The organism is Blastococcus sp. CT_GayMR16 (assembly GCF_004570875.1).
In the GTDB taxonomy this organism is placed as follows: Bacteria; Actinomycetota; Actinomycetes; order Mycobacteriales; family Geodermatophilaceae; genus Blastococcus_B.
The window spans coordinates 57,342-100,176 of record NZ_SPQK01000018.1 but is presented as its reverse complement, the minus strand read 5'-3'; the positions used below and the strand labels follow the sequence as shown (position 1 = coordinate 100,176).

50 protein-coding genes and 1 riboswitch (1 of these 51 running past the window's edge) are annotated in these 42,835 nt (G+C 73.3%); of the genes, 25 read left to right on the top strand and 25 right to left on the bottom strand.

Annotated features, from left to right (window positions below; genetic code table 11):
• The coding region (locus E4P38_RS23250; protein WP_209309165.1) for a hypothetical protein at positions 1 to 200 on the bottom strand (200 nt) is incomplete at its 3' end.
• 1,130 nt (positions 201 to 1,330) lie between these two features.
• On the opposite strand from E4P38_RS23250, the gene E4P38_RS17680 reads away from it, so the two are divergent.
• The gene (locus E4P38_RS17680) at positions 1,331 to 3,916 is read left to right on the top strand and encodes a SpoIIE family protein phosphatase (protein WP_135133265.1); all 2,586 of its coding nucleotides are present in this window, start codon (positions 1,331 to 1,333) and stop codon (positions 3,914 to 3,916) included.
• Positions 3,917 to 3,921: 5 nt separating this feature from the next.
• Here the strand turns inward: E4P38_RS17680 and E4P38_RS17675 are convergent, their stop codons facing one another.
• The 5 genes from E4P38_RS17675 to E4P38_RS17655 all read right to left on the bottom strand — a co-directional run bounded on the left by E4P38_RS17675 (position 3,922) and on the right by E4P38_RS17655 (position 7,895).
• Positions 3,922 to 4,350 carry an ATP-binding protein gene (locus E4P38_RS17675; RefSeq protein WP_135133264.1) on the bottom strand — a complete coding sequence of 143 codons (429 nt, stop codon included), beginning with the start codon at positions 4,348 to 4,350 and terminating at the stop codon, positions 3,922 to 3,924.
• A 94-nt stretch (positions 4,351 to 4,444) separates the two neighbouring features.
• On the bottom strand, positions 4,445 to 4,996 hold the full coding sequence (locus tag E4P38_RS17670) for a DUF1697 domain-containing protein (RefSeq protein WP_135133263.1): 552 nt from the start codon (positions 4,994 to 4,996) through the stop codon (positions 4,445 to 4,447).
• Between the two features lie 31 nt (positions 4,997 to 5,027).
• Positions 5,028 to 5,786, bottom strand: coding sequence for an energy-coupling factor transporter transmembrane component T (locus E4P38_RS17665; RefSeq protein ID WP_135133262.1), 759 nt, complete (start codon positions 5,784 to 5,786; stop codon positions 5,028 to 5,030).
• The gene (locus tag E4P38_RS17660) at positions 5,783 to 7,237 is read right to left on the bottom strand and encodes an ABC transporter ATP-binding protein (RefSeq protein ID WP_245161111.1); all 1,455 of its coding nucleotides are present in this window, start codon (positions 7,235 to 7,237) and stop codon (positions 5,783 to 5,785) included. Before E4P38_RS17660 ends, E4P38_RS17665 begins: the two co-directional genes overlap by 4 nt.
• 13 nt (positions 7,238 to 7,250) lie before the next feature.
• The gene (locus E4P38_RS17655; RefSeq protein WP_135133261.1) at positions 7,251 to 7,895 is read right to left on the bottom strand and encodes an ECF transporter S component; all 645 of its coding nucleotides are present in this window, start codon (positions 7,893 to 7,895) and stop codon (positions 7,251 to 7,253) included.
• Positions 7,893 to 7,995: riboswitch (TPP riboswitch) on the bottom strand. It overlaps the preceding gene by 3 nt.
• A 118-nt stretch (positions 7,996 to 8,113) precedes the next feature.
• Between E4P38_RS17655 and E4P38_RS17650 the strand changes: the two genes are divergently transcribed.
• From E4P38_RS17650 to E4P38_RS17640, 3 genes are all read left to right on the top strand, one after another.
• Complete coding sequence (locus E4P38_RS17650) at positions 8,114 to 8,626, top strand: VOC family protein (protein WP_135133260.1); 513 nt, start codon at positions 8,114 to 8,116, stop codon at positions 8,624 to 8,626.
• Between the two features lie 62 nt (positions 8,627 to 8,688).
• The gene (locus E4P38_RS17645) at positions 8,689 to 9,483 is read left to right on the top strand and encodes an SDR family NAD(P)-dependent oxidoreductase (protein ID WP_245161110.1); all 795 of its coding nucleotides are present in this window, start codon (positions 8,689 to 8,691) and stop codon (positions 9,481 to 9,483) included.
• Positions 9,484 to 9,510: 27 nt separating this feature from the next.
• Positions 9,511 to 10,074 carry a GNAT family N-acetyltransferase gene (locus E4P38_RS17640; protein WP_245161109.1) on the top strand — a complete coding sequence of 188 codons (564 nt, stop codon included), beginning with the start codon at positions 9,511 to 9,513 and terminating at the stop codon, positions 10,072 to 10,074.
• Here E4P38_RS17640 and E4P38_RS17635 read toward each other — a convergent pair.
• Positions 10,058 to 10,498 carry a rhodanese-like domain-containing protein gene (locus tag E4P38_RS17635; protein ID WP_135133258.1) on the bottom strand — a complete coding sequence of 147 codons (441 nt, stop codon included), beginning with the start codon at positions 10,496 to 10,498 and terminating at the stop codon, positions 10,058 to 10,060. The genes E4P38_RS17640 and E4P38_RS17635 overlap by 17 nt on opposite strands.
• Before the next feature lie 92 nt (positions 10,499 to 10,590).
• Here E4P38_RS17635 and E4P38_RS17630 point away from each other — a divergent pair, with 92 nt between their 5' ends.
• Positions 10,591 to 11,610, top strand: coding sequence for a 1-aminocyclopropane-1-carboxylate deaminase (locus tag E4P38_RS17630; RefSeq protein WP_135133257.1), 1,020 nt, complete (start codon positions 10,591 to 10,593; stop codon positions 11,608 to 11,610).
• On the opposite strand, the gene E4P38_RS17625 is transcribed toward E4P38_RS17630, so the two are convergent.
• The 8 genes from E4P38_RS17625 to E4P38_RS17590 form a co-directional block, all read right to left on the bottom strand.
• The gene (locus E4P38_RS17625) at positions 11,589 to 12,368 is read right to left on the bottom strand and encodes an SDR family NAD(P)-dependent oxidoreductase (protein WP_135133256.1); all 780 of its coding nucleotides are present in this window, start codon (positions 12,366 to 12,368) and stop codon (positions 11,589 to 11,591) included. The genes E4P38_RS17630 and E4P38_RS17625 overlap by 22 nt on opposite strands.
• Positions 12,369 to 13,655: a cyclopropane-fatty-acyl-phospholipid synthase family protein gene (locus E4P38_RS17620; protein WP_245161108.1), complete on the bottom strand. Its 1,287-nt coding sequence runs from the start codon at positions 13,653 to 13,655 to the stop codon at positions 12,369 to 12,371.
• Entirely contained in the window at positions 13,652 to 14,470 is an 819-nt protein-coding gene (locus E4P38_RS17615; RefSeq protein WP_209309164.1) for a DUF1365 domain-containing protein, read from the bottom strand. The genes E4P38_RS17620 and E4P38_RS17615 overlap by 4 nt, the downstream gene beginning before the upstream one ends.
• Positions 14,467 to 15,762: an FAD-dependent oxidoreductase gene (locus E4P38_RS17610; RefSeq protein ID WP_245161107.1), complete on the bottom strand. Its 1,296-nt coding sequence runs from the start codon at positions 15,760 to 15,762 to the stop codon at positions 14,467 to 14,469. The genes E4P38_RS17615 and E4P38_RS17610 overlap by 4 nt, the downstream gene beginning before the upstream one ends.
• Positions 15,759 to 16,112 carry a hypothetical protein gene (locus E4P38_RS17605; RefSeq protein ID WP_135133255.1) on the bottom strand — a complete coding sequence of 118 codons (354 nt, stop codon included), beginning with the start codon at positions 16,110 to 16,112 and terminating at the stop codon, positions 15,759 to 15,761. Before E4P38_RS17605 ends, E4P38_RS17610 begins: the two co-directional genes overlap by 4 nt.
• Before the next feature lie 39 nt (positions 16,113 to 16,151).
• Entirely contained in the window at positions 16,152 to 16,856 is a 705-nt protein-coding gene (locus E4P38_RS17600; protein ID WP_135133254.1) for an alpha/beta hydrolase, read from the bottom strand.
• A gap of 82 nt (positions 16,857 to 16,938) precedes the next feature.
• Positions 16,939 to 17,124 carry a hypothetical protein gene (locus E4P38_RS17595; protein WP_135133253.1) on the bottom strand — a complete coding sequence of 62 codons (186 nt, stop codon included), beginning with the start codon at positions 17,122 to 17,124 and terminating at the stop codon, positions 16,939 to 16,941.
• Between the two features lie 29 nt (positions 17,125 to 17,153).
• Positions 17,154 to 18,173, bottom strand: a complete 1,020-nt coding sequence (locus E4P38_RS17590; RefSeq protein ID WP_209309163.1) for an NADP-dependent oxidoreductase — start codon at positions 18,171 to 18,173, stop codon at positions 17,154 to 17,156.
• Between the two features lie 97 nt (positions 18,174 to 18,270).
• On the opposite strand from E4P38_RS17590, the gene msrA reads away from it, so the two are divergent.
• From msrA to E4P38_RS17570, 4 genes are all read left to right on the top strand, one after another.
• Positions 18,271 to 18,924, top strand: a complete 654-nt coding sequence (msrA, locus tag E4P38_RS17585; RefSeq protein ID WP_135133252.1) for a peptide-methionine (S)-S-oxide reductase MsrA — start codon at positions 18,271 to 18,273, stop codon at positions 18,922 to 18,924.
• Positions 18,917 to 20,059, top strand: coding sequence for a class I SAM-dependent methyltransferase (locus E4P38_RS17580; RefSeq protein ID WP_135133251.1), 1,143 nt, complete (start codon positions 18,917 to 18,919; stop codon positions 20,057 to 20,059). Before msrA ends, E4P38_RS17580 begins: the two co-directional genes overlap by 8 nt.
• A 41-nt stretch (positions 20,060 to 20,100) precedes the next feature.
• Positions 20,101 to 21,183 carry a class I SAM-dependent methyltransferase gene (locus E4P38_RS17575; RefSeq protein WP_135133250.1) on the top strand — a complete coding sequence of 361 codons (1,083 nt, stop codon included), beginning with the start codon at positions 20,101 to 20,103 and terminating at the stop codon, positions 21,181 to 21,183.
• Positions 21,184 to 21,321: 138 nt separating this feature from the next.
• The gene (locus E4P38_RS17570) at positions 21,322 to 22,905 is read left to right on the top strand and encodes a methyl-accepting chemotaxis protein (RefSeq protein ID WP_135133249.1); all 1,584 of its coding nucleotides are present in this window, start codon (positions 21,322 to 21,324) and stop codon (positions 22,903 to 22,905) included.
• Positions 22,906 to 22,965: 60 nt separating this feature from the next.
• Here E4P38_RS17570 and E4P38_RS17565 read toward each other — a convergent pair whose 3' ends face one another.
• Positions 22,966 to 23,457, bottom strand: coding sequence for a phosphoribosyltransferase (locus E4P38_RS17565; RefSeq protein ID WP_135133248.1), 492 nt, complete (start codon positions 23,455 to 23,457; stop codon positions 22,966 to 22,968).
• 62 nt (positions 23,458 to 23,519) lie between these two features.
• Here E4P38_RS17565 and E4P38_RS17560 point away from each other — a divergent pair, with 62 nt between their 5' ends.
• On the top strand, positions 23,520 to 24,014 hold the full coding sequence (locus tag E4P38_RS17560; protein WP_135133247.1) for a hypothetical protein: 495 nt from the start codon (positions 23,520 to 23,522) through the stop codon (positions 24,012 to 24,014).
• A 122-nt stretch (positions 24,015 to 24,136) separates the two neighbouring features.
• Positions 24,137 to 25,237, top strand: coding sequence for a hypothetical protein (locus E4P38_RS17555; RefSeq protein WP_135133246.1), 1,101 nt, complete (start codon positions 24,137 to 24,139; stop codon positions 25,235 to 25,237).
• 6 nt (positions 25,238 to 25,243) lie between these two features.
• On the opposite strand, the gene pucL is transcribed toward E4P38_RS17555, so the two are convergent.
• The 3 genes from pucL to uraD form a co-directional block, all read right to left on the bottom strand.
• Complete coding sequence (gene pucL, locus E4P38_RS17550; RefSeq protein ID WP_135133245.1) at positions 25,244 to 26,149, bottom strand: factor-independent urate hydroxylase; 906 nt, start codon at positions 26,147 to 26,149, stop codon at positions 25,244 to 25,246.
• Positions 26,150 to 26,225: 76 nt separating this feature from the next.
• A complete protein-coding gene (gene uraH, locus E4P38_RS17545; RefSeq protein ID WP_135133244.1) occupies positions 26,226 to 26,543 on the bottom strand; it encodes a hydroxyisourate hydrolase in 318 nt (105 codons plus the stop codon).
• Entirely contained in the window at positions 26,540 to 27,037 is a 498-nt protein-coding gene (gene uraD / locus E4P38_RS17540) for a 2-oxo-4-hydroxy-4-carboxy-5-ureidoimidazoline decarboxylase (protein ID WP_135133243.1), read from the bottom strand. The genes uraH and uraD overlap by 4 nt, the downstream gene beginning before the upstream one ends.
• A 43-nt stretch (positions 27,038 to 27,080) precedes the next feature.
• Here uraD and aceB point away from each other — a divergent pair, with 43 nt between their 5' ends.
• The 9 genes from aceB (at position 27,081) to E4P38_RS17495 (ending at position 36,200) form a co-directional block, all read left to right on the top strand.
• Positions 27,081 to 28,652 (top strand): malate synthase A, encoded by a 1,572-nt coding sequence (gene aceB, locus E4P38_RS17535; RefSeq protein ID WP_135133242.1) that lies wholly within the window; start codon positions 27,081 to 27,083, stop codon positions 28,650 to 28,652.
• Positions 28,652 to 29,863 (top strand): aldolase, encoded by a 1,212-nt coding sequence (locus E4P38_RS17530; protein ID WP_135133241.1) that lies wholly within the window; start codon positions 28,652 to 28,654, stop codon positions 29,861 to 29,863. Before aceB ends, E4P38_RS17530 begins: the two co-directional genes overlap by 1 nt.
• Positions 29,864 to 29,928: 65 nt before the next feature.
• Positions 29,929 to 30,576: a DUF5701 family protein gene (locus E4P38_RS17525; RefSeq protein WP_135133240.1), complete on the top strand. Its 648-nt coding sequence runs from the start codon at positions 29,929 to 29,931 to the stop codon at positions 30,574 to 30,576.
• 174 nt (positions 30,577 to 30,750) lie between these two features.
• The gene (locus E4P38_RS17520; protein WP_135133239.1) at positions 30,751 to 31,698 is read left to right on the top strand and encodes a sensor histidine kinase; all 948 of its coding nucleotides are present in this window, start codon (positions 30,751 to 30,753) and stop codon (positions 31,696 to 31,698) included.
• Positions 31,699 to 31,750: 52 nt separating this feature from the next.
• Entirely contained in the window at positions 31,751 to 32,602 is an 852-nt protein-coding gene (locus E4P38_RS17515; protein ID WP_135133238.1) for an NmrA family NAD(P)-binding protein, read from the top strand.
• Between the two features lie 5 nt (positions 32,603 to 32,607).
• Positions 32,608 to 33,111, top strand: a complete 504-nt coding sequence (locus E4P38_RS17510; RefSeq protein WP_135133237.1) for a MarR family transcriptional regulator — start codon at positions 32,608 to 32,610, stop codon at positions 33,109 to 33,111.
• Between the two features lie 255 nt (positions 33,112 to 33,366).
• Complete coding sequence (locus E4P38_RS17505) at positions 33,367 to 34,455, top strand: ABC transporter substrate-binding protein (RefSeq protein ID WP_135133236.1); 1,089 nt, start codon at positions 33,367 to 33,369, stop codon at positions 34,453 to 34,455.
• A gap of 31 nt (positions 34,456 to 34,486) precedes the next feature.
• Positions 34,487 to 35,296 (top strand): ABC transporter ATP-binding protein, encoded by an 810-nt coding sequence (locus E4P38_RS17500; protein WP_135133235.1) that lies wholly within the window; start codon positions 34,487 to 34,489, stop codon positions 35,294 to 35,296.
• Positions 35,286 to 36,200: an ABC transporter permease gene (locus E4P38_RS17495; RefSeq protein WP_135133234.1), complete on the top strand. Its 915-nt coding sequence runs from the start codon at positions 35,286 to 35,288 to the stop codon at positions 36,198 to 36,200. Before E4P38_RS17500 ends, E4P38_RS17495 begins: the two co-directional genes overlap by 11 nt.
• A gap of 22 nt (positions 36,201 to 36,222) precedes the next feature.
• Here the strand turns inward: E4P38_RS17495 and E4P38_RS17490 are convergent, their stop codons facing one another.
• Together E4P38_RS17490 and E4P38_RS17485 are read right to left on the bottom strand one after the other, a co-directional pair.
• The gene (locus E4P38_RS17490; protein ID WP_135133233.1) at positions 36,223 to 37,236 is read right to left on the bottom strand and encodes an ATP-dependent DNA ligase; all 1,014 of its coding nucleotides are present in this window, start codon (positions 37,234 to 37,236) and stop codon (positions 36,223 to 36,225) included.
• A 97-nt stretch (positions 37,237 to 37,333) separates the two neighbouring features.
• Complete coding sequence (locus E4P38_RS17485) at positions 37,334 to 37,861, bottom strand: NUDIX hydrolase (RefSeq protein WP_135133232.1); 528 nt, start codon at positions 37,859 to 37,861, stop codon at positions 37,334 to 37,336.
• Between the two features lie 38 nt (positions 37,862 to 37,899).
• Between E4P38_RS17485 and E4P38_RS17480 the strand changes: the two genes are divergently transcribed.
• The 4 genes from E4P38_RS17480 (at position 37,900) to E4P38_RS17465 (ending at position 40,398) form a co-directional block, all read left to right on the top strand.
• On the top strand, positions 37,900 to 38,385 hold the full coding sequence (locus E4P38_RS17480; protein WP_135133231.1) for a DUF1992 domain-containing protein: 486 nt from the start codon (positions 37,900 to 37,902) through the stop codon (positions 38,383 to 38,385).
• 4 nt (positions 38,386 to 38,389) lie between these two features.
• Complete coding sequence (locus E4P38_RS17475) at positions 38,390 to 38,578, top strand: hypothetical protein (RefSeq protein WP_135133230.1); 189 nt, start codon at positions 38,390 to 38,392, stop codon at positions 38,576 to 38,578.
• Positions 38,579 to 38,680: 102 nt separating this feature from the next.
• Positions 38,681 to 39,379 (top strand): hypothetical protein, encoded by a 699-nt coding sequence (locus tag E4P38_RS17470; protein ID WP_135133229.1) that lies wholly within the window; start codon positions 38,681 to 38,683, stop codon positions 39,377 to 39,379.
• Complete coding sequence (locus E4P38_RS17465) at positions 39,376 to 40,398, top strand: hypothetical protein (RefSeq protein ID WP_135133228.1); 1,023 nt, start codon at positions 39,376 to 39,378, stop codon at positions 40,396 to 40,398. The genes E4P38_RS17470 and E4P38_RS17465 overlap by 4 nt, the downstream gene beginning before the upstream one ends.
• A 40-nt stretch (positions 40,399 to 40,438) precedes the next feature.
• Here E4P38_RS17465 and E4P38_RS17460 read toward each other — a convergent pair whose 3' ends face one another.
• Both E4P38_RS17460 and E4P38_RS17455 read right to left on the bottom strand, forming a co-directional pair.
• The gene (locus E4P38_RS17460) at positions 40,439 to 40,807 is read right to left on the bottom strand and encodes a nuclear transport factor 2 family protein (protein ID WP_135133227.1); all 369 of its coding nucleotides are present in this window, start codon (positions 40,805 to 40,807) and stop codon (positions 40,439 to 40,441) included.
• Positions 40,808 to 40,835: 28 nt separating this feature from the next.
• Positions 40,836 to 41,258: a hypothetical protein gene (locus E4P38_RS17455; RefSeq protein ID WP_135133226.1), complete on the bottom strand. Its 423-nt coding sequence runs from the start codon at positions 41,256 to 41,258 to the stop codon at positions 40,836 to 40,838.
• Positions 41,259 to 41,344: 86 nt separating this feature from the next.
• On the opposite strand from E4P38_RS17455, the gene E4P38_RS17450 reads away from it, so the two are divergent.
• Positions 41,345 to 42,124 carry a helix-turn-helix transcriptional regulator gene (locus E4P38_RS17450; protein ID WP_245161106.1) on the top strand — a complete coding sequence of 260 codons (780 nt, stop codon included), beginning with the start codon at positions 41,345 to 41,347 and terminating at the stop codon, positions 42,122 to 42,124.
• Here the strand turns inward: E4P38_RS17450 and E4P38_RS23905 are convergent.
• A complete protein-coding gene (locus tag E4P38_RS23905; RefSeq protein ID WP_280791095.1) occupies positions 42,121 to 42,249 on the bottom strand; it encodes a hypothetical protein in 129 nt (42 codons plus the stop codon). The two genes, E4P38_RS17450 and E4P38_RS23905, sit on opposite strands and share 4 nt — an antisense overlap.
• A 107-nt stretch (positions 42,250 to 42,356) precedes the next feature.
• On the bottom strand, positions 42,357 to 42,835 hold the 3' portion of the coding sequence (locus E4P38_RS17445) for a hydantoinase B/oxoprolinase family protein (protein ID WP_135133224.1). It continues 1,396 nt past the right edge of the window; 479 of the gene's 1,875 nt are visible here — the last part of the coding sequence; the start codon falls outside the window, past its right edge; the stop codon is at positions 42,357 to 42,359.

The following is a 42,835-nucleotide window of genomic DNA, read 5'->3' as shown; positions in this document are numbered from 1 at the left end:
AGGGCGAGCACCTGGCCTGGCGCAACGCCGGCCGACCCGTCCCCCGGCCCGCTGTCCGGCCCGATCCCCCGGTCGCCGGCTCCCCGGCCCCGTGGCGCCCGACCCGGCGACGCCGGATCGTCGCCTGGGTCGCGCTGTGGGGTGCCGGTCGCGACGGCGAACACCTCGCGTGGGGCGCCGGCACCCTGCCCGGCACCCACCCGGCCCACCCGGCTGCCAAGCCGGCGGCCGACCTCCCCGTGGTGCTGCGCGAGATGCCCAGCACCCCCACGATCCAGCCCGCGGCGCCTTCCCCCGCCGCGGCGCTGACTCCCCACGGTCCGGCGTCGACCGGACCGCGGTGGATGCCGCCGGTCCCCCGTGGAGCAGTGGCCGTCCCCGGCGTAAGACCGCGCGGACGCCCTGAACGCTCCCTGGCCACCGGCTGGCCCTCGCAGGTGCCGACGTCCGGTGTGCCGACCGGACTGGTCCGGGCCCGCGGTGACCCGCTGTCCTGTCCGGCCCGCGGATCCCCCGCGCCGGCGCGACGATCCAGGTCTCCGGGCTCCGTCTGGAGCTCGTTCCCCTAAGGGCCTGCTCGCCGCCTCCGAGATAGGCGCAAGCCCGCGCCTGACCGAATGCTGTTGCGCGACCACGGCAGCCAGCCGCTGGACGACGTCCTCCGCTCCATCCTCGAGCACGCCGCGACCGGTCCCCCTCTTCCCCTGGGGAACCGTGACCGACGACTCGGTCCCCCCGCTGAGTTCACGGCCCGCAGGCCGATCTCGGCCGCCCCTGGCTTTCCCTCCGACGGCGCACCTCCGGCCGCCGACCGACTGTGACGCACGACGGTTCTCGCCTCGACCCACCGCCGACTCGCCCTTGTGCAGCGTGCGGACCCTCCAGGGAGGCGCAGCCGTCTGCGGCGCGGCCGGCCCGGCTCGCGGACCGTCGCAGGCGAAGAACAGGTCCTACCGGTACCCGGTCACAGGCGCTCCGCGTCCCCCGGGTCTCTGACCGGCTCGGACCTGGCCGTCGGCGCCGACGACTCCCCTGCTGCGGTGGCACTCGCGACGACCGGGACGCGGTCCGGCTGCCGGGACGGCGCGACGCTGGACGACGTCGCCGGGCTCCGTGGACCCACGTGCCGGCGGACGCAGCTCCTCGTCCGCCACCCCCGCCGGACGGCGGGCGCTCCCCGCGAGACCGGGGAGCGCCCGCCCCGGCCACGCCGTCCCCTCCTGACGAGGGATGCCGCACCGGCGACACCCGGTGCGGACCGGCCCGCCGCGGGCCGGAATGCTGGGGCTCGACGTGTGACCCGCACGCCCCAGTGGGAAGGAACCAACCCGTGACCGCCCCCGAGCCCGCCTCCGGCTCCCCGGGCGACCGGCTGGCGGCGGTCCGCCGGCTGGAATCCACCGCGCTCGGCTCCCGGGCACTGCAGCGGCTGACCGGCCTGGCCGTCCGGCTGCTCGCCGCGGACGCCGCCGCGGTCTCCCTCCTCGGCGACGTCGAGACGGTCGTCGGCGGCGACGGGCTCCCCGCCGGCAGCCTCGGCCGCCAGGTGCCGCGGGAGGACTCCTTCGCCGCCGTCACCCTCGTCGGCGGGACGGAGCCGCTGGTCGTGCCGGACACCGCCCGCGATGCGCGGGTCGAGTCGTTCTCGGCGGTCGTGGGCAGCCTGGTCGGCGGCTACCTCGGCGTGCCGCTCGTCGTGTTCGACGGCTCCGCGGTGGGCGTCCTCGCCGTCTACACCCGGCGGCCCCGTGTCTGGGCTCCCAACGACGTCACCCTGATGCGCCAGCTCGGCGACGTCGCGGCCACCGAGCTGGAGCTGTCGGCCCTCTCCCGCGAGTTCGAGGCCCACCGGCTGCGTGTCGAGCTCGCCATCGACGCGGCCGGGATCGGCAGCTTCGACTGGGACCTGGGCACCGGGCGGCTGGTCTGGGACGACCGGATGGTGGAGATCTTCGGGTACGACCGGGAGACGTTCACCGAGACGCTGGAGGCCTTCTCGGCGCGAGTCCATCCCGACGACCGGGTGCGCACCCTCGACGCGCTGCAGGCGGCCGTCGACACCTGCGGTGACTTCGACGCCGAGTTCCGCATCGTCCTGCCCCACGGCGAGACCCGGTGGCTGCAGGGCCGCGGCCGCGCCGTTCCCGACGACCGCGGGAAGGCCGCCCGGCTCCTGGGCGCCGGGTTCGACACGACCTCCCAGCGGCACGCGGACGCCCGGGTGTCCCGCGTGCTCGAGGCCATGAAGTCCGCCTTCTTCGCCCTGGACCGGAACTGGCGATTCACGTACGTGAACGCGGAGTCCGAGCGGGTCCTCGTCCGGACCCGGGAGGAACTGCTCGGCGTCTCCATCTGGGAGGCCTTCCCCGGGACGGTGGACAGCCCGTTCGAGGAGAACTACCGCGCCGCCGTGGCGACGGGGGAGGAGCGGGTCTTCGAGTCCTACTACCCGCCGTTCGACACCTGGTACGAGGTCCGCGCGTGGGCCGGGCCCGACGGGCTGTCGGTGTACTTCCTGGACGTCGGCCAACGGCGGGCCGCGGAGGAGGCGGCCCGCCGGAGCGCGGCGCGCCTCGCGGTGATCGCCGACGTCGCCTCCGCGGTCTCCGATGCCGTGGGCGAGGCCGGTGGCGAGGAGGAGGCGGTACGCCAGATGGCGCGCGCGGTCGTGCCGGTCCTCGGCGACTGGGTGATCGCGAGCCTGATCGGCGAGGACGGCCGGCTCCACGACATCGTCGGCTGGCACGCCGATCCGGAGAAGCGCGACCTGGCCGCGCGCTACTCCGAACTGCGGTTGTCGGCGCTGACGTCGACCGCCCCGATCGTCGAGGCGCTCCGCTCCGGCCAGGCGATGATCGTCGACGACGTCCCCGCGGCGGTCGGCCGCACGTTGCCCCCCGGCGAGGTGCGGGACGTCTTCACGGCCCTCGACCCACGCACCGCGGTCGCCCTCTCGCTGCGCGCCCGCGGGCGCACCGTCGGGGCCCTGAGCGTGTACCGCTCGGGCGACCGCGCCCAGGCCGACGCCGACGACGTCGCGACCCTGCGCGAGGTGGCCGACCGGGTGGCCCTGGCCCTGGACAACTCGCGGCTCTACGACCAGCAGCGTCGCCTCGCCGAGGGCCTGCAGCGCAGCCTGCTCACCGCACCGCCGGAGCCCGACCACGCCGAGATCGTGGTGCGCTACCGGCCGGCCGTGCGGGCGGCCGAGGTCGGTGGCGACTGGTACGACGCCTTCCTCCAGCCGTCCGGGGCCACGATGCTGGTGATCGGCGACGTCGTCGGCCACGACACCGCGGCGGCGGCGGCCATGGGTCAGCTGCGCGGCATGCTGCGCGGGATCGCCTACCGCGACGGCGCCGGCCCGGCCGCCGTCCTCGCCGAGCTCGACGCGGCCATCCAGGGCCTCGGCATGGGCACGATGGCGACCGCGGCGATCGCCCGCATCGAGGCGACGCCGGAGGAGCGCGCGGCCGGCACCGCGCGGCTGCGCTGGTCGAACGCCGGACACCCGCCGCCCCTGCTGATCGACGAGACGGGCCACGTCGAGGAACTGGCCACCCCGCGAGCCGAGCTGATGCTGGGCGTCGATCCGTTCACCACCCGCACGGAGTCGGTCGTCACGGTCCGCCGGGGCTCGACCCTCTTCCTCTACACCGACGGGCTCGTCGAGGGTCGCGACCTGCCCCTGGACGACGGCATCGCGCGACTGAAGGCGGCGCTGACGGAGCTCGCCGACCAGCCGCTGGGCGAGGTGTGCGATGCGGTCATCGAACGCCTGCAGCCCGCGGGCCTGCAGGACGACGTGGCGCTCGTGGCGATCCGGCTGCACCCGGAGGACCGGCCGCGGCCGCCGGAGGCAGGACCGCAGCGGGTGCCTGATCTCGTGGATCCACAGCGGGCCGGGCGGGGCTGAGCGCCTCAGTTGCGGGGGAGCAGTGCCCAGACGAACTTGTGGCCGGACTCGACGTACCAGCCGTGCTCGGTGGCCATCTCCGCGATGAGGTACAGCCCCAGCCCGCCTTCACTGGGGTCGCGGCCGACCGCAGGAGTGGGCGGGGCGGCGGCTGCCTGGTCGGAGACCTCGATCAGGTAGGCGTCGTCGGTCATGCGCACGGTCGCCCGGACATCGCCGCCGCCGTGGCGCAGGGCGTTGGAGGCCATCTCGTCGAGGGCGAGGATCAACTGGTCGAGCAGGTCGGGGTCGGGCACGACGGTGCCCGCGTGCCGGCGTAGCTGGGCCCGGACGGTCGGCAGCTCCGCGACGTTGCGCAGGCTCCAGGTCAGGGCGGGGGAGGCGGGGGGTGGGGACGCAGACGGCCACACCGCCCCGGCCGCCTGCCCTGTCACGCGTTGTTCCCCTTGCTCGATCGCGGCCGTCGTCGTCGGCCGAACACTTCCGTATCGGCTCCGCCGCCCCGGTCCAAACCTGATGCGACGGGAATCACCCATGCGGGGGGACACCGGCGGTCAGCTCGCCAAGCTTCGACACGGTGTTCCAGTTGCGACCGGTTCCGGCGACGCCGAGAAGTCTGTCCCACTGCCACGCGGCCAGCGGTGTGTTGGCGATGCCGTCGGGCAGCCAGAGGTAGAGCTCCCGGCCCCGGACCAGGTAGTCCCCGCCCCCCTCGACCGGGGGGAGGGCGTCGACCTTGTCCGGTGCGGGCGGCTCGGGCAGGAAGGTGACCAGGTACCTCGCCGGGTCCGTGGCCACGGTGGCGAACGGGTCACCGGCGATCACGGCAGCCACCTCCACGCCGGTCCGGACGACGACGGGCACGGCGAACCCGAACTCCTGCTCGATCGCCGTCTCCAGGTCGGCCGCGAGCTCGGCCTCACCCAGCGGGCTGTCGAGGACGACGTTGCCGCTGCGCAGATGCGTGCGCACGTTCCCGTGTCCTCGGGCGGTGAGCACCTCCGTCAGCCGGGGCATGCCCACCTGCCGCGCCTTGCCCACGTTGATGCCGCGCAGCAGCGCCACGTAGCGGGTGCTCATCGCGGCACCGTAGCGCCCCGGTCCGAGGGCGTCAGCCGACGAAGACCGGGTCCCAGGCGCCGGTCAGGACGCTCAGGGCGACCGCGGCGGCGCAGACGACGACGGTGCCGGCGACGAAGGCGGCGTCCCGGCGGTGCAGGTGTGAGCCGCGGGCGTTCGTCCGGGTGATGCCGGAGTCGAAGCCCCGGGCATCCATCGCCGTGGCCAGTCGCGACCCGCGCCGGACGGCGCCGACGAGGAGCGTGAAGACGATCCCCCCGAGCAGCCGGGCCCGGGCAACGGGGTTGCGTCCCGCCTCCACGCCGCGGGCGCGACGGGCCAGCCGGACCGACTCGAACTCGGCGACCAGCAGAGGTACGAGCCGCAGCGCCGCCAGCGCCCCGTAGGCGAACCGGGTCGACACCCGCCAGTGCAGCGTGAGTGCGTCGGCGAGGCGGACGGGGTCGGTGGTCGCGACGAGCAGGACCCCCGGCAGCGCCAGGCCCACGACCCGGAGCCCGAGGCCGACGCCGGTGATCACCCCGGCGTCCTCGGAGAGCAGCACGTTGACCAGGCCGACCGAGCTCGCGCCGAGCAGCAGCGGCCACGTGCGGCGCCACAGGTCCCGCGGTGAGGTGAGGCCGGCGGCGGGCAGCAGGCACAGCTCCGCGGCGACGACGACGGCCGGCGTGACGACGTCGAGGCTCGAGAGCAGGACCAGGGTGACGACGCCGATGGCGGCGAGCTGCGCGACCGGGTTGATCCGCCCGAGCCGGGTGCCGAGCGCCGGGCCGAGGGCCAGGGACGTCACAGCGCGAGCCGGTCGTCGGCGAGGGCCTCGACGAGGTCGGTGTCGTGGGTGACGACGGCGACCGCGCAGCCGCGGGCGCGCTGCTCGGCCAGCAGGGTGACCAGCTCCCGCCAGGTGGCGGCGTCCTGGCCGAACGTGGGCTCGTCGAGCACCAGCACGCGTGGCGCGGTCGCGAGTGCGGTGGCGACCGAGAGCCGCCGCTGCTGACCACCCGACAGGGTGTACGGGTTCGCCTCGGCGAACGCGGTCAGGCCGAGCCGTTCGAGCAGCGCCTCCGCGGTGGCCCGGGCGGCCGTGGCGTGCTCGCCGGAGCGCAGCGGCCCCAGTGCGAGCTCGTCGCGCAGCCGACCGGTGAGGAACTGCTGCTCGGGATGCTGGAAGACCGTGCCGATCCGGCTGACCAGCTCCCCCGCCCGCCAGCGATGCGGCTCCCGGTTCCGCACTCCGGCGGCGAGTTCCGCCGCGGCGTCGACCCGCCCGGTCGTGGGCGCGCGCAGTCCGGCGAGCAGGAGGGCAAGGGTGGACTTGCCGGTGCCGTTGGGTCCGGTGACCGCGAGGGTGCGCCCGCTCCGCAGCTGCGCGGTCGTGGGCGGCAGCGCCGGAACCGGGCTCCCCCGGTAGGTGAAGCCGGCCGCCGCCGCGGAGAGCAGGACCGGTCCGTCCACGGCCGGGGGGAGGTGCAGCCCGGCGGTGCGGGAGGGAGGGCGCCAGCCGGCGCCGTGCTCGACCAGTCCGCCCGGGACGACCTCCACCACGCGGTCCACCAGCGGCAGCCACGGGCCGGCGTCGTGGTCGACGACGATCGTGGTGGCGGTGCGGTCGGCCGTCGCCCGCGCCACCGCCGCCCGCACGAGGGCGGCACCGGGGGGATCGAGCTGGGCGGTGGGCTCGTCCAGCAGCAGCAGGCTCGGCCGACGGGCGAGCACGCCGGCGAGGACCAGGCGCTGCTTCTCCCCGCCGGAGAGCGCCTGGGTCGGCCGGTCCCGCCCGTAGGGGAAGCCGACGGCGGCCAGGGCCTGGTCCACCCGTGGCCAGATCTCGTCCGCGGGCAGGCCGGCGTTCTCCAGGCCGAAGGCGACGTCGTCCCCGGCACGGGTCATGACCAGCTGGCTGTCGGGGTCCTGGGCGAGCAGGCCCAGTCCTCCCCGGGCGCCGCGCGGCTCCCCGCCGTCCACCGTGAGCTCGCCGGTCACCTCCGCGCCCTCGGCGTCCAGGATCCCGGCCAGTGCCGCCAGCAGGGTGGACTTGCCGGCTCCCGAGGCGCCGGTGAGCAGCACCCGCTCGCCGGGCTCGACGACCAGGTCGATCCCGGTCAGGGCCCAGGCCCGCCGGGAGGCATGGCGGACGCCGAGCCCACGGGCGACGACCCGGGCAGGTGTGCCCTCGGAACCTCCGCCTCCGCCCAGGACGCCGGGCAGTGAGGGAGCCTCCGGAGGACCAGGAGTGGTCACCGGGGAGCCGGGTTCAGACGCGGGAACGGCCGGCGGCGAACGAGCTCAGGGCGCCGGTGCGCGCCAGCGCCCGGACGAGGAGCAGTCCGACCACTCCGGCCAGGAGCACGCTGGAGATCACGGTGAACACCACGTACGGCAGGGCGAATGCCCAGAACGGGTACTCCTGCGACACCGGGTAGTAGAGGCTCAGGTCGAGGATCGACGTCGACAGCCCGGCCGTGACCGCGGCCAGCACGGCCGTGGCCCAGCCGAAGTGCCGGTAGCGGGTCAGCAGGAACCCGAGTTCCCCGCCCAGCCCCTGGACCGCGCCGTAGATGACGATGATCAGGCCGTACGGCGAGCCCAGCAGCAGGCTGACCGCCGCCGCGAGGGTCGAGGCGAACACGGCCGCCCCCGGCTTGCGCACCAGCAGGCCGGCCACCACACCGGGCATCAGGTAGACGCCGTTGAGGACGGCCGAGAGCGGCGGGAAGAAGTCCAGCGGCGCGGCGAGCACGCCGAAGACGAGGTTCCAGGCCCAGAAGACGACGCCGAACGCGACGCCCAGGACGGCGGCGACGACGATGTCGACGGTGCGCCAGCGGACTCCGGCACGGACCGGCTTCGCCGGATCGACGGCATCGGTGGACGACGGACGGACGGCCTGACCGGCCATTGCTTCCTCCAGACTCCCTGCGCCGGCATGACCCGGATCAGGTTCGAGGGTCTGCGGTGTCCCGCACTCTCAGCGCCGAAGCGCTCCCCTGTCGGTTTCTTCTGTTGTGCCGCCGAGCGTAGCCCCTGCCCGGCGAGCGAACGTCCACGGGGGAATACTTGAGCTTTCATGTACCTTGGCAACGGGTGAGCACCCCGCATCGAGAGCAGGAGTCCGTCATGCCCGTCCAGCGCCTCAATCACGCCGTCCTCTACGTCCGCGACGTCGAGCGCAGCCACGCCTTCTACCGCGACGTCCTGGGCTTCCGGGCGACGATGGAGATCCCCGGCGCCGCCGTGTTCCTGCAGGCCGAGGGCTCCACGAACGACCACGACCTGGGCCTGTTCCAGATCGGCGCCGGCGCGGGTGCCTCCGAGGCCGGCCGTCGCACCGTCGGGCTGTACCACCTGGCCTGGGAGGTCGACACGCTCGCCGAGCTGTCTCGGATCCGGGATGCGCTGCTCCAGGCGGGCGCGCTGGTCGGCGCCTCCGACCACGTCACCACCAAGGCGCTCTACGCCCAGGACCCCGACGGCATCGAGTTCGAGGTCTCCTGGCTGCTGCCGGCCGACCTCATAACCCCCGAGGTCACCGAGGGGGCGGCCATGACCGCACCCCTGGACCTCGAGCGGGAGATCGAGCGCTACGGCGCCCAGACCCGCGGCGGCGTCGGGGTCTCCGTCCCCGGCTGATGGGTGAGCCCGCGGCCGGCGGGGCAGGGACCGGGTCGATCCCGGTCCGCCTGGAGGTTCCCGTGCCCGACCCCCGACCGCTCGCTCTCGTCAGCGGCGCCTCCAGCGGCATCGGCCGCGAGCTGGCCAAGCAGTTCGCCGCACAGGGCTTCGATCTGATCGTCGCCGCCGAGGACGTCGAACTCGACGATGCCGTCGAGGAACTCCGCGGCATGGGGGCGACCGTCGCGCCGGTCAGCGTCGACCTCACGAAGCGCGCCGACGTCGAGCGCCTCGCCGCCGCCGTGCAGGGCGCCGGCCGGCCGCTCGACGCCGCGGCGCTGAACGCCGGCGTCGGCGTGGGCGGGCCTTTCGCCGAGAACGACCTGGACGCCGAACTGGGCATCGTGGAGCTGAACTGCGCCTCGACGGTGCACCTGGCCAAGCGGGTGGTCCAGGGCATGGTCGCCCGCGGCCAGGGCCGCATCCTCTTCACCTCGTCGGTGGCCTCCCAGGCGCCGCAGCCGTTCCAGGCGGTGTACGGCGCCTCCAAGTCCTTCGTCCAGTCCTTCGCACTCGCACTGCGCGAGGAGCTCAAGGACACCGGCGTCACCGTCACCGCGCTGCTGCCCGGGCCGACGGAGACGGAGTTCTTCGAGCGGGCGGGACTGGAGGACACCAGGGTCGGCCAGGCGGACAAGGACGACCCGGCGCAGGTTGCTCGGCAGGGGGTCGAGGGGCTGCTGAAAGGCGAGGCGTCGGTGTTCGGCGGCTCGCTGACGAGCAGGACGATGGGCCGGCTGTCCGCGGTCACGCCGGACTCGGTGGGCGCCAAGGTCACGCGGCCGATGGCGGAGCCGGGGTCCGGCGAGAGCTGACCGGCGCCCTCGGGCACGATCGTCGGCGTGGAGCAGATCGAGCCCGTCGAACTGGCGGGCGGCGGCGTGCGGCTGCGCCCCTGGCGCGCGGACGACGCGGACGCCGCCCTGGCTGCGCTCGTGGACCCGGATACCCGGCTCTGGAACGCCGGCTGGGTGCAGACACGGGAGGACGTCGTCCATTGGCTCGAGCGTCGACGGGACTGGACCGGCGATCACGCCTCCTGGGCGGTCGAGGACGCCGCGACCGGTGAGCTGGTCGGATCGGTCTCCGTGCACTCCATCGACCGGAGCGCCAACGACGCCGAGGTCGGCTACTGGACGGTGCCGGCCGCCCGTGGCCGTGGCGTGGCCGCCCTGGCCGTGGACGCCGCCTGCCGGTGGGCGTTCGGCGTGCTGCCGGTCGACCGGATCGAGCTGTGTCACGCCGTGGAGAACGTGGCCTCGGGTCGGGTCGCGGAGAAGGCCGGCTTCACCTACGAGGGGCATCTGCGCCGGTCCTACCGGTACGGCGACGGGGTGAAGCACGACGAGCTGCTGTGGGCCCGCCTCGCCGACGACCCCGCGCCGCAGTTCAGCAGCCGCAGCTGACGGGTGCGGTCAACGGGTCGGCCGCGGGGGAGCGCACGCCGGCGGCGCTCTCGACGGGGAACCCCTCCCGCGCCCAGTACTCGAAGCCGCCGATCATCTCGCGGACCCGGAAGCCCAGGAGCGCGAGCGCCAGGGCGGCCCGCGTGGCGCCGTTGCAGCCCGGTCCCCAGCAGTAGGCGACGACCGGGACGGACCGGTCCAGCTCGTTCTCGGCCCTGGCGGCGATCTCCCGGCCCGGCAGGTGGACCGCGCCGGGCACGTGGCCCTGGTCCCACGCCGGCACGCTGCGGCTGTCGAGCAGCACGAAGCCGGGTGTCCCGGTCTCCAGCGCCGCGGCGACGTCGCTGACGTCGGTCTCGACGGCGAGCCGACGGGCGAAGTGCGCCGCCGCGTCCGCCGGCGGGGTCGTCCACTCCACGATCATGATCGCGACGCTAGGGCTCCCCGGCCGTGCCCGACGAGGCGGTCGACTGCCATCCTTCGCAGCACATCGGCCCTGACGTGGAGGACTGCACCATGTCGCTCGACGATTTCCCGCGCTACCCACTGCTGTTCGGGCCCTCCCCCGTCCACCGGCTGGACCGGCTGACCGAGCACCTGGGCGGGGCGGCCGTCTGGGCCAAGCGGGAGGACGTGAACTCCGGCATCGCCTTCGGCGGAAACAAGACCCGGAAGCTCGAATACCTCGTCGCCGACGCGCTCGCCCAGGGCTGCGACACCCTGGTCTCCATCGGCGGCGTGCAGAGCAACCACACCCGGCAGGTCGCCGCGGTGGCCGCGCGGGTGGGGCTCCGGTGCGTGCTGGTCCAGGAGAGCTGGGTGGACTGGCCCGACCCCGTCTACGACAAGGTCGGCAACATCCTCATCAGCCGGCTGGCCGGCGCCGACGTCCGGCTGGTCAGGGCCGGGTTCGGGATCGGCGTCAAGGAGAGCTGGGAGCAGGCGCTCACCGAGATCACCGACCGCGGGGGAAAGCCGTACGCGATCCCCGCCGGGGCATCGGACCATCCGCTCGGCGGGCTGGGCTTCGCGAACTGGGCGCACGAGGTGGCCGGGCAGGAGGCCGAGCTCGGCGTCTTCTTCGACACCGTCGTCGTGTGCTCGGTGACCGGCTCGACCCAGGCCGGCATGGTGGCCGGGTTCGCGCAGCTGGAGGAGCAGGGCGGCCGGCGGCGTCGGGTCCTGGGCGTCGACGCCTCGGCCAAGCCGGGCGAGACCCGCGAGCAGGTGCTGCGGATCGCCCAGCGCACCGCCGCGGCGATCGGTGTCGGGCGCGAGCTCACCGCCGACGACGTCGAACTCGACGAGCGCTACCACGCCGGCATCTACGGCATCCCGGACGAGGCCACCCTCGATGCGATGAAGGTGGCCGCCCGCACCGAGGGCATGGTCACCGACCCGGTCTACGAGGGGAAGTCGATGGCCGCGACGATCGACCTGGTCGGCCGCGAGGAGATCGACCCGTCGTCCACGGTGCTCTACGCCCACCTCGGTGGGCAGCCGGCGCTCAACGGCTACAGCGCGCTGTTCTCCTGAGTCCGGCGCATGCCCCGACGGGTCATCGCCGAGGTCGCCGCCGTCCACGCGCGCACCGGGACCAGCCGGGCGGCCTTCATCACCAGCATCATCGGCAGCGGGAAGACGATCTCGGCCTTGTCCTTCGCCATCCCGTCGACGATCGCGCGGGCCGCCTGCTCCGGCGAGACCATGAACGGCATCGGGAAGGTGTTCCGGTCGGTCATGGGCGTCTGCACGAAGCCGGGCGCCACCGTCTGGACGACGACGCCGTGCGGCCCGAGGCTGCCCCGCAGCGACTCGAACAGGTTGAGCAGGGCCGCCTTGGTCGCGCCGTAGGCCTCGGCGCCGGGCAGGCCCCGGTAGCCCGCGACCGAGGCCGTGCCGACGATCCGGCCGCGCCCCTGCGCGAGCATCGTCGGGACGACCGCCTCCAGCGCGTGCACGGTGCCCATCAGGTTGGTCTGCACCTGGTCGGCGAACGCCTGGCTGTCCCACTGCTCGGGCCGGAACCGGGACCAGGTCCCGGCGTTGAGCACCGCCGCGTCGAGCCCGCCGAGGGCGTCCCGGACGGCGGCACCGGCGGCCACCGTCGCGGCCCGGTCGGTCACGTCCAGCGGCTCGACGTGCATCCGGCCACCGGCGACGTCCGCCAGCTTGTCGGCGCTGCGGGCGCTGATCGCCACGGACGCACCCCGGTCGGCGAGCTCACGGGCGAGCGCCGCCCCGATGCCGCTCGAGGCGCCGGTGACCCAGACCCGGGCGCCGGAGATCTGCACTCAGGCGCCCGCGAACGGGTTCCGGGCCAGGCCCAGCTGGCTCACCCCGAGGTAGCCGACGCGGAAGCCCGCCTCGCAGTAGGCGAGGTAGAACTCCCACATCCGCCGGAAGGTGTCGTCGAACGATCCGTCCAGCCGGTCCCAGTTGCCGAGGAACTGCTCCCGCCAGATCGCGAGCGTGTGGGCGTAGTGCGGGCCCAGGTCCCGGCGCTCGACGATGGACAGCTCGGTGGATGCGGCGAGGTTGTCGGAGATCGACCGGATCGACGGGATGATCCCGCCGGGGAACACGTACTTGTGGATCCACGAGTAGCTGCGTTTCGTGGCATGCATCCGGTCGTGCGCCATCGTGATCGCCTGCAGGCCGACCCGGCCGCCCGGCGCCAGCAGGGTGTCGAGAGCCCTGAAGTAGGTGGGCCAGTAGGCCACGCCCACCGCCTCGATCATCTCCACCGACACGATCGCGTCGTACTGCCCGGTGGCGTCGCGGTAGTCCTGCAGCCGCACGTCGACCAGGTGGCCGACGCCGGCCTCGTCGGCCCGCTGGCGTGCGAGCGCCTGCTGCTCGGTGGAGAGCGTCAGCGTGGTGACCCGGGCGCCGCGCTCGCGGGCCGCCCGGATCGCCAGGGCACCCCAGCCGGAGCCGATCTCCAGGACGTGCATGTCGGGGCCGACGCGGGCGAGGTCCAGGATCCCGTCCATCTTGCGGCGCTGGGCGTCGGCCAGGTCGTCGCCGGGCTCGAACCAGCCCGACGAGTAGGTCATCGTCTCGTCCAGGAACTGCTCGAACAGCTCGTTGGACAGGTCGTAGTGCCGGGAGATGTTGGTGCGGCTGTTCTCCGGGCTGTTCTCCTCGTGCGCCGGCTGGGTGCGCTCCACGACGTGCCGCAACCGCTGGAGCAGCGGGTGCACGAGGGAGGACATCCGGCTCGCGAACGGCGCGAGCAGGTCGGCGAGGTCGGTGCCGGGGCCGGTGGTCCAGTCGCCGGTCATGTAGGCCTCACCGAAGCCGATCTTGACGTCGGCACCCAGCCGGGCGAAGACGTTGGCCGGCCGGACCAGGCGCATCACCGGCGCGTTCTTGCCCCCGGCGCCGAGCACGCGGCCGTCGGGGAACACGACGCGGACCGGCAGCGGGGCCACGGCCCGGCGGAACAGGGCCTCGGCGATCTTCGCGTGCACCGGGACGCGCGGCGGCGTCGCGAGGCCGGGCCAGTGCGCCTCGTCCGGCCGCGGCACGGGGAAGCCGGTCCGCTCCTCGGCGCGCGGCCACTGCACGGTGGTCACGACGGGCTCCCGTCGGCCTGGGGACGACGAGGGACGACGGGCAGTCGGTGCAACCACAGCTTTCCTCCTTGCAGGCGGATCAGCGCGCTGACCCGCAACGACATCATGGGGAACCGGAGGGTGGCGCCCAGCACGGTCCGGACCGTGGCCGGGCGGGCGGACCCGCGGACGCTGGCGGTGAACGGCGTGGCGCCGTCCTGGCGGAGCGCCATCGTGATCTGCAGGCGGGGGGCCGGGGCCGAGAACCGCATCAGGTAGCGGCCCGCGACCTCGAAGAACGGCGAGACGTAGAACGCCTTGTCCGCCTCCGCCCGGCCGGCCGTGTCGGGGCGCAGCAGGTAGGCGTGCCGCTCCCCGTAGGTGTTGTGCACCTCGGCGACGAGGCAGGCCAACGACCCGTCCGCGCGGTAGCACCAGTGCGTCGAGAGCGGGTTGAACACATACGACGCCCGGCCCGCGCCGCTGCGCGCCGAGGCGAGCATCAGCACCCGGGAGACGTCGTCGACGCCGTGCTCCCGGGCGAAGGCGATCACGTTGTCCTTGATCGTCGCGGCCGGGTCGCCGAGGTGGTCGGCGGCGTCGAACCGCGCCTGGGACTCCAGCCAGCGGGGCAGCGGCCGCCCCTGGACCAGCCGGCCGGCGGCGACGTCGTCGAGGTCGACCAGCCACAGGTAGCCGCCGTAGGAGAAGGAGTTGTGCAGCGGGGCGCTGCGGGTGTGCGCGATGCGCACGTCGTAGAGCGCCGGCGTGGCGATCGGGGGCGCGTCGGGGCCGGCCGCCCGGACGGTGGGTCGCCGGAGCTGCAGGCCCGTCACCAGCCCGCCCCGAACGCCGCCGCGGCGCGCACGCCGGAGGCGCAGCCGTCCTCGTGGAACCCCCAGCCGTGGTACGCGCCGGCGAACGCGGTCCGGCCGGTGTTCAGGCCGGGCAGCCGCTGTTGGGCCGCCACCGAGGTCGCGGTGTAGACGGGGTGCTCGTAGACCATCCGGCGCAGCACCGTGCCGGGGTCGATCCGGTCGGTCGCGTTGAGGGTGACCAGGTAGTCGACCGGCTCGTCGAAGTCCTGCAACCGGTTCATCCAGTAGCTGACCTGGACGTCGTCGGTGGCGCCGGAGCAGGCGCTCATCCGGTAGTTCCAGGACGCCCGTGCCCGCCGGGCGGACGGCAGCAGGGTGGAGTCGGTGTGCAGCAGCGTCTCGTTGCGCGAGTACTCGAAGGCGCCGAGCACGGCCCGCTCGTCGTCGGTCGGGTCGCCGAGCAGCCGCAGCGCCTGGTCGGGGTGGGTGGCGACCACGACGACGTCCGCCGCGTGCCGCTGGCCGTCGTCGTCGATCAGCTCGACGCCGTCCGCGTGCCGGGACAGCGACCGGATGCCGGTGCCCGTCTGGACCGCGCCGAGCCCCTTCGCGGCCCGCTCGACGTACGTGCGGGAACCGCCGGTGACGGTGCGCCACTGCGGGGAGCCGGTGACCGAGAGCATCCCGTGGTTGTCCAGGAACCGGAACAGGTAGAGCGCCGGATAGTCCAGCGACGCTCGGGTTCCGGTGGACCAGACGCAGGACACGACGGGGATCATGAAGTGCTGGACGAAGTAGCGGGAGTACCCGCCGAGCGCCAGGAACGTGCCGAGCGTGAGGCCGTCGACGTCGACCCCGCCGCCGGAGTCGGCGTGCTCGACGAGCCGGCGGGCGTGGGCGTGGAAGCGCTTGACCTCGCTGAGCATCCGCAGGTACGCGGGGTTGCCGGCCTGGCGCGGGCGGGCGAACAGGCCGGACACCCCGCGGGCACCGGCGTACTCGAGGCCGCACTGCTCGCAGGTGATCGACATGCTCATCTCGGTGGGCTGGGTGGCCACGCCGAGCTCGCCGAAGAGTCGGATCAGGTTCGGGTAGGTGCGCTCGTTGTGCACGATGAACCCGCTGTCGACGGGGAGCGAGCGCCCGTCGGGAGCCTCGATGTCGTGGGTGTGCGCGTGGCCGCCGAGTCGCTCGTCGGTCTCGAAGAGCGTGACGTCGTGGGTGCGCTGGAGGAGGTAGGCGGCGGTCAGGCCGGCCACGCCCGATCCGACGACGGCAGCGGACGGCCGCAGCAGCTGTGCGGCGGTCACCGGCCGGCCCAGCGCAGCGAGAGCGCGTTGACCGCGGCGTAGCCGAGCGCGGCGCCGACGGCCTTGGCCTTGAGCCGTGCCTCGGGCGCGTTGATCCCGAACGCGAGGGCATCGGTGGAGTCGGAGACGATCCGGAAGAGGGTGGCCGCCCGGAGTGCGGGTCCGGCGGGCGCGAACGTCATCGCCAGGCCGGAGACCACGTCGCGGACCCCGAGGCCGTGGTGCCAGGCGCGCATCGCGGGAGACGGACCGACGATGCCGGTCGGCTTGGCCCACAGGTCGGGCTTGGCGAGCTCCAGCGCACCGAACGCGATCGTGGTGACGCCGAGGACGCGGGACAGGACCGGCATGAGGGCACTCCTCCGGATGTGGGAGGCCCTCGCGCGGCGCTACAGCGGAACTGCGAGGCCCTCCGGAACGGGTCGTTGCATGGCGTTCGCGATGTCGGCCCGCATCGGTTCGATCCCGGTCGCCGCGAGGACGACGTCCCGGGCGAACCGGTGCCAGCGCAGGGCGCCGCGCACCATCGAGTGCCCGCCCGGCGTGGTGAAGCGCGCCACGGAAGCGCCGGCCGCCCGGGCCCGCAGGGCGAAGTCGGCCGAGAGCCGCTCCGGCACCCAGCGGTCGCCGCGCCCGTGCAGGATGGCGACGGTCTGGTCGCGCAGATGGCCCACCGGCTCACCCGGCGGCGTCCAGGGGGCGAGCCCGCAGACGGCGGCGACCTGCGGGTCCCCGCCGGCGCGCAGCACCGCGCGGCCGCCCATCGAGTGCCCTACGAGGACGATCGGCACCTGGGGACCGTGATCGGCCCGCAACTGCTCGATCGCCCACCGGACGTCGTTGAAGGCGTCGGCCGCGGCGCCGTTCCACCCGGCCACCCGGTAGCGGAGCAGGTGGGTGCTGATCCCGCGGTCGGCGGTGCTGGAGCGGACGAACTGCTCGAAGGCCCGCATCCGGACGAGGGACAGGGCGCCGTCGCGCGGCGGTGTCACGCTCGTCGCCGTCCCGCCGTGGCAGAACAGGGCGATGCCCCGGAGGTCGCCCCGGGCGGCGTGACTGTCCAGGCGCGGGCCCGTGGAAGTGGGGTGCGTCATGCAGCGGTTCTCGTCTCTGGATTCTCGTCCCGGCGGGCCATCAGGGCCTTCGGGAGCCGGGGCGCGGTCGGATGCACCGGGGTCAGGAGCGGCGCCCGCGCAGCCGGTCGCCCAGGTCACCGGCCTTGAACAGCGCACGGGTGACGCCGGTGGACCCGGAGCGCCGCTCGAGCGTCCGGCCCACCCGGCGGAGGAGGCCCGAGGTGAGCGGGACGACGACGGTCAGGATCAGCCACATGCGCAGCCGGCGGGAGAAGAAGAGCCACATGAGGGGGATCTGCCCCGGGGAGCCCGAGGTCAGTCGTCGGTAGCCAGGCGCACGATCATCTTCCCGGTGTTGGCGCCGCGGAGGAGGTCGAGGAAGGCGGGGACGGCGTTCTCCAGCCCCTCGCGCACGGTCTCCCGGACGACGAGGTCCCCGGAGCGCAGGAACCCGGACGCCTTCTCGACGAACTCGTCCCGCAGGTCGGCGTGGTCGCTGACGATGAAGCCCCGCAGGCTCAGCCGCTTGCCCACCACCTGGAACAGATTGCGCGGGCCCGGCGGCGGCTCGACGGCGTTGTAGGCCGAGATCGCCCCGCACAGTGCCGCCCGGCCGTGCTCGTTGAAGGCGCCGATGGCGGCCTCCAGGTGCGCACCGCCGACGTTGTCGAAGAAGACGTCGATGCCGCCGGGTGCCGCGGCCGCCAGCTGATCGGCGACCGTCCCGTCGTGATAGTCGAACGCGGCGGTGAAGCCCAGGTCGTCGGTCAGCCAGCGGACCTTCTCCGGCGTCCCGGCGCTGCCGATGACGGCCGAGGCCCCGGTGAGGCGGGCGAACTGCCCGACCAGGCTCCCGACCGCTCCTGCCGCCCCGGAGACGAAGACCGCGTCTCCCGCCCGGAACTCCGCCAGCCGGAACAGGCCGGCCCAGGCGGTGAGCCCTGGCATGCCCAGGACGCCGAGGTGGTAGCTCGGCGGGATGCCGGGCAGCTCCGGCAGCACCCGGACGTGCGCGGCCTCGAGGACGGCGACGTCGCGCCAGGCCGCGTCCGCGAGCACCAGCGCGCCCTCGGGGACGCCGGGCGAGCGGGAGTCGACCACCCGCCCGACCGCGCCGCCCTTCATGGTCTCGCCGATCTCCCAGCGGGGGGCGTAGGACTTCTGGGCGTTCATCCGCCCACGCATGTACGGGTCCACCGACATCGCGAGCATCCGGACGACGACCTGCCCGTCCCGTGGATCCGGGTGTTCGCCTTCCACCAGTCGGAAGTCGTCGGGGGTCGGCTCGCCATGCGGGCGGGCCGCCAGCTGCCATTCACGCGTGGTCACGGGCACGACGTGATCCTGCCCCGCTTACCGGCCTCGCTGCAGGGTCCCGCTGCGAGCCTGCGAGCAGAGGGGGGCAGCGAGGTCCTTCAACTAGGCTCGGAGCATGTTGTTCTCCCGGTTCAAGACGAAGGCGGTCTCGGCCGAGGACGCGCTGCCCGGTCGCCCGGACCCGCTCCCCCACGTGCCCGAGGTGCACGCCGTCAACGGCAACCGCATTCAGCTCCCGTTCCCCGAGGGGATGCAGACCGCCGTCTTCGGCGCCGGCTGCTTCTGGGGTGTCGAGAAGGTGTTCTGGGAGACCCCGGGCATCTACTCCACCGCCGCGGGCTACGCCGGTGGCTTCACGCCGAACCCGACGTACGAGGAGGTCTGCTCGGCGCGCACCGGGCACACCGAGGCCGTCCTCGTCGTCTTCGACCCGGCCGTCATCTCCTACGACCAGCTGCTCAAGGTGTTCTGGGAGGACCACGACCCCACCCAGGGCAACCGGCAGGGCAACGACATCGGCACCCAGTACCGCTCGGCGGTCTACACGCAGGGTCCGGAGCAGGAGGCCGCCGCGACGGCGAGCCGCGACCGGTACCAGGAGCGGCTGCAGGCCGCGGGCTACGGCGAGATCACCACCGAGATCGAGCCCCTCGGACAGTTCTTCTACGCCGAGGACTATCACCAGCAGTACCTCTACAAAGTGCCGAACGGCTACTGCCCGGTGCACTCGACGGGCGTCTCCTGCCCGGTCGGCCTGCCCGGTGTCTAACGCCTCCGCACCGACCGGTGCGGAGGAGCTGTTCGCGCAGTTGCGGCGGGCGCCCGACGTCGAGGCGCCCGAACTCGTCGCCGTCGACGCCACCGACCGGCTCCTCCTCGACATCGCGGGCGAGCTGATCGAGGCGACCGGCCCGGGCGAGGTCGCCGTCGTCGACGACGGCTACGGCGCACTGACCCTGGGCGCGGTCGCTCTGCACGGCGCCCGGGACGTGCGCGTCGCCCAGGACCTCCTGCTCGGCGAGCTGGCCCTCGCCCGCAATGCCGAGCGCACCGGGCTGACCGGCACGTACCGGTCCGTCCCGCTCTCGGCCGATCTCGCGGCCGGCGCACGGGTGGTGCTCGTCCAGGCGCCCAAGGCGCTAGAGGCCCTGCGGGAGATCGCCGAGGTGCTCGCGGCATCGGCGCCCCCGGACGTGACGGTGCTGGTCGGCGGCCGGGTCAAGCACATGACGCATGCGATGAACGACGTGCTACGGGACTCCTTCACCGACGTCTCGGCGAGCCTGGCCCGCCAGAAGTCGCGGGTGCTCGTCGCGCGTGGGCCGAAGCCGGCGTCGTCGTCCTTCCCGCGCAGCCAGGAGCATCCCGACCTCGGGCTCACCGTCCGCGCGCACGGCGCCGCGTTCGCCGGCACGAAGATCGACATCGGCACCCGCACCCTGCTCGGCTGTCTCGACCGGATGGCGCCGGCCGGCACCGCCCTCGACCTCGGCGCGGGCTCCGGCGTGCTCGCGGCGGCACTCGCCCGCAGCCGCCCGGAGCTGTCGGTGCTGGCGGTGGACCAGTCCGCGGCCGCCGTCGCGTCGACGCGTGCGACCGCGGAGGCGAACGGACTCGCCGACCGGATCCAGGTGGTGCGCGACGACGCGGCGGAGTCGATCCCCGCCGGCAGCGTCGACCTCGTGGTCTGCAACCCGCCGTTCCACGTGGGCGCCGCCGTCGTGACCACCGCCGCCGACCGGCTGTTCGCCGCCGCCGCCCGCGTGCTCCGCCCGGGCGGCGAGCTGTGGACGGTCTACAACAGCGCGCTGCGCTACAAGCCGACGCTCAACCGGCTCGTGGGACCCACCACGGTCGCGCACCAGACGCCGAAGTTCACCGTCGCGGTCGCCACCCGTCGCTGAGGTCTTGCGGGCCGCGCCCGACCGGTCCACGGTGACCGGGCATGACGCAGAGCACGGTGCACGGACCGGACCCACTCGCCGACCGCCTCCTGGCCGCGGTGATCGGCGCCCTCGAGGTCGCCGCGGTCGACCTCGGTGACCGGCTCGGCTGGTACCGCGCCCTGGCCGACACCCCCGCGACGGCACCACAGCTGGCCGCCCGCACGGGCAGCGACCCGCGGTATGCCCGCGAGTGGCTCGAGCAGCAGGCGGTCGCCGGCTACCTGACGGTCGACGACGTGCGGGCCGCTCCGGACGAGCGCTACTACACGCTTCCCGAAGAGCACCGCGCGATCCTGATCGACGAGGTCGACCCGCTGTACATGACGCCGATGGCCCGGATGGTCATGGCGTTCACCCGCAACACCCCACGCCTGGCCGAGGTCTACCGCAGCGGCGGAGGCCTGAGCTGGGACGAGATGGGGGACGACGCCCGAGAGGGCCAGGCCGCGGCCAACCGGCCGTTCTTCCTCGGCCCGCTGGTGACCGAGGTCCTCCCTGCCCTGCCCGAGGTGGACGCCGTGCTCCGCGCCGGGGGCCGGGTCGCGGACGTCGGCTGCGGCATGGGCTGGTCGTCGATCGGCATGGCCACCGGCTACCCGACGGCCCGGGTCGACGGGTTCGACGTCGACGTCCCCTCGCTGGAGCAGGCGCGGCGGAACGCGGCGGAGACCGGCGTCGCCGACCGGGTGCGGTTCGAGGTGGCCGACGCCGGGCGGGTGCGCGAGGAGGCGGAGTACGACGTCGTCACGGCGTTCGAGTGCATCCACGACCTGCCCGATCCGGTCGCGGTCCTGACCACTATGCGCGCGATGGTCCGCCCCGGCGGGACGGTGCTGGTCGTGGACGAGCGGGTGGCCGAGACGTTCACCGCGCCGGGCGACGACATCGAACGCCTCATGTACGGCTACAGCCTCACCTGCTGCCTCCCCGACTCGCTGTCCAGCGACCCGTCGGTCGGTACGGGCACGGTCATGCGGCCGGACACCCTGGCGGGCTACGCGGCGGAGGCCGGGTTCGCCGGTATCGAAGTTCTGTCAGTCGAGCACGACTTCTTCCGCTTCTACCGGCTCCTCCCCCGGTGAGGCGTCCGGGGCCCGGACCAGCGGAAAGATGAAATTTGAAACTGTAAAGGTTTCCGCTGTAGTCGCTCCAGCGAGCGGCCGAAGTTCGGGGCAACGGTGGGATTCCATCGGATGGAACGGCCCCGATGGAGAACTTCGATGGCGCACTCGCTTTGGTCCGACCGCCCCCTGGGCGTGAAGCTCGCCGCTCTCGTGGCGACCGGGACGGTCGCATTGGGGGTCTTCGCAGTCATCACCGTCCAGGCGCTCCAGGGCACCGGGGACCGCGCCGAGGAACTGCTCGCCACCACCGAGGCGACCGGCCAGGCGCTTGAGGCGGACATGATGCACGACGCCGTCCGGGCCGACGTCCTCCAGGCGCTGCTCAACCCGGTGGGTCCCCAGTACCAGTCCGCGGCCACCGACCTCGCCGACCACTCCGCCAACTTCCGCGAGATCCTCGCGACCGTGGCCGACGAGCACATCAGCACCGACGTGGCCGCCGCCGTCGAGGCCGTGACCCCGACCGTCGAGCAGTACCTCACCTCGGCCGACGCGATCATGACCACCATCGCCCGGAACCCGTCCCAGGCCGGCGCGGCCTACCCGGACTTCCTGCAGACGTTCTCCACCCTCGAGGACGAACTCCCCACCGTGGGTGCGGCCGTCGAGTCCGCCGCGGCGGACGCGGTGCAGGCCACGACGGAGCAGCGGCACACCGCCATCACGCTCGCGATCATCGTCGCCGCCGTCGGCGTCCTGGTGCTGGCCCTGCTCGGCTGGATCGTCACCAGCTCCGTCGTGCGACCGCTCCGCAAGGTCGGTGCGGTGCTGACGGCGCTGGCCGACGGCGACCTGCGCGCCACCTCCGGGGTGGAGAGCAAGGACGAGGTCGGCCAGATGGCGGCCGCCCTCGAGGTCTCGATGGCCAACGTGCGGGAGGTCATGACCGCCATCGGCGACAGCTCGACGACGCTGGCCTCGGCCACCGAGGAGCTCTCCGCCAGCGCGCAGGACATGACGCGGCTGGCCGACGAGTCCTCGGTCCAGAGCGGCATCGTCGCCAGCGCGGCCGTCCAGGTCTCGACGAACGTGCAGACGGTGTCGGCAGGGTCGGAGCAGATGGGTGCCTCGATCCGCGAGATCGCGCAGAACGCCTCCGAGGTCTCCCGCGTCGCCGCGCAGGCCGTCCACGCCGCCGACAACACCACCGCGACCGTGGCCAAGCTGGGCGAGTCCTCGCTCGAGATCGCCAGCGTCGTGAAGGTCATCACGAGCATCGCCGAGCAGACCAACCTGCTCGCGCTCAACGCCACCATCGAGGCGGCCCGCGCCGGGGAGGCCGGCAAGGGCTTCGCCGTGGTCGCCAACGAGGTCAAGGAGCTGGCCCAGGAGACGGCCAAGGCCACCCAGGACATCACCGCCCGGGTGCAGGCCATCCAGAGCGACACCGAGGGTGCGATCACGGCCATCGGGGAGATCTCCTCGATCATCGCCCTGATCAACGACTCCCAGAGCACCATCGCCGCCGCCGTCGAGGAGCAGACCGCGACGACGACGGAGATGAACCGCAACGTCGCCGAGGCGGCGCACTCGGCCAGTCAGATCGCGGAGAACATCGACGCGGTCGCCACGGCCACCAGCTCCACGACCAGCGCGATGAACGACGCGCAGGCCGCCATCGACGAGGTCGCTCGCATGGCGACCTCGCTCAACAGCTCGGTCGCGAGATTCCGGTACTGACGCGCTATCGGAGCGACCTGAGAGACGGCGGCGGTGGGGGGCTTCCCACCGCCGCCGCTTTCATGCCGGGCGGTCGCTGCGGCGGACCACCGGCGGGAGCGTCGACCACGGGAAGTTGATCCAGCGGTCGGTGCGGCGCCACACGTAGTCGCACTGGACCACCGACTGCGGCTTCTCGTAGATGACCGCCGTCCGGACCTCGGAGACGTAGCCGGAGCAGAAGTCGCGGACCAGCTCCAGCGTCTTCCCGGTGTCGGCGACGTCGTCGGCGACCAGGACGTTCGCACCGGTGAGGTCGACCCGGTCCAGCGTCGGCGGCAGGACCACCGGCAGGTCGAGGCGCTCGTCGACGCCGGTGTAGAACTCCACGTTCATCACGAAGAGGTTCTTCACGTCCAGGGCGTAGCCGAGCGACCCGGCAAGGAAGAGCCCGCCGCGGGCGATCGACAGGATGAGGTCGGGCTCGTAGCCGTCGTCCACGACCTGCTGGGCCAGCTCCCGGCTCGCGGTGCCGAACAGCTCGTAGGTCAGCGTCTCGCGCTCGTCGGCCACGGTCGCTGATGGTCGCAGGGAGTGGGCTGGGCAGTGGGCCCGGGGGAGGGCAGGCTGGGGCCATGGCGAACCGCAGGCACGTGCGCATCGTCCGGCAGGTGCGCCCCTGGGTGGCCGGCTGGTTCGCCTTCCAGGCGGTGGTGGCCGCGGCCGGATGGCTGACGGCGTGGCGGAAGAACGAGGGCGACGAGAGCTCGACGAGCATCCGCCGGGTGCTGACCCACTTCGGACTCGAGCTGCGCCCGCACAACCCCGGGCTGTCGCGGGTGCGCGTCGACCTCGCCATGGCCGGCGCCGAGATCGACCTGACCGGCATCCCCCGGCCGGCCACCGGCATCGACGTCACCGTGAACGCGATGATGGCCGGCCTCGCGGTGCGCGTGCCCGCCGACTGGCGCGTCTGGTGGGAGTTCCGGGGCATCGGCGGCATGGGCGCCGACGGGACCGTCCAGCGCACGCACGACGAGCACGCCGCCGACGTCCGGATCCACGCCGTGGTGCTGCTGGGCGGCGTCGGCGTCGAGGGGATTGGGCGGGCGCAAGGGGTCGACCCCTAGGAATCGCAAGAAGAATCGCAAGAACACCGGTGACGGGCCGCCTCGGCGCGTCATCCTGACTGGCACTCCCTGGATGTGATCCTCGTCGGATGGGCCTTGGGGAACTGCTGAGTCAAGTCCTTGTGGCGATCGTCATCGGCGGGGTACTGGTGATTCCCGCGGTCGTGTCGACGCGCTTGGCCGAGCGGCTGATGCTGTGGCTGTTGACATCGCGGCCGTTCTCGAAATCGGGGCGTCTCGTCCAGGCGTCTCTCTCGGCTCTAACCTGGGCCTGCGCTGGCCTGCTTCTGGTTTCCGGTCCGGCATTCCTAGGAGCCATTCAGGCGTACGCGTACAGCGGCCTCGCCCCAACAGTGTGGTGGCGGACCCTGGGCGCTGGAGTCGGTCTCGCGCTCGCGGCCGCTCACGCGACTTTCACGGTCCGGCGCGGGCGACATGGATCGGCGCTGCTTGATTCGGCGGACTGGGCTGCCACTCACGGCGAGCGGCAGCAATTGGCCCGGATGCTGACCCGCCAGGCGCCTCTGCGGTCATATGACCAACTCTGGTTCTTCCTTGCGGTCCTGCCCGCGGCGGTGGCCCTCTTTCAACAATTGTGGGAATCGCGCCCCGGGATGCAGGAGCCGACACCTTTGCCGTATATCGAACTCGGGTTTTCCCTCGTCGCCCTCGTAGGTGTCGGGGCCGCCTGGCTACAACAGCAGATCAGCCCGGAGATTGCGCTCGCGGACCTGGCTATCGCAGAGTCACGTCGACACCGCCTGCCCCACACTGCCGGCGTGCCGGGCCGCCGGGCAGCCTCCCTGCTTCGGTTGGCCAGTCGCCGACGTAGCAGACGCCTGCCGGTGTCCGTTCGCGCCGAGTACGTCATCAACTGTGCTCGGCTAGGTGAGTGCCTCTTGATCGCTCACCTTCAGCAGGCCACGCGCCCGCAGGCGGCGCAGACTCTTCGTTCCTTGGTCCAGCAGAGCGCGCGAATCGCAGCCTGTCCCGACCCCTATGCCGGAGTGGAGCGTCTGCGCGGCTGGCTTCAGATGAGAGGTCTAGGGGAGGTCCCCGCGACCGCGGGACGAACGGGGCGTCTCGATCCGGTCGTTCGCACCATGGAGGACTTGGCCGCTGTCGTGCGGAACGTCGTGTACGTCGTGGTCGTCATCGTGAGCCTGGTGGTTCTGGTGATGTCCGGCCTCACACTCGAGTCTTTCGTCGAGCGCTTCCGCTGAGCGCCCTCAGCAGAAGCCGGGGGTGTCCTGCCAGGCGACGTCGGCCGGCGCCACGTCGTCCCGCACCACTGCGCCCTCGATCAGCCCGTAGGGGCGGTCGTCGGCGTGATAGACGACCGCGCCGGTGCCGTCCGGGGTGTTGTCCAGGCCGAACGCGGACAGGTCCTGCAGGAAGTGGTGCTTGTTCGGCATCGACATCCTGATCTCGGCGACGGGCGGGTTCTGCTCGAGCGCGGCCTTCCCCATCGCGTACAGCGACTGCTGCAGGGCGAGGGAGTGCGTCGAGGCGAACGTCTCCAGCAGCGCCGTCCGGACGGCGGCATGCGTGCCGTCGAAGTCGACGTCGGTGCCCGTGTAGCGCCAGCGCGCCGTCACCGCGGTCGCCAGGATCCGGTCGTTCGTCTCGGCCAGCGTCGTGTACCGGTCGCGGGGGAAGCCCCAGAACTCCGAGCCGGTGGTCTTGAGGACGACGAGGTCGGTGAGCCCGGCGATGACGTGGGCGTCGTCCCCGTCGACGGTGACCACCGCCGTCCGCACCTCGCTGCCGTTGCGGGAGAACGCGTGGTCGTGCGGCTGCCCGCCGACCGCGATCCGGTCCCAGCCGTAGGACTCGACGGCCACCCGCGCGCCGGTGATCCAGTCGTAGGAGCCCACGAAGTGCCGCGCCAGGCGAAGGCCGAACTCCTCGGGTGAGCCGACACCCTCGCGGGCGAATGCGAAGACCGTGTTCTTCTGCGCGTCCGTCGTCAGCACGTGGCTGTTGTCGCCGACCGTGTGCGCGGCGGCGAAGTCGCCGCGCAGACTGGAGCTGACATTGAGGTCGACCAGCGTGTGCCGGGATGAGCTGCGGTCGACCGCGACGACGCGGACCTCCGCCTTTCCGTACTGATTGGGCCCGAGCACGATCGCCATGCGCGGCACTGTTGCACAGATTGGACCCCTGCCCCCCACCCCTCGCAAGCTCGCGGCGGGACCCTGCAGGGGGCCGCTAGCTGCCCCGGTACGTCGAGTACGCGAACGGGCTGAGCAGGAGTGGCACGTGGTGGTGCTCGGCGGGCTCCTGGACGGCGAAGGTGAGCACGACCTCCGGATAGAAGGCCTCGCGCGCCTGTTCGGCGAACCACGGGCCGGTCGCGAACACCAGGCGGTGGGTGCCCAGCCCGGTCGCGTCGTCGGTCAGCCGGCAACGGCCGTCGCGGTCGGTGACCCCCTCGGCGAGCAGGTCCCCACCGGCGAACAGCCGGACGGCGATCCCGGCCGCCGGGCGCCCGGACACCGCGTCGAGCACGTGCGTGGAGACGCTCATGAGACGAGCCCCCGCACGCGGAGGGCGCTGATCTGGGCCAGCTGCTCGGTCGCCTCGGCCTGCTCGGCCTCGGCGTCGTTGTCCAGCCGCCGCCGCAGCTCGGCCAGCATCTCGTCGGGCGACCGGCCCGCCGCGCGGATCAGGAAGACGTGGCCGAAGCGCTCCTCGTAGGTCCGGTTCCCGTCGACGAGGGCCGCTCGCGTCTGCGCCCCGGCGTCGTTCATCGAGCTCTGCTCCCGGCGGGAGGCCTCGGCCTCGGCGGAGGACCCCTCCGGCCGGTCACCGATGCGGGGATGGGCGGCCAGGGCGATCGACACCTCGTCCCACGGCAGCGACCGGGCCACCTCCTCGGCGCGCGCGACCAGGGTGTCGGCGTCCGCGTACGGCCGGCCGGCCACCAGCTCCGCGGCGAACCGGGGGGCGGCGTTGCAGGTCCGCAGCGCCTGCACGGCCCGGTCGGCCGGCTCGTTGTTGAAGTCGTCGAGGCGGGCCACGGTGAGAGGATGCCAGCCCAGCGGAGATCGGGAGGGCGTCGCAGTGGTTGATGTGCGTGTGGAGGGCCCGGCGGTCGAGCGGGGCGAGGAGATCCTGACCCCGGAGGCGCTGGCGTTCGTCGCCGATCTGCAGACCCGGTTCGGCGCGCACCGCGACGCACTGCTGGCCGCCCGCGCGGTCCGGCGGGCCGAGATCGCCGTCGCGCGCACGATCGACTTCCGGCCCGAGACGGCGCCGGTCCGCGAGGGCGCCTGGCAGGTGCCCCCGCCCCCGCCGGGCCTGGTCGACCGCCGCGTGGAGATCACCGGGCCGACCGAGCCGAAGATGGCGATCAACGCGCTCAACTGCGGCGCGAACGTCTGGCTGGCCGACCTCGAGGACGCCAACACCCCGCACTGGCGCAACGTCGTCGGCGGGCAGGTCGTGCTGAAGGACGCCGTCCGCCGGACGCTCTCCTTCACCAGCCCCGACGGCAAGGAGTACCGGCTGCGCGAGGACGGCGAACTGCCGACGATCGTGCCCCGCCCGCGTGGCTGGCACCTGCCTGAGCGGCACCTGCTGGTCGACGGCGAGCCGACCGTAGGCGCGTTCGTCGACGCCGGCCTGTACCTCTTCCACAACGCGCGCGAGCAGCTCGAGCGCGGCAGCGGGCCGTACTTCTACCTGCCCAAGATGGAGGGTCACCTCGAGGCGCGGCTGTGGGCGCTGGTGTTCGACCACGCCGAGCAGGTGCTCGACCTCCCGGCCGGGTCGATCCGCGCCACGATGCTGATCGAGACCATCCCGGCCGCGTTCGAGATGGAGGAGATGCTGCACGAGCTGGGCACCCACGCCGCCGCCCTCAACGCCGGCCGCTGGGACTACCTGTTCAGCGTCATCAAGGTCTTCCGCGACGCGGGCCCGGAGTTCGTGCTGCCCGACCGGGGTGCGGTCACCATGACCGCGCCGATGATGCGCGCATACACCGAGCAGCTCGTCGCGGTCTGCCACCGGCGGGGCGCGATGGCGATCGGCGGCATGGCCGCCGCGATCCCCAGCCGGCGGGACGCCGAGGCCAACGAGCGGGCGCTCACGAAGGTCCGCGAGGACAAGACCCGTGAGGCCGGCGACGGCTTCGACGGTTCGTGGGTGGCCCACCCCGACCTGGTGCCGATCTGCCGCGAGGTCTTCGACGACGTCCTCGGCGGGCGCCCCAACCAGCTCGATCGGCAACGCGACGACGTCCACGTCAGCGCGGTGCAACTGCTGGACGTCCCCGGCGTCCCGGGGAACCGGACGATGGCGGGCCTGCGGGCGAACGTGGAGGTGGCGCTGCGCTACCTGGCGGCCTGGCTGGCCGGTAACGGCGCGGTCGGCATCCACGGCCTGATGGAGGACGCCGCGACGGCCGAGATCAGCCGCTCGCAGCTCTGGCAGTGGGTCCACGCCGGTGTCGAGCTGGACACCGGGGAGACGGTGACCGAGGAGCTGGTCCGCCGGGTCGTGGCCGAGGAGGTCGAGGGCATCGGGGAGCTGGAGAACCTGGACGACGCCCGGCGGCTGTTCGAGCAGGTGGCGCTGGCCGACGAGTTCCCCGACTTCCTGACGCTGCCCGCCTACGAGCTGATCGACTGATGCTCGGCGAGGAGATCTACGAGGAGCTGGACCGGCGGCTGACGAAGACCGACGCACTCCGGCTGACGAGATTTCCGGGGGAGTGGCCGGAGCGGCAACCGGTGCACACCTGCTACGTGCCCGTCGACGCCGTCGTCCCTGGCCTGGCTGCCTCGTGGGGGGACGCCGCCCTGGCCGCGCTCGACGAGCACGGGCTGCCCGACATCGGGCTGGACGACGACATGCTCGACCAGGTGCTGCCCCGGGTGCGGTTCAAGCTCGCGACCGAGCCGATCGAGGACCTGCGGGTCGACGCCGAGGACGGCTACCGCGGCGCCCCGGACGCCGAGGACGACGACGTGTGGCGCGCGGCCGCCGTGATCGTGGCCGAACGCGCCGCGGGCACGGCACCACCGTCGGTCGGGATCCGCGCCAAGTGCCTGGAGGGGTCGACCCGTCACCGCGGCGTCCGATCGCTGGACCTCTTCCTCACCGGTCTGGGCGGGGGCCGGGCCGTGGTCACGCTGCCCAAGGTCACCGACGTCGAGCAGGTGAAGGCGTTCCTGTTCGTCCTCGACGCGCTCGAGGCCGCGCACGGAGTGGCCGTCGACCTGGAGCTCCAGGTCGAGACGCCGCAGGCGGTGCTGGGGCCCGACGGCACCGCGACGCTCGCGCGGATGGTGCACATCGCCGGACCCCGCCTGACCGGTCTGCACTACGGTACTTATGACTACAGCGCGGCCCTCGGGATCGCCGCCGCACACCAGGCCTCCGACCACCCGGCGGCCGACTTCGCCAAGCAGGTCATGCAGGTGGCCGTCGCCGGCACCGGAGCCCACGCGGTGGACGGGTCCACGAACGTGCTGCCGGTCGGTCCGACCGAGCACGTCCACTCCGCCTGGCAGCTGCACGCCGGGCTGGTGCGCCGGGCCCTGGAGCGCGGCTTCTACCAGGGCTGGGACCTGCACCCGGCCCAGCTCGTCACCCGGTACGCGGCGACCTACGCCTTCTTCCGGGCCGCGCTGCCGGCCGCCGCCGGCCGCCTGGCCGCCTACCTGGACCGCACCGCGGGCGGCGTCATGGACGAGCCGGCGACTGCCCGTGCGCTGGCCGGCGTCCTGCTGCGCGGGCTGGACTGCGGGGCGGTGGACGACGCAGAAGTTCGGGCAGCGGGGGGTCCGGAGCGCACGGAGCTGGATAGGCTGGCAGGCCGGCGGCCAGGGGGATCCTGAATGGTCGCCGAATCGTCGCCCGGCCCGCAGCGAGACACCGGCGTGCCCAGCACGAGAGGGACCTGATGACCGCGCTCCCCGTTGCCGCCGTCGCCACCGAGGCGGAGCTCGAGTTCGACCGCCAGGTCGACGCGCTCGTGACGACCGGTCTGCCCGAGGCGCTCGACCTGGTCGAGCAGTGTTTCCGCGCCTCGGTGGAACCGCTGCGCGACCTGCTGCCGCCCCCGGGGACCGACGGCACCGCCATACCCTTCGTCGTCGTCGTGCCCCACCTGCCGGTCGTCCCGGTGCTGGAGGCCGTGCACACCGTCGGCGGCCCGGGCTTCACCACGATGGACGACGCCGACCTCGCCCGGTTCCAGCCGCTCCCCGAGCTGGAGGTGCCGGTCGGCCCGTACCTGCTCCTGGACGTCGACCCCGGCCCCGACACCCTGAACCTGCCGCCCGCCGAGGTCCTGCCCCGGCTGACCGCTGCCGGCCGCTCACCGCTGACGATTCCCGAGGGGCTGGCGGTGCTCGTCTCCGATCCCGGCGTGCTCCGGAGCCGGAACTGCTTCTCGCTGCTGGGCTCCCGGGCCGGCGACAAGCGGGTCCCGGCCCTGTGGGTGAGCGCGCGGCGGCCGCGGCTGGGCTGGTGCTACCAGGGTGCCCCCCACACCTGGCTCGGTTCGGCCTCCTGCGCGGCGCGGCTGGGCGAGCCGGCGCTGACTTGACACGCCGGTCGGCCCCGGTGTCGAGTTCCTGACTTGCATGTCTCAGAATGAGCGTTCTATCGGCTGGAGCCCACCGGCCGTGGACGGGTCGAGGGGCTGGTGGACGGCGCAGCGACGGACTGTTCGACGCCCGGGTCACGCCGCACGTCCCAAGCAGTCGGTGACCAGGCCGTGGTGAACCACGGTCACGGGGCCGCGATCATCACCACCCAGGACGAGATGCTCGCCGCCGCCCTCCCCTTCCTGGAGGCGGGCCTCCGCGCCGGTGACCTCGTCGCCCTCACCTGCCCCCCCGACACGGTCGCGCTCCTCGCCAAGGAGCTCGGGGAGCAGGCGCGGGCCATCGAGTCCGAGCCCCGGATGAGCCTGCTGGGTGCCCGCGCCCCGGACGCCCTCACGATGTGCCGCCGGTACCTGGAGCGGGCCGTCGCCGGCGGAGCGGACGGCGGGTCCGGCCGGTTCCGCGTCCTGGCCGAGGTGGACTTCGGCGAGGATCCCGCCGACTGGCGCGAGGGGCAGCGCTTCGAGTCCGTCTACAACCGGCTCCTGGGCGAGGCCCCGGTGTCGGCGATCTGCCTCTACGATCGGCGCCGGCTCGCGGGTCCGGTGGTCGAGAGCGCCGCGGCGACCCATCCGCAGCTGGTCCGGGGCACGTCCTGGTCGGTGAGCGCGGGCTTCCAGGACCCAGGGGTCTACATCCCATCCCTGCCGCTGCCCCGCGCCCCGGTCGAGGACGGCGACCCGTTCTTCTACGTCGAGAACGCGCCCACGCTCGCCGGCCTCCGGCACCAGCTCGGCGCCGTGCTCGCCACGCTGGTCCCGGACCGCGACCAGCAGGAGGACCTCCACCTGGCGACCAGCGAGATCGCCGCGAACGCGTTCCGGCACGGCGTCCGGCCGGTCTCCGCCCGGGTCTGGGCCGACGGCGACCGCATCATCTGCGTCATCAGCGACCGGGGCACCACCTACAGTGACCCGTTCAGCGGCTTCACCCCCGCGCACGGCCTCGACCTCTCCCTCGGCGGGATGGGGCTATGGCTGGCCCGCAAGCTCTGGGACCACGTCGACGTGCTGCCCACCGATCAGGGCCTCTCCGTCCGGTTGAGCACGCGCCTGCGCTGACCTCCCGAGCGTCGCCTTGACGGGGGCGATCTCTCACTGTTGAGGTACCCCGGTGATCGTGGTGACGGCAGCGGGCGGCCGGACCGGTGCGGCCGTCGTCCGGGCGCTGTGGTCCCGGGGCCAGCGGGTGCGCGCCCTCGTCGGCAGCTCACAGCCCCGCCCGGAGCTGACCGCGCTCAGCGCCGACGTCGTCGCCACCGACCTCACCGATCCCGCGGCCGTCGAGCCGCTGCTGACCGGAGCCGACGCCCTCTACCTGATCTGGCCCAACTTCGATCCGGCGGAGACGGCGGGGGCCGTGGCACTGCTCTCCGCGGCGCGGCGCGCGAGCGTCGGCCGGGTCGTCTACCACTCGGTGCTCCGCCCGCAGGCCCGGTCGATGCCGCACCACGCGGCGAAGGACCGGGTCGAGGAGGCCCTGGACGCCAGCGGCCTGACCTGGCGGGTGCTGCAGCCGTGCGCCTACGCGGACAACCTTGACGGTCAGCTCGCCGACGTGGCCGCGACCGGCACGTTCGGCAGTCCGTGGGGCCTGACGCAGGCGCAGTCACTGGTGGACCTGAGCGACGTCGCCGAGGCGGCCGCCGTCCTGCTCACCGAGGACGGGCTGGACGGCGGGACCTTCGAGGCCGTCGGGCCGGAGCCGCTGACCGCGCCGCGGATCGCCGAGCGCCTGGGCGCATGGCTGGGCCGAGAGGTCCGCGCGGTGGACGCCGTCCCGGACGGACCGGTCCCGGCCGGCTACGCCGCACGCTGCAGCCGGCTGATGTTCGACCACTACCGGGCGCACGGGTTCACGGGCAGTCCCCGGGTCCTGGAGTCGTTGCTGGGCCGCCCGGCGCGGACACTCGCCGAGCACCTGGCGGATCAGGAACTCCCCGGTGCCGTGGGCGAACTACGGTGAGCGACGTGGAGGACGCGGTCGACCAGATCCTCGAGCAGTGGGGCCGGGAGCGCCCCGATCTGGACTGCTCGCCGATGGGGATCATCGGGCGGATCACCCAGCTGCAGCGCGAGGTCTTCCTCGCCCAGCGCGCCACCTTCTCCCGGTACGGGCTCGATGCGCCGTCCTTCGACGTCCTGGCGGCGCTGCGCCGGGCGGGCCGGCCCTATCAGCTGACCCCCACGGCACTGATGCGCTCGGCGCTGGTGACCTCGGGCGCGATCACCCAGCGGCTGGACCGGCTGGAGGAGAAGGGCCTCATCACCCGCGAGCGCAGCGAGGCCGACGGCCGAGCGGTCGTGGTGACGCTGACGACGGCCGGCCGGGAGGCCCTGGACGCCGCACTGCCCGACCACCTGGAGACGGAGCGGAAACTCCTCGACGGGCTGTCGACCGCCGAGCGGAACCAACTGGCCGACCTGCTGCGGCGCCTCCTCGTCGCGCTCGGCCGGGTGCCCCAGGACTCCTGAGCCGTCCATATGTGAGTCAGGTCTCCTGCGGACGGCGAAACCCCACTAACCCGGTGCAGAACATGTGAGTTACTCTTCGGCCATGCCTCAGCTGCCCCTCCTCGTGGCCTGCCGCCACCTGGACCACGGCTGGCTGAGCTCGGCTCTCTGTCCGTCGGCCTGACCGCCGCCCCTTTCATCCCGGGCGCGCGGCCTCGTCGACGCCTGCCCTGAGCCCGTCGCCGTGTCCGCGTGCCCTCGCCTCGACGAGGAACAATGCCGACCAACCGCACTCTGCTCAATCACGCGAGGCTCCGCCGCACGCTGTCCCTGCTTCCCCTCGTGCCCGTCGCCGCCCTCCTGGCCGCTTGCGGCGGCACGAGCAGCGCCGACTCGGGCTCGGCGGCCGCCGACGAGCTCCGCCTGGGCTACTTCGCCAACGTCACCCACGCCGCGGCCCTGATCGGCGTCAACGAGGGCCTGTTCGCCGACGAGCTCGGCGACACGAAGCTCACCACCCAGGTCTTCAACGCCGGACCGGACGAGGTCGAGGCACTGTTCGCCGGCGCCCTGGACGCCGCCTACATCGGGCCCAGCCCCACGATCAACGCCTACGGGCAGAGCGACGGCGACGCCATCCGCATCATCGCCGGCGCGGCCTCCGGCGGCGCGCAGCTCGTCGTCCGCGAGGGGATCGACTCCTCCGACGACCTGGAGGGCACCACGCTCGCCAGCCCCCAGCTGGGCAACACGCAGGACGTCGCACTCCGGACGTGGCTCACCGACGAGGGCCTGGAGAACAGCGTCGACGGCGGCGGCGACGTGACGATCGCGCCGACGGCCAACGCCGACGTCCTCAACCTCTTCCAGACCGGCGAGCTCGACGGTGCCTGGCTGCCGGAGCCCTTCGCGTCCCGGCTGGTGCTCGAGGGAGGCGGCCACGTCCTCGTCAACGAGAAGGACCTGTGGCCCGACGGCGAGTTCACGACCACCCACCTGATCGTGCGCACCGAGTTCCTCGAGCAGTACCCGGACACGGTCGCGGCCCTGCTGCGCGGGCACGTCGCCGCGGTCGAACTGGCCACCGGTGACGCCGCTGCCGCGAAGACCGCGGTGAACGCGGGTCTCGAGGCCGCCGGTGGCAAGCCGCTCGGCACCGAGGTGCTCGACCGCGCCTGGGGCGAGCTCACGGTCACCTACGACCCGATCGCGTCGGCCCTGAAGCAGTCGGCCGAGAACGGCGTCGCCGCCGGCACCAGCGAAGAGACCGACCTCGACGGCATCTACGACCTCACCCCGCTCAACGCCATCCTCGACGACCAGGGCCTCGACACGGTCTCGGCCGGCGGCCTCGGCGACGAGTGACCTGCTTCCCCGCCCGATTCAGGAGTTCGACATGAGCACGAGAACAGCCACGGTGGAAGCGCCGGTCCAGCAGCGGGATGTGCTGAACGTCGCCGCGGCGCTCCCCACCGCCGTGCGCGTGGAGGGCGTCTCCCAGGTCTTCGAGCGCGGGCGTCCTCCCGTGCTTGAGGGTCTGGACCTCACGGTCGCGGCGGGGGAGTTCGTGTGCCTGGTCGGGGCCTCCGGCTGCGGCAAGTCGACGCTGCTCAACCTCATCGCCGGGCTGACCAAGCCCACCTCGGGGCAGATCTCGGTCTCCGCCGAGCGGCCGGCGCTGATGTTCCAGGAGCCGGCCCTGCTGCCCTGGCTGACGGCCTCGGGCAACGTCGAGCTCGCCCTGCGGGCCCGGGGCGTCGGCCGCGCGGACCGGCGCGCCGAGGCCGCGCGGCTGCTCCGGGTGGTCAACCTCGAGGAGCACAGCGGCAAGCGGGTGCACGAGCTCTCCGGCGGCATGCGCCAGCGCGTGGCGCTGGCCCGGGCACTGGCCCAGGACAGCAAGGTGCTGCTCATGGACGAGCCGTTCGCCGCGCTCGACGCGATCACCCGCGACGTGCTGCACGAGGAGCTCACCCGCGTGTGGGCCGAGCAGGGGCTGTCGGTCGTGTTCGTGACGCACAACGTCCGCGAGGCCGCCCGGCTGGGCCAGCGCGTGGTTCTGCTCGGTTCCCGGCCGGGCCGGGTCGTGCGCGAGTGGCAGGTCGACGTGCCGCACCCCCGCACGATCGAGTCGCCCGGCGTGGGCGCGCTGGCCACCGAGATCACGCGGGAACTGCACCGGGAGATCAGCCGCCATGGCCGGTGACGACAGCTCGGGGCGGCCGGGCCTGGCCCTCGTCGAGCGGCAGGACGTCGAGAACCGCGACGTGGAGGCCGGGCTCGACGCCCTCGACGCGTCGCCGGACCTTCCGGCCGGGCCGGGTCTCGGCAAGCGGTTCGTCCGCTCGGTGCTCCCGCCGATCGTGTTCCTCGCACTCCTCGTCGGGGTGTGGGAGCTGGCCTACCTCGCGGAGCTGAAGCCCTCCTACGTGCTCCCGTCCCCGGCGGACGTGGCGCAGAAGTTCTGGGAGACCGTGCAGGACGGCAGCGCGGCCGAGGCGATCTGGACGAGCCTGAGCCGCGGCGCGGTGGGCTTCGCGATGTCGCTGGTGATCGGCAGCCTGCTCGGTCTCGCGATGTGGTGGAGCCGCTGGCTGCGGGCCGCCATCGGTCCCATCGTCAGCGGGCTGCAGAGCCTGCCGTCCGTGGCCTGGGTGCCCGCGGCGATCATCTGGTTCTCGCTCTCCAACGCCGCCATCTACACCGTCGTCCTCCTGGGCGCGGTGCCGTCGATCGCCAACGGCCTGCTGAGCGGCCTGAAGCAGGTGCCGCCGCTGTTCGACCGGGTCGGCCGCGTGCTCGGGCTCTCGGCGCTGGGGCGCATCCGGTACGTCCTCCTGCCGGCCGCTCTCCCCGGTTACCTCGGGGGTCTCCGCCAGGGCTGGGCCTTCGCCTGGCGCTCGCTCATGGCCGCCGAGCTGATCACCTACTCGCCCAACCTGGGTCAGGGTCTCGGCCAGCTGCTCAACATCGGCCGCGAGCTGTCCCAGATGTCGCTGGTCATCACGTCGATCACGCTGATCCTCGCGGTGGGGGTGGCGATCGAGCTGCTGGTGTTCGCCCCGCTCGAGCGGCGGGTGCTCACCCGCCGCGGCCTCACCGCCCGCTGAGGCGGACTGACCCCCGTGTGGGTCAGGGGATCGGCGGGAGGTCGCCGGGCTCCAGGTCCGGGCGCACCCGCACGAAGCGCAGGGGGTGCCGGAAGACGCCGGCCTGCAACGCCGCGTCGGCGCTGACCTCGACGACGACGCCCGGGTCGACGCGGGTCAGTGGCACCGACAGCCTGCCGCCGCCGAACCGTCCGGTGCCGATCCGATCGGGCCAGGGATGGTCGTCGTCGGCGGGGCGCAGCGCGGCGGCGAGCTCGGCGGCCTGGCGCGGGGAGAGCGGACTGGTGCGGCCGACGACGACGAGTTCGCCGTCGCGGAAGCGCCCGGCGACGAGCTGGCTGGGCCGGTCGATCGGGCCGATGACCCCGCCGGCCAGCACCTCGGTGGTCTCCCAGGACTTGACCTTCAGCCACTCGCGCCGGCCGGGCGCGTAGCGGGTGCCGGCGCCCTTGGCGACCAGGCCCTCGACGCCCGCCGGCCGGAAGTCGTCGAACCAGCGCCGGGCCTCCTCCGGGTCGGCGGTGGCGGGTGACAGCTGCATCGGCGGTGCCCAGCGCCCGGAGAGCTCCTCCAGCGCGGCGCGGCGGCGCGACAGCCGCTGGCCACGCAGGTCGGTACCCCCGGCGGCCAGCAGGTCGAAGGCGACATAGGACGCCGGGTGCGCCGCGACCAGGGCGCCGATCCGCCCCGCCGCGGTGACCATCCGCTGCTGCAGCAGCCCGAAGTCCAGCCGGGAGCCGTTCCAGATCACGACCTCGCCGTCGAGCACCGTGCCGGCCGGCACCTGCGCCAGCGCGGCGGCGGCGACGTCGGGGAAGCGGTCGGTCAGGTCGCGGCCCTGCTTGGACCACACGCGCGTCGAGGTGCCGGTCCGGACGACGACCAGCCGGTAGCCGTCCCACTTGGGCTCGTACAGGCACCCGCCGACGAGTGCGTTCGCCGGGGGGATCGCATCCACCGGCTTGGCCAGCTGTACCGCCACGGGTCCCGCCAGCTCGGGCGGGAGGCCCGGCAGACCGGGGACGGACAACGGCACCCGGACAGCCTGCTGGCTCGCCCGTCCGGGTGCACCACCGCGCGTCGCGGCGTCACCCGATCGGGACCGTGCGATCACAAAGCCGCGACCGGCGGACTCAGCCCCGGTCGAGGAACAGCAGGCTGAAGGCGGCCAGTGACGGCCCGTCGGTGAACCGGCCGTCGGCGATCATCGCCCGCAGGTCCGTCTCCGGCACGAACGCCGAGAGCATGTCGGCCTCGGTCGCCTCGCGTGCCGTAGGACCGGCGGTCAGGTCGGTGGCGAGCCAGACGTCGAAGCCCTGGGTCATGATGCCGGGCGCCAGGTCCAGGTGGCCGAGCCGGCGCAGCTCGCCGGCCCGGATGCCGGTCTCCTCGGCGAGTTCGACACGGGCCAGCTCTTCCGCCGAGCCGTCCTTGCCCTCCCCCCACGTGCCCTGCGGGAACTCCCAGCACCTGCGGCCGAGCGGGTAGCGGAACTGCTCGACCAGCCAGAAGCCGCTCCGCTCGGCAGGGATGACCAGCGCGAAGTCGGGGCGCTCGACGACGCCGTACAGGCCGGCCGAACCGTCGTCGCGCTCGATCACGTCCTCGCGCACTCGCATCCAGGGGTTCTGGTAGGTCAGCCGGCTGCTCGTCGTGCGCACTCCCGGAGCCTGGCAGAACGGTGTCACGATGGGACGCGATGACCGAACGCAAGCCGCCGGGGGTGTCCTTCGGGAGCTGGGTGGACGCCCAGATCTCGCGGGGGATCGCGCGGGGCGACTTCGACGACCTGGCCGGCGCGGGCAAGCCCCTGCCGGACCGAACCGGCGAGGACGCGATGGTCGCGTGGGTGATCGAGAAGGCCCGGCAGGAGAACCTCGACGTCTTCGGGATGCTGCCGCCAGGCCTGGCGCTGCGGAAGGAGAAGGAGGACCTCCCGCGGCGTGCGGAGGGCCTGCGGTCGGAGGCGGCGGTCCGCGCGCTCGCCGAGGACTTCAACGACCGGGTGCGCCTGTTCTGGCGCCGTCCGCAGGACCCCCCGGTGGTTCCGGTCGGGCTGGTGGACGCCGACGCGCTGGTCGTCGGCTGGGAACGGACGAGACCCGCCCCGGAGCCGGCGCCCGTCGTCGCCGAGCCGGCACCGCGGCGGCACTCTCGTCCGTGGCGGCGCCGACGGCCAGGATGACGCGATGCGATTCGTGCTCGAGGTCGACCTGGAGGCCGGCGCACTCGCCGGGAAGAACCGTGCCGCGGAACTCGGCCGGATCCTGCGTTACTGGGGCGGAGCCATGAAGCAGGTTCCGCTCGTGGCGGGGGAGCGGCAGGAGCTCTCCGACAGCGACTACGTGATCGTGGGTTCCTGGCGGATCGAGGACTGACCGTCGGCCGGATGTATCCGGGCGGCGCTCCCATCTCTCTTGACCGGTGCAGAGGTCGGGAGAACCGTTGACCCTCTCGGCCCTCGGCCGCTGGAGGTCGTCATGACCCGTCCCTCGTTCTTGCGTCTCCTCTTCGCATTCCTGCTGGCGGTGGGGCTGAGTTCCTGCGCGGGGAGCGGGACCGGCGTCGACGAGGCCGCGGACGCCGCCGCAGCCTCGGCCGCGGAGCAGGACGACCGCTCCGAGGACGGTGGCTCCGACGACGGCGGCTCGGACGACGGGTCGCAGGACGACGTCCGGACCGACGCGGCGACCACCGGGGAGAACGGCGGTGGCGGGCGCGGGGGCGGGCCGGACCCGGAGACGGGTGCGGGAGCGCGGCCGGGCGGGCCGTTCGACGTCGAGGCCTTCGAGCAGATCGGCCAGTCGGCGGAGGAGTTCCTGCCGTTCGGGCGCGAGTACTGCAGTGGTGGCCGGTGCACGCTCGTCGAGGAGCGGTTCGACGACCCCGAGGCCGAGTTCTGCCGGGTGTCCGACTTCCGGTACGACCCGCCTGCTCGTCCCGAGGGGGCGCCCGCCTCGGACCAGGTCATCCAGCGCGGCACCACCGTGACCGTCGTCCTCGCGTGCCCGCCCGAGGGGACCGGGGAGCTGGGCACGGGCGAGGAGGGCACGGGCGAGGAGGGCACGACCGACGAGTCCACGACCGACGAGGGGTCCAGCGAGGAGGACGGCACCGACGAGTCCACCGACGACGAGGGCGGCACGGAGGACCCGCCGGCCGAGGAACCCGCCGGATGACGGCGACCGAGACCGCTGCGCAGGCGTCCCCCGACGGGCAGCCCCCGCCTCCCGGGGAGACCACGTCCTCGGGGGCGACGGCAGTCGAGGACGTTCCCCTCGCGGCGGCGCCGCCGGAACCCCCGACGGACGACGACGGGCTCGACGCGACGGAGGCACTGCCCCGGCTGGTCAAGGTGGCCGGCGAGGTGGTCGCACCCGCGACCCTGCTGACCGCGCTGCTCTTCCAGTTCGGGCGCCTGCACTCGGCCGGCTACTTCCGGCACTTCGGCGTCAACTTCACGGTGCTCGACCTGAGCACGACCGACTTCCTGATCGTCGGCGCCGACGGGCTGTTCGTCCCCCTGGCCGGCGCCTGCGTCCTGGCCCTGCTGCTGGTGTGGCTGCACCGGTTCGTGCTGAGCCGGCTCTCGACCGGTGAGCGGCACCGCGTCCTGCACTCCCTCGCCCCGGTCGCCGGTCTGGTCGGCGCGGTCCTGCTCGTGCTGGCACTGCTCGACCTGCTCACCGGCGTCCGGCTGTTCTGGGGCGACTCCGAGGCGGGCGGCATCAGCCTCGCGATCGGGGTGCTGCTCGTCGTGTACGCCCTGCGCCTGGTCCGGATCACGCGGAACACCCCTCGCCGGTCGGCGAGCTCGGAGCTGGCCGAATGGGGTGCGGCGTTCCTGCTCGTGAGCGTCGGCCTGTATTGGGCAGTGGGCTCCTACGCCTTCGGCGTGGGCATCGGGCGGGCCGAGCAGCTGCAGCGCGCGCTGCCGTTCCAGCCGGCCGCGGTCCTCTACAGCGAGCGGAGCATGAGTTTCGACGTCACTGGCGTCACCGAGGTGCGCTGCGCCGATCCCGAGGCGGCGTACCGGTTCCGGTACGACGGACTGCGGCTCATCCGCCAGGCGGGCAACCAGTACCTGCTCGTGGCCGCGGACTGGACCCGCGCGACCGGCACGGCGGTCCTCATCCCCCGCGGCGCCGGCATCCGGCTGGAGTTCCGCACGGCCCTCACGCCGCCGTCCGGCTGCTGAGCCGCGGGCCGGCGGGCGATGCCCACCGGCCCGCGGTCTGTCATGCGGCGATCGGGACCCGGTCGAGGAAGCCGAGGACCGTCCGGATGCGGCCCTGGGCGTCGACGACGGCTACGTCGAACCCGGCGATGGGCGCCGGCTGCCCGGCCGGCCCCAGTTCCCAGCTGAAGCGCACCTGGTCGTGGTGGGCGTTCACCGGGCCGGCGAGGCGGAAGACGAAGCCGGGGAACTGCTCCTGGACGGCGGCGACGGTGGCGTCGAACGCCTCCCGCCCCTCGGCCTCGACCAGCGGGTCGGTGTATCGGACGTCGTCGGTGACCAGGTCGGCGATCGCGGTGCGCCGGGCGACGGGATCGGTCGCGTTCCACGCGGCGAGGTAGCGGTCGGCGAGGTCGGTCGTGGCGGTCATGGGTCTCTCCTCTTTCGGGTGGGGTGGGTCAGGAACGGCGACGCAGGCCGGCGACCTGCAGGCCGGCGAATGCGGTGACGACGACGGCCTGCAGGACGATCCAGACCGCGCCGACGGCAGTGGGTGTGCCGGCGTCGGTGAGCGCGAGGACGACGCTGCCGACGGCCCAGAGCACATTCAGGACGATCACGGTCCGGACGGCGGCGGTGCCCACCGGGCGTCGGCTGCCCACGAGCCAGACCGCGCCCGCGAACACCAGCAGGACGACGCCGGTACCGCGGAGCAGTCCCGCCGACAGTCCGAGCGGGTTGTCCAGGAGCGGTGCGGCCAGCAGGTAGGCGGCGCCGTTCAGGCCGGTGACGGCGGCATCGAGGCGGAGGGCGAGCCGGAGCAGGCCGTCCGCAGGGGCGGAGGTGCGAGCCGCGTTCGCGGCGGCGGTGGAAGTGGTCATGTCCCGACCGTGCTCGCGCCATGGGCGCCGGTCGATTACCTCCGGCGTAAGCGACAGCAGGCCGCCGTGGAATTAGCGTCTGCCGGGTGACCAGCACCGGAACGCGTCCCGCCGTGGGGGAGCTGCTGCGCGACTGGCGGCAGCGCCGGCGGCTGAGCCAGCTGGATCTGGCCAGCGACGCCGGGGTGTCCAGCCGGCACCTGAGCTTCGTCGAGACGGGCCGCGCGCGGCCCAGCCGGGAGATGGTGCTGCACCTCGCCGAGCAGATGGAGGTGCCGCTGCGGGCGCGCAACGAGCTGTTGCTCGCCGCCGGCTTCGCGCCGGCCTACGGGCGGCGCGGACTCGACGACCCCGACATGTCCGCCGTCCGGACCGCGCTGGACCTCGTGCTGGCCGCCTACGAGCCGTTCCCTGCCGTGGTCATCGACCGGTCGTGGAACCTCGTCGCCGGCAACCGCGGCATCGCCCCGCTCACCGAGGGCGTGGCCCCGGAGCTGCTGCAGCCGCCGGCGAACGTGCTGCGGCTCAGCCTGCATCCCGACGGCCTGGCACCGCGGATCGTCAACCTGCCGCAGTGGCGGGCGCACGTGCTGCACCGGCTGGCGCGGGAGGCCCACGCCAGCGCTGACCCCGGGCTGGCCGCGCTCCACCGGGAGCTCGCGGGGCTGCCCGGAGGTGCTGACCGGTCTCCGCCGAACGGCATCGCGGTGCCGCTGCGGCTGCGGGCGGGGGACGCCGTCCTGAGCTTCCTCAGCACGGTGACGACGTTCGGCACCGCCGTCGACCTGACCGCCGCCGAGCTCAGCATCGAGGCGTTCCTGCCTGCGGATGCGGGGACCGCGGAGTTCCTCCGGGGACTCCGCTAGTCGTCGTCCTCGGCGTCCTCCCGCTTGGCGGCGACCTCGCGGGTGGCCATGCCGCCCTCCCCGCCTTCGTCCCGCGGACCGGGGTGCAGGTTCGGCTCGTCGTTCTCCTCGCGCGGCTCGCTCATGGGATCAGCCTGCCTTGCTAGAGGGTGTGCGGCCATGCAGTGCCCTCGACGACGATCGTGCTCTGCTTACACCTGTAAGCAGAGCACGATCGTGGCAGAGGCAACCGCTACAGGACGTCGAACTCGTTGAAGGTCGCGCCACCGGAGAGCGTGGCGTAGCCGGGGCCGCGGTCGAAGAACGGCTCCTCGCCCGTGCGGACGCTCCGCCGCTCGTTCCGCAGCGCGTCGGTCGCCTCGACGTCCGCGGTGCCGTCGTCCGTGACCACGACGCCGTAGTCGGCCCGGGCGCCCTCGACGGACACCTTGCGCCAGGCGATGTCGCGCAGCACCTCGTCGACCGGGCGGTCGAGCGGGTCGCCCCAGCCGCCGCCACCCGTCGTCCGGATGCGGACGACCGTGCCGGCCTTCAGCGGCTCGGCGTCGGCGAGCGCGTCGACGTCGTGCTCGTCCGGTCCGCCCGGGTCGACGGTGACCTGGAACGGCCGCCCGGCCTTGCCGCCCTTGACGCCCCAGCAGGCGAGGATCGAGCGGTCGGCGATCGACATGAAGTGCGCGTCGCGCAGCACGCGGATGTGCTTCTCGTAGC

Excerpts from the sequence above, each read along its gene's own strand:
- uraH (WP_135133244.1), bottom strand. The coding sequence starts at position 26,543 with ATGAGCGTCTCCACGCACGTGCTCGACGCGGTGTCCGGGCGCCCGGCG.
- E4P38_RS17670 (WP_135133263.1), bottom strand. The coding sequence starts at position 4,996 with ATGAGCACCCGCTACGTGGCGCTGCTGCGCGGCATCAACGTGGGCAAG.
- E4P38_RS17460 (WP_135133227.1), bottom strand. The coding sequence starts at position 40,807 with ATGACCGCCACGACCGACCTCGCCGACCGCTACCTCGCCGCGTGGAAC.
- E4P38_RS17465 (WP_135133228.1), top strand. The coding sequence starts at position 39,376 with ATGACGGCGACCGAGACCGCTGCGCAGGCGTCCCCCGACGGGCAGCCC.
- pucL (WP_135133245.1), bottom strand. The coding sequence starts at position 26,149 with ATGGCGATCGTGCTCGGGCCCAATCAGTACGGAAAGGCGGAGGTCCGC.
- E4P38_RS17500 (WP_135133235.1), top strand. The coding sequence starts at position 34,487 with ATGAGCACGAGAACAGCCACGGTGGAAGCGCCGGTCCAGCAGCGGGAT.
- E4P38_RS17455 (WP_135133226.1), bottom strand. The coding sequence starts at position 41,258 with ATGACCACTTCCACCGCCGCCGCGAACGCGGCTCGCACCTCCGCCCCT.
- E4P38_RS17575 (WP_135133250.1), top strand. The coding sequence starts at position 20,101 with ATGACGCAGAGCACGGTGCACGGACCGGACCCACTCGCCGACCGCCTC.
- E4P38_RS17630 (WP_135133257.1), top strand. The coding sequence starts at position 10,591 with ATGTCGCTCGACGATTTCCCGCGCTACCCACTGCTGTTCGGGCCCTCC.
- E4P38_RS17480 (WP_135133231.1), top strand. The coding sequence starts at position 37,900 with ATGACCGAACGCAAGCCGCCGGGGGTGTCCTTCGGGAGCTGGGTGGAC.
- msrA (WP_135133252.1), top strand. The coding sequence starts at position 18,271 with ATGTTGTTCTCCCGGTTCAAGACGAAGGCGGTCTCGGCCGAGGACGCG.
- E4P38_RS17470 (WP_135133229.1), top strand. The coding sequence starts at position 38,681 with ATGACCCGTCCCTCGTTCTTGCGTCTCCTCTTCGCATTCCTGCTGGCG.
- E4P38_RS17475 (WP_135133230.1), top strand. The coding sequence starts at position 38,390 with ATGCGATTCGTGCTCGAGGTCGACCTGGAGGCCGGCGCACTCGCCGGG.
- E4P38_RS17650 (WP_135133260.1), top strand. The coding sequence starts at position 8,114 with ATGCCCGTCCAGCGCCTCAATCACGCCGTCCTCTACGTCCGCGACGTC.
- E4P38_RS17560 (WP_135133247.1), top strand. The coding sequence starts at position 23,520 with ATGGCGAACCGCAGGCACGTGCGCATCGTCCGGCAGGTGCGCCCCTGG.
- E4P38_RS23905 (WP_280791095.1), bottom strand. The coding sequence starts at position 42,249 with ATGAGCGAGCCGCGCGAGGAGAACGACGAGCCGAACCTGCACCCCGGT.
- E4P38_RS17605 (WP_135133255.1), bottom strand. The coding sequence starts at position 16,112 with ATGCCGGTCCTGTCCCGCGTCCTCGGCGTCACCACGATCGCGTTCGGT.
- E4P38_RS17570 (WP_135133249.1), top strand. The coding sequence starts at position 21,322 with ATGGCGCACTCGCTTTGGTCCGACCGCCCCCTGGGCGTGAAGCTCGCC.
- E4P38_RS17525 (WP_135133240.1), top strand. The coding sequence starts at position 29,929 with ATGACCGCGCTCCCCGTTGCCGCCGTCGCCACCGAGGCGGAGCTCGAG.
- E4P38_RS17595 (WP_135133253.1), bottom strand. The coding sequence starts at position 17,124 with ATGTGGCTCTTCTTCTCCCGCCGGCTGCGCATGTGGCTGATCCTGACC.
- E4P38_RS17495 (WP_135133234.1), top strand. The coding sequence starts at position 35,286 with ATGGCCGGTGACGACAGCTCGGGGCGGCCGGGCCTGGCCCTCGTCGAG.
- E4P38_RS17530 (WP_135133241.1), top strand. The coding sequence starts at position 28,652 with ATGCTCGGCGAGGAGATCTACGAGGAGCTGGACCGGCGGCTGACGAAG.
- E4P38_RS17635 (WP_135133258.1), bottom strand. The coding sequence starts at position 10,498 with ATGATCGTGGAGTGGACGACCCCGCCGGCGGACGCGGCGGCGCACTTC.
- E4P38_RS17655 (WP_135133261.1), bottom strand. The coding sequence starts at position 7,895 with ATGGCCGGTCAGGCCGTCCGTCCGTCGTCCACCGATGCCGTCGATCCG.
- E4P38_RS17600 (WP_135133254.1), bottom strand. The coding sequence starts at position 16,856 with ATGACGCACCCCACTTCCACGGGCCCGCGCCTGGACAGTCACGCCGCC.
- E4P38_RS17505 (WP_135133236.1), top strand. The coding sequence starts at position 33,367 with ATGCCGACCAACCGCACTCTGCTCAATCACGCGAGGCTCCGCCGCACG.